Annotated in this window: 59 protein-coding genes and 2 pseudogenes (1 of these 61 running past the window's edge); 23 read left to right on the top strand and 38 right to left on the bottom strand. The window is 72.1% G+C overall.

Annotated features, from left to right (window positions below; all coding sequences use genetic code 11):
* From ACGFMK_RS36960 to dxr, 3 genes are all read right to left on the bottom strand, one after another.
* Positions 1-177: flavodoxin-dependent (E)-4-hydroxy-3-methylbut-2-enyl-diphosphate synthase (locus ACGFMK_RS36960; RefSeq protein ID WP_392773632.1), on the bottom strand; the 177-nt coding region annotated here is incomplete at its 3' end.
* Between the two features lie 118 nt (positions 178-295).
* Entirely contained in the window at positions 296-1510 is a 1215-nt protein-coding gene (locus ACGFMK_RS36965) for a M50 family metallopeptidase (protein WP_392773531.1), read from the bottom strand.
* Between the two features lie 3 nt (positions 1511-1513).
* Complete coding sequence (dxr, locus tag ACGFMK_RS36970) at positions 1514-2716, bottom strand: 1-deoxy-D-xylulose-5-phosphate reductoisomerase (protein WP_392773533.1); 1203 nt, start codon at positions 2714-2716, stop codon at positions 1514-1516.
* A gap of 95 nt (positions 2717-2811) precedes the next feature.
* On the opposite strand from dxr, the gene ACGFMK_RS36975 reads away from it, so the two are divergent.
* Together ACGFMK_RS36975 and ACGFMK_RS36980 are read left to right on the top strand one after the other, a co-directional pair.
* Entirely contained in the window at positions 2812-3066 is a 255-nt protein-coding gene (locus tag ACGFMK_RS36975; protein ID WP_247062457.1) for a DUF2631 domain-containing protein, read from the top strand.
* Between the two features lie 26 nt (positions 3067-3092).
* Positions 3093-3755, top strand: a complete 663-nt coding sequence (locus tag ACGFMK_RS36980; RefSeq protein ID WP_392773535.1) for a peptidylprolyl isomerase — start codon at positions 3093-3095, stop codon at positions 3753-3755.
* Between the two features lie 106 nt (positions 3756-3861).
* On the opposite strand, the gene ACGFMK_RS36985 is transcribed toward ACGFMK_RS36980, so the two are convergent.
* Positions 3862-5631, bottom strand: coding sequence for an MFS transporter (locus tag ACGFMK_RS36985; protein ID WP_392773537.1), 1770 nt, complete (start codon positions 5629-5631; stop codon positions 3862-3864).
* Between the two features lie 167 nt (positions 5632-5798).
* Complete coding sequence (locus ACGFMK_RS36990; RefSeq protein ID WP_392773539.1) at positions 5799-7259, bottom strand: PLP-dependent aminotransferase family protein; 1461 nt, start codon at positions 7257-7259, stop codon at positions 5799-5801.
* A gap of 28 nt (positions 7260-7287) precedes the next feature.
* Between ACGFMK_RS36990 and ACGFMK_RS36995 the strand changes: the two genes are divergently transcribed.
* Entirely contained in the window at positions 7288-8088 is an 801-nt protein-coding gene (locus ACGFMK_RS36995; RefSeq protein ID WP_392773541.1) for an L-histidine N(alpha)-methyltransferase, read from the top strand.
* Positions 8085-8276 carry a hypothetical protein gene (locus ACGFMK_RS37000; protein WP_392773543.1) on the top strand — a complete coding sequence of 64 codons (192 nt, stop codon included), beginning with the start codon at positions 8085-8087 and terminating at the stop codon, positions 8274-8276. The genes ACGFMK_RS36995 and ACGFMK_RS37000 overlap by 4 nt, the downstream gene beginning before the upstream one ends.
* Here ACGFMK_RS37000 and ACGFMK_RS37005 read toward each other — a convergent pair.
* On the bottom strand, positions 8246-11515 hold the full coding sequence (locus ACGFMK_RS37005; protein WP_392773545.1) for a tetratricopeptide repeat protein: 3270 nt from the start codon (positions 11513-11515) through the stop codon (positions 8246-8248). The two genes, ACGFMK_RS37000 and ACGFMK_RS37005, sit on opposite strands and share 31 nt — an antisense overlap.
* Before the next feature lie 257 nt (positions 11516-11772).
* A complete protein-coding gene (locus tag ACGFMK_RS37010) occupies positions 11773-12501 on the bottom strand; it encodes an alpha/beta fold hydrolase (protein ID WP_392773547.1) in 729 nt (242 codons plus the stop codon).
* Positions 12502-12547: 46 nt separating this feature from the next.
* Between ACGFMK_RS37010 and ACGFMK_RS37015 the strand changes: the two genes are divergently transcribed.
* From ACGFMK_RS37015 to ACGFMK_RS37025, 3 genes are all read left to right on the top strand, one after another.
* A complete protein-coding gene (locus ACGFMK_RS37015; RefSeq protein WP_392773549.1) occupies positions 12548-13810 on the top strand; it encodes a cytochrome P450 in 1263 nt (420 codons plus the stop codon).
* Positions 13810-14721 (top strand): LysR family transcriptional regulator, encoded by a 912-nt coding sequence (locus ACGFMK_RS37020; protein WP_392773550.1) that lies wholly within the window; start codon positions 13810-13812, stop codon positions 14719-14721. The genes ACGFMK_RS37015 and ACGFMK_RS37020 overlap by 1 nt, the downstream gene beginning before the upstream one ends.
* Before the next feature lie 93 nt (positions 14722-14814).
* Positions 14815-15561, top strand: coding sequence for an SDR family NAD(P)-dependent oxidoreductase (locus ACGFMK_RS37025; RefSeq protein ID WP_392773552.1), 747 nt, complete (start codon positions 14815-14817; stop codon positions 15559-15561).
* Positions 15562-15699: 138 nt separating this feature from the next.
* Here ACGFMK_RS37025 and ACGFMK_RS37030 read toward each other — a convergent pair whose 3' ends face one another.
* Both ACGFMK_RS37030 and ACGFMK_RS37035 read right to left on the bottom strand, forming a co-directional pair.
* Entirely contained in the window at positions 15700-16245 is a 546-nt protein-coding gene (locus ACGFMK_RS37030) for a nitrilase-related carbon-nitrogen hydrolase (protein WP_392773554.1), read from the bottom strand.
* The gene (locus ACGFMK_RS37035) at positions 16212-17009 is read right to left on the bottom strand and encodes a DUF1295 domain-containing protein (protein ID WP_392773556.1); all 798 of its coding nucleotides are present in this window, start codon (positions 17007-17009) and stop codon (positions 16212-16214) included. The genes ACGFMK_RS37030 and ACGFMK_RS37035 overlap by 34 nt, the downstream gene beginning before the upstream one ends.
* A 30-nt stretch (positions 17010-17039) precedes the next feature.
* Between ACGFMK_RS37035 and ACGFMK_RS37040 the strand changes: the two genes are divergently transcribed.
* Positions 17040-17531, top strand: coding sequence for an EXPERA domain-containing protein (locus ACGFMK_RS37040; protein ID WP_392773557.1), 492 nt, complete (start codon positions 17040-17042; stop codon positions 17529-17531).
* Positions 17532-17552: 21 nt separating this feature from the next.
* Positions 17553-18764, top strand: a complete 1212-nt coding sequence (locus ACGFMK_RS37045) for a threonine synthase (RefSeq protein WP_392773559.1) — start codon at positions 17553-17555, stop codon at positions 18762-18764.
* Here ACGFMK_RS37045 and ACGFMK_RS37050 read toward each other — a convergent pair.
* Positions 18761-19114, bottom strand: a complete 354-nt coding sequence (locus ACGFMK_RS37050) for an arsenate reductase family protein (RefSeq protein WP_392773561.1) — start codon at positions 19112-19114, stop codon at positions 18761-18763. The genes ACGFMK_RS37045 and ACGFMK_RS37050 overlap by 4 nt on opposite strands.
* A 53-nt stretch (positions 19115-19167) precedes the next feature.
* Between ACGFMK_RS37050 and ACGFMK_RS37055 the strand changes: the two genes are divergently transcribed.
* Entirely contained in the window at positions 19168-19767 is a 600-nt protein-coding gene (locus tag ACGFMK_RS37055; protein WP_392773563.1) for a TetR/AcrR family transcriptional regulator, read from the top strand.
* Complete coding sequence (locus ACGFMK_RS37060; RefSeq protein WP_392773565.1) at positions 19764-20381, top strand: enoyl-CoA hydratase/isomerase family protein; 618 nt, start codon at positions 19764-19766, stop codon at positions 20379-20381. The genes ACGFMK_RS37055 and ACGFMK_RS37060 overlap by 4 nt, the downstream gene beginning before the upstream one ends.
* Positions 20382-20496: 115 nt before the next feature.
* Here ACGFMK_RS37060 and ACGFMK_RS37065 read toward each other — a convergent pair whose 3' ends face one another.
* Both ACGFMK_RS37065 and ACGFMK_RS37070 read right to left on the bottom strand, forming a co-directional pair.
* Complete coding sequence (locus ACGFMK_RS37065) at positions 20497-21705, bottom strand: RNA polymerase sigma factor (protein ID WP_392773567.1); 1209 nt, start codon at positions 21703-21705, stop codon at positions 20497-20499.
* Positions 21706-21803: 98 nt separating this feature from the next.
* Positions 21804-22154: a YciI family protein gene (locus tag ACGFMK_RS37070; RefSeq protein ID WP_392773568.1), complete on the bottom strand. Its 351-nt coding sequence runs from the start codon at positions 22152-22154 to the stop codon at positions 21804-21806.
* 91 nt (positions 22155-22245) lie between these two features.
* Between ACGFMK_RS37070 and ACGFMK_RS37075 the strand changes: the two genes are divergently transcribed.
* From ACGFMK_RS37075 to ACGFMK_RS37085, 3 genes are read left to right on the top strand one after another with little or no spacing between them, the layout of a single operon-like run.
* Positions 22246-22716 carry a hypothetical protein gene (locus ACGFMK_RS37075; protein WP_392773570.1) on the top strand — a complete coding sequence of 157 codons (471 nt, stop codon included), beginning with the start codon at positions 22246-22248 and terminating at the stop codon, positions 22714-22716.
* Positions 22710-22934 (top strand): helix-turn-helix transcriptional regulator, encoded by a 225-nt coding sequence (locus ACGFMK_RS37080; protein ID WP_392773572.1) that lies wholly within the window; start codon positions 22710-22712, stop codon positions 22932-22934. The genes ACGFMK_RS37075 and ACGFMK_RS37080 overlap by 7 nt, the downstream gene beginning before the upstream one ends.
* The gene (locus tag ACGFMK_RS37085) at positions 22931-23884 is read left to right on the top strand and encodes an NAD(P)-dependent alcohol dehydrogenase (RefSeq protein ID WP_392773573.1); all 954 of its coding nucleotides are present in this window, start codon (positions 22931-22933) and stop codon (positions 23882-23884) included. Before ACGFMK_RS37080 ends, ACGFMK_RS37085 begins: the two co-directional genes overlap by 4 nt.
* Here the strand turns inward: ACGFMK_RS37085 and ACGFMK_RS37090 are convergent.
* The 4 genes from ACGFMK_RS37090 to ACGFMK_RS37105 form a co-directional block, all read right to left on the bottom strand.
* Complete coding sequence (locus tag ACGFMK_RS37090) at positions 23874-24749, bottom strand: M48 family metalloprotease (protein ID WP_392773574.1); 876 nt, start codon at positions 24747-24749, stop codon at positions 23874-23876. The two genes, ACGFMK_RS37085 and ACGFMK_RS37090, sit on opposite strands and share 11 nt — an antisense overlap.
* Positions 24746-25564: an NAD(P)H-binding protein gene (locus ACGFMK_RS37095; RefSeq protein ID WP_392773576.1), complete on the bottom strand. Its 819-nt coding sequence runs from the start codon at positions 25562-25564 to the stop codon at positions 24746-24748. The genes ACGFMK_RS37090 and ACGFMK_RS37095 overlap by 4 nt, the downstream gene beginning before the upstream one ends.
* A gap of 75 nt (positions 25565-25639) precedes the next feature.
* Positions 25640-26005, bottom strand: coding sequence for a YciI family protein (locus ACGFMK_RS37100; RefSeq protein ID WP_392773578.1), 366 nt, complete (start codon positions 26003-26005; stop codon positions 25640-25642).
* A 61-nt stretch (positions 26006-26066) separates the two neighbouring features.
* Complete coding sequence (locus tag ACGFMK_RS37105) at positions 26067-27470, bottom strand: MFS transporter (RefSeq protein ID WP_392773580.1); 1404 nt, start codon at positions 27468-27470, stop codon at positions 26067-26069.
* A 25-nt stretch (positions 27471-27495) separates the two neighbouring features.
* On the opposite strand from ACGFMK_RS37105, the gene ACGFMK_RS37110 reads away from it, so the two are divergent.
* Entirely contained in the window at positions 27496-27927 is a 432-nt protein-coding gene (locus ACGFMK_RS37110; protein WP_392773581.1) for a MerR family transcriptional regulator, read from the top strand.
* Here the strand turns inward: ACGFMK_RS37110 and ACGFMK_RS37115 are convergent.
* The 7 genes from ACGFMK_RS37115 to ACGFMK_RS37145 all read right to left on the bottom strand — a co-directional run bounded on the left by ACGFMK_RS37115 (position 27917) and on the right by ACGFMK_RS37145 (position 35695).
* Positions 27917-28651, bottom strand: a complete 735-nt coding sequence (locus ACGFMK_RS37115; RefSeq protein ID WP_392773583.1) for a BPL-N domain-containing protein — start codon at positions 28649-28651, stop codon at positions 27917-27919. The two genes, ACGFMK_RS37110 and ACGFMK_RS37115, sit on opposite strands and share 11 nt — an antisense overlap.
* Entirely contained in the window at positions 28648-29829 is a 1182-nt protein-coding gene (locus ACGFMK_RS37120) for a heparan-alpha-glucosaminide N-acetyltransferase domain-containing protein (protein WP_392773585.1), read from the bottom strand. The genes ACGFMK_RS37115 and ACGFMK_RS37120 overlap by 4 nt, the downstream gene beginning before the upstream one ends.
* Positions 29826-29999, bottom strand: a complete 174-nt coding sequence (locus ACGFMK_RS37125) for a hypothetical protein (RefSeq protein WP_392773587.1) — start codon at positions 29997-29999, stop codon at positions 29826-29828. Before ACGFMK_RS37125 ends, ACGFMK_RS37120 begins: the two co-directional genes overlap by 4 nt.
* Positions 29996-30166 (bottom strand): hypothetical protein, encoded by a 171-nt coding sequence (locus ACGFMK_RS37130; RefSeq protein WP_392773589.1) that lies wholly within the window; start codon positions 30164-30166, stop codon positions 29996-29998. The genes ACGFMK_RS37125 and ACGFMK_RS37130 overlap by 4 nt, the downstream gene beginning before the upstream one ends.
* Positions 30167-30279: 113 nt before the next feature.
* Positions 30280-30945, bottom strand: a complete 666-nt coding sequence (locus ACGFMK_RS37135; RefSeq protein WP_392773591.1) for a BPL-N domain-containing protein — start codon at positions 30943-30945, stop codon at positions 30280-30282.
* The gene (locus ACGFMK_RS37140) at positions 30942-31733 is read right to left on the bottom strand and encodes a dimethylarginine dimethylaminohydrolase family protein (protein ID WP_392773593.1); all 792 of its coding nucleotides are present in this window, start codon (positions 31731-31733) and stop codon (positions 30942-30944) included. The genes ACGFMK_RS37135 and ACGFMK_RS37140 overlap by 4 nt, the downstream gene beginning before the upstream one ends.
* On the bottom strand, positions 31730-35695 hold the full coding sequence (locus ACGFMK_RS37145) for a Pls/PosA family non-ribosomal peptide synthetase (RefSeq protein WP_392773594.1): 3966 nt from the start codon (positions 35693-35695) through the stop codon (positions 31730-31732). Before ACGFMK_RS37145 ends, ACGFMK_RS37140 begins: the two co-directional genes overlap by 4 nt.
* Positions 35696-36083: 388 nt before the next feature.
* Here ACGFMK_RS37145 and ACGFMK_RS37150 point away from each other — a divergent pair, with 388 nt between their 5' ends.
* Positions 36084-37226, top strand: a complete 1143-nt coding sequence (locus ACGFMK_RS37150; RefSeq protein ID WP_392773596.1) for a serine hydrolase domain-containing protein — start codon at positions 36084-36086, stop codon at positions 37224-37226.
* A 117-nt stretch (positions 37227-37343) separates the two neighbouring features.
* Here the strand turns inward: ACGFMK_RS37150 and ACGFMK_RS37155 are convergent, their stop codons facing one another.
* Complete coding sequence (locus ACGFMK_RS37155) at positions 37344-37766, bottom strand: MarR family winged helix-turn-helix transcriptional regulator (RefSeq protein ID WP_392773597.1); 423 nt, start codon at positions 37764-37766, stop codon at positions 37344-37346.
* Positions 37767-37863: 97 nt separating this feature from the next.
* On the opposite strand from ACGFMK_RS37155, the gene ACGFMK_RS37160 reads away from it, so the two are divergent.
* The 3 genes from ACGFMK_RS37160 to ACGFMK_RS37170 are packed head-to-tail and all read left to right on the top strand — an operon-like array spanning position 37864 to position 39745.
* Entirely contained in the window at positions 37864-38655 is a 792-nt protein-coding gene (locus ACGFMK_RS37160) for an alpha/beta fold hydrolase (protein ID WP_392773599.1), read from the top strand.
* The gene (locus tag ACGFMK_RS37165; protein WP_392773601.1) at positions 38652-39407 is read left to right on the top strand and encodes an MBL fold metallo-hydrolase; all 756 of its coding nucleotides are present in this window, start codon (positions 38652-38654) and stop codon (positions 39405-39407) included. The genes ACGFMK_RS37160 and ACGFMK_RS37165 overlap by 4 nt, the downstream gene beginning before the upstream one ends.
* Positions 39404-39745 (top strand): putative quinol monooxygenase, encoded by a 342-nt coding sequence (locus ACGFMK_RS37170; protein WP_392773603.1) that lies wholly within the window; start codon positions 39404-39406, stop codon positions 39743-39745. Before ACGFMK_RS37165 ends, ACGFMK_RS37170 begins: the two co-directional genes overlap by 4 nt.
* Before the next feature lie 10 nt (positions 39746-39755).
* Here the strand turns inward: ACGFMK_RS37170 and ACGFMK_RS37175 are convergent, their stop codons facing one another.
* The 9 genes from ACGFMK_RS37175 to ACGFMK_RS37215 all read right to left on the bottom strand — a co-directional run bounded on the left by ACGFMK_RS37175 (position 39756) and on the right by ACGFMK_RS37215 (position 48196).
* Positions 39756-40952: an RNA polymerase sigma factor gene (locus ACGFMK_RS37175; protein WP_392773605.1), complete on the bottom strand. Its 1197-nt coding sequence runs from the start codon at positions 40950-40952 to the stop codon at positions 39756-39758.
* A 6-nt stretch (positions 40953-40958) separates the two neighbouring features.
* On the bottom strand, positions 40959-41312 hold the full coding sequence (locus tag ACGFMK_RS37180; RefSeq protein ID WP_392773607.1) for a YciI family protein: 354 nt from the start codon (positions 41310-41312) through the stop codon (positions 40959-40961).
* 90 nt (positions 41313-41402) lie between these two features.
* Positions 41403-42260: a helix-turn-helix transcriptional regulator gene (locus ACGFMK_RS37185; protein ID WP_392773608.1), complete on the bottom strand. Its 858-nt coding sequence runs from the start codon at positions 42258-42260 to the stop codon at positions 41403-41405.
* 397 nt (positions 42261-42657) lie between these two features.
* Entirely contained in the window at positions 42658-42924 is a 267-nt protein-coding gene (locus tag ACGFMK_RS37190) for a hypothetical protein (protein ID WP_392773633.1), read from the bottom strand.
* Between the two features lie 98 nt (positions 42925-43022).
* Entirely contained in the window at positions 43023-44270 is a 1248-nt protein-coding gene (locus ACGFMK_RS37195) for an MFS transporter (RefSeq protein ID WP_392773609.1), read from the bottom strand.
* Entirely contained in the window at positions 44267-44899 is a 633-nt protein-coding gene (locus tag ACGFMK_RS37200; protein WP_392773611.1) for a DUF5825 family protein, read from the bottom strand. The genes ACGFMK_RS37195 and ACGFMK_RS37200 overlap by 4 nt, the downstream gene beginning before the upstream one ends.
* An 11-nt stretch (positions 44900-44910) precedes the next feature.
* Positions 44911-46809 carry a RiPP maturation radical SAM C-methyltransferase gene (locus tag ACGFMK_RS37205; protein ID WP_392773613.1) on the bottom strand — a complete coding sequence of 633 codons (1899 nt, stop codon included), beginning with the start codon at positions 46807-46809 and terminating at the stop codon, positions 44911-44913.
* A gap of 20 nt (positions 46810-46829) precedes the next feature.
* Positions 46830-47027 (bottom strand): hypothetical protein, encoded by a 198-nt coding sequence (locus ACGFMK_RS37210; RefSeq protein WP_392773614.1) that lies wholly within the window; start codon positions 47025-47027, stop codon positions 46830-46832.
* Between the two features lie 497 nt (positions 47028-47524).
* Positions 47525-48196: a TetR/AcrR family transcriptional regulator gene (locus ACGFMK_RS37215; RefSeq protein ID WP_392773616.1), complete on the bottom strand. Its 672-nt coding sequence runs from the start codon at positions 48194-48196 to the stop codon at positions 47525-47527.
* Between the two features lie 92 nt (positions 48197-48288).
* On the opposite strand from ACGFMK_RS37215, the gene ACGFMK_RS37220 reads away from it, so the two are divergent.
* The 4 genes and pseudogenes from ACGFMK_RS37220 to ACGFMK_RS37235 all read left to right on the top strand — a co-directional run.
* Entirely contained in the window at positions 48289-49740 is a 1452-nt protein-coding gene (locus tag ACGFMK_RS37220) for a DHA2 family efflux MFS transporter permease subunit (protein WP_392773618.1), read from the top strand.
* A 17-nt stretch (positions 49741-49757) separates the two neighbouring features.
* Positions 49758-50165, top strand: a complete 408-nt coding sequence (locus ACGFMK_RS37225) for a PPOX class F420-dependent oxidoreductase (RefSeq protein WP_392773620.1) — start codon at positions 49758-49760, stop codon at positions 50163-50165.
* A gap of 15 nt (positions 50166-50180) precedes the next feature.
* Positions 50181-51095, top strand: a complete 915-nt coding sequence (locus tag ACGFMK_RS37230) for an NADP-dependent oxidoreductase (protein ID WP_392773622.1) — start codon at positions 50181-50183, stop codon at positions 51093-51095.
* A 91-nt stretch (positions 51096-51186) separates the two neighbouring features.
* A pseudogene (locus ACGFMK_RS37235) lies at positions 51187-51426 on the top strand (SDR family NAD(P)-dependent oxidoreductase); the annotation flags it as partial.
* A 175-nt stretch (positions 51427-51601) separates the two neighbouring features.
* Here ACGFMK_RS37235 and ACGFMK_RS37240 read toward each other — a convergent pair.
* The 5 genes and pseudogenes from ACGFMK_RS37240 to rlmN form a co-directional block, all read right to left on the bottom strand.
* Positions 51602-51871 carry a hypothetical protein gene (locus ACGFMK_RS37240; RefSeq protein WP_392773624.1) on the bottom strand — a complete coding sequence of 90 codons (270 nt, stop codon included), beginning with the start codon at positions 51869-51871 and terminating at the stop codon, positions 51602-51604.
* Positions 51872-51901: 30 nt separating this feature from the next.
* A pseudogene (locus tag ACGFMK_RS37245) lies at positions 51902-52457 on the bottom strand (radical SAM protein); the annotation flags it as partial.
* Between the two features lie 8 nt (positions 52458-52465).
* Positions 52466-53413 carry a cold-shock protein gene (locus tag ACGFMK_RS37250; RefSeq protein WP_392773626.1) on the bottom strand — a complete coding sequence of 316 codons (948 nt, stop codon included), beginning with the start codon at positions 53411-53413 and terminating at the stop codon, positions 52466-52468.
* A gap of 209 nt (positions 53414-53622) precedes the next feature.
* Positions 53623-53898, bottom strand: a complete 276-nt coding sequence (locus tag ACGFMK_RS37255) for a hypothetical protein (protein ID WP_392773635.1) — start codon at positions 53896-53898, stop codon at positions 53623-53625.
* Between the two features lie 32 nt (positions 53899-53930).
* Positions 53931-54845, bottom strand: partial view of a 23S rRNA (adenine(2503)-C(2))-methyltransferase RlmN gene (rlmN, locus tag ACGFMK_RS37260; RefSeq protein WP_392773628.1) — the 3' portion only. It continues 192 nt past the right edge of the window; 915 of the gene's 1107 nt are visible here — the last part of the coding sequence; its start codon lies beyond the right edge, outside the window — the gene reads right to left on this strand; its stop codon occupies positions 53931-53933.

A 54845-nucleotide genomic window follows, 5' to 3' on the forward strand; every position in this document is an offset into this window, starting at 1 on the left:
CTCGGCGATCTGCTGCAGCGTCGCGTTGACGTCGGAGGTGAGCGTCGTCGTCATCGACTGGACGGAGATCGGGAAGTCGCTGCCGACACCGACCGAGCCCACCTGGAGCTGGCGGGTCTTGCGGCGCTCGGAGAGGACGGGCGGGGGCAGGGCGGGCATACCGAGTGCGACGGTCACGGTTTCCAGCGTACCTACCCCGACCGGACGACCTACACCATGTCAACCGTGACGGTGAGCAGTATTACGGGGTGTGGCGAACGCCACGGAGGAGCCGGAACCCCTCCGTGGCGTGGCGCTACTGCAAGCGAATCGGGTTGACGATGTCCGCCGTCACCGTGAGTAGGGTCACCGCGCCGCCGATGAGGACGAGGACCATCGTGATCCCGGACAGCTTCGTGTAGTCGACGGGCCCGCCTGCCACCTTCCCGCGCCGGGCGCGGATCCAGTCGCGGACGCGCTCGTACCAGACCACCGCGATGTGCCCGCCGTCGAGCGGCAGCAGCGGCAGCAGGTTGAACACGCCGATGAAGAAGTTCAGGCTGGCCAGCAGGAAGAAGAACAGCACCCAGACGCCCTTTTCGACGGCCTCGCCGCCGATCCGGCTCGCGCCGACGACGCTGACCGGGGTGTTCTTGTCGCGTTCGCCGCCGAAGATCGCGGTGACGACGGCGGGGATGCGCTCGGGGAACTCGACGAGCCGCTGGGCCGTCTCGGAGAACATCGTGCCGGTGAAGCTGAACGTGGCGCCGATCGCGGCGACCGGGCCGTACTGCGTGGTGACCGCCGGCTGCACAGGCGACGCGCCGATCATGCCGACCTCGCGGACACTCGAGCCGGTCCACCGCTTGACCTTCGGCACGTCGACGACCAGCGCCAGCTCGTGCCCGTCGCGGACGACGTCGAACTCGGTCGGCCCGCTGGTGGCCTGCACCGCGGCGAGCATCTCGGTCCAGCTCGCGACCGCCTTGCCGCCGACCGCGAGGATCTTGTCCCCGGCCCGCAGCCCGGCTTCCTGCGCCGGGCGCGGGGAGCCCGGCGGGCAGGAGGTGTCTTGGACCTGCTCCTCGGTCGTCGCCGACCGCGCGCAGGACGTCGAGGCCAGCACCGGCGAACTGTCGACGGGAGTCAGGATCGGCAGCCCCATCGTGACGGCCATCAGGTAGAGCACGACGAAGCCGAGGATGAAGTGCGTGATCGACCCGGCGCTCATCACGACGGTGCGCTTCCAGGTCTTGAACCGCCACATCGCGCGGGGCGCCTCGTCGGGCGTCACCTCGTCGAGCGCGGTCATGCCGGCGATGTCGCAGAACCCGCCGAGCGGGATCCACTTCAGGCCGTATTCGGTCTCCCCGCGGCGCCAGGAGAACACCGTGGGCCCGAAGCCCACGAAGTACCGCCGGACCTTCATGCCGAAGGCCTTCGCGGTCACCATGTGACCGGCCTCGTGCAAGGCGACGGAGACGCAGATCCCCAGCGCGAAGAGCACCACACCGATGATGTAGGCGAGCACCCGCTACTTCCCCTCGATGATCGAACCGGCCCGGGCGCGAGCCCAGCGCTCGGCCGCGAGAACGTCCTCGACGTCGCGTGGTTCGCGACGCCATTCGTCGGCGGCTCCCACCACCTCGGAAACAGTGTCCACTATCGACGTGAAGCGGGTGTTCTGCGCCAGGAAGGCGGCGACGAGCTCCTCGTTCGCGGCGTTGTAGACGGCGGGCAGGCAGCCGCCTGCCGTGCCGCAGTGCCGGGCCAGCTCGACGGCCGGGAAGGCCTCGTCGTCCAGCGGCTCGAAAGTCCAGGTCGCGGCCTTGTCCCAGGTGCACGCGGCGGCCGCGCCGGGCACCCGGTCGGGCCAGTGCAGGGCGAGCGCGATGGGCAGCCGCATGTCCGGCGGGCTGGCCTGGGCGATCGTCGAGCCGTCGGTGAAGGTCACCATCGAGTGCACGATCGACTGCGGGTGCACGGTGACGTCGATCCGCTCCGGCGGGATGCCGAACAGCAGGGCGGCTTCGATCAGCTCCAGGCCCTTGTTGACCAGCGTGGCCGAGTTGATGGTGATCAGCGGGCCCATCGACCAGGTCGGGTGGGCCATCGCCTGCTCGACGGTGACGTCGGCCAGCTCGGCCCGCTTGCGGCCGCGGAACGGGCCGCCGGACGCGGTGAGCACGAGCCGCGCCACCTCGCTTTCGCGGCCGGCGCGCAGGGCCTGCGCGATCGCCGAGTGCTCGGAGTCGACCGGCACGAGCTGCCCCGGCTTGGCCGCGGCGAGCACCAGCGGCCCGCCGGCGATCAGCGACTCCTTGTTGGCCAGCGCGAGGGTGGCGCCGGTGGCGAGCGCCCGCAGCGTCGGCTCGAGGCCGCGCGAGCCGGGCAAGGCGTTGAGGACGGTGTCGACCTTCACGGCGTCGATCAGCTCGGTGACCGCGTCCGAACCCGCGAAGAGGCGCGGGAGCTTGAAGTCGCCCTGGGAGTAGCCGCGCTTCTGCGCTTCGGCGTACAGCGCGAGCTGCAGGTCTTCGGCGGCCGTGGCCTTCGTCACGGCGACGGCCTCGACGCCGTGCGCGAGCGCTTGCGCGGCCAGCGCCGCCGGATCCGCACCACCCGCGGCGATCCCGGCCACCCGGAACAGGTGCGGGTTGCGCGCCGCGACGTCGAGGGCCTGCACTCCGATGGACCCGGTCGAGCCGAGCACGAGGACGCTTCGCGAGGTAGTCATCGCGGGTCATTGTCGCGCGGGGCGTGTCCGCGGCGCACGCGGAGGTGTGGGATCATCGCCGGGTACGTGGTTCATGGGTGTTGAGGGAGTTCATCGTGGCAGGCAAGGCGGTCGAGAAGCGGCCCGAGGTCGACCCCCGCGACGAGCCGTCCGCGGCCTGGGGCTGGCACGGCTCCTTCCCGAAGGGCACCCGGATCGCCGGCTGGGTCAGCGCGGTCATCCTGCTCGTGATGATCAAGGGCAACCACGAGAACAACACCGAGAACGTCTGGCTCGTCGGCCTGGCGGCGTTCCTCGTCCTGCTGCTGGTCCTCGACATCCGCAAGCGCCGCACGGCCTGGCGCAAGTAGTTGGTGACCCGCTAACCTCCCGGCCCATGAAGCTGCGCTGGGGTTTGGCTCTCGTCGGTGTCCTGGGTGCCCTGCTGGTGGCTCCGGCCGTTCCGGCCTCGGCGTCCTCGGTCGTGGTGCCGTGCCGGTTCACGCCGACACCCGCGAATCCCGCCGCCCGTCCCGTTGTCCGGCCGCTGCCGTTCGCGCTGACGCGCGGAACCGTGGACGTCACGTTCCGCTTCAACTACGGCCCGGTGACGGTGCGGCTGGACCGCGCGGGGGCGGCGCCGTGCGCGGTGCACAACATGGTTTCCCTGGTGCTGCAGCGCTTCTACGACCATTCCCAGTGCTGGCGGCTGTCAAACTCTTCGCGTCTCGGTGTCCTGCAGTGCGGTGACATCTACGAAGTCGAAAAGGGCGGGCCGGGGTACAAGTTCCCGGACGAGGTCTCCGGTACGGAGACGTATCCGCGCGGGACGATCGCCATGGGGAACCAGGGCCCGGGGACGAACGGGTCGGAGTTCTTCATCGTGCATTCCTTCGCGAACATCCCGGCGAACTATTCGGTGCTGGGGCACGTGATCAGCGGCATGCCGGCGATCGACCACATGGTCGCGGACGGCATCATCCCGACCGATCCGAACGGGCCCTTGGACGGGGCGCCGGCGCATCCCGTGAAGATTCAGCGCGCTTCGCTGGGCCGGTAGTTCTCCCGCAGCTGCAGCGGCGCGTTTACCGCGGTCCTGGTTCCGCCATCCCCGACGACGAAAGCCGGGTACCGCAGGTCGCGGTACCCGGCTTCCGAAACTACCGTCAGCGCTCGACGGCGGGTGACACCAGTTCGCTCGGGCCGCCGCTCGACTCGCCGGCCACTGCCGCCAGTTCTTCGCCCACCGACTCGCGGTCGCCCGGTTTCGGGGTCTTTGTCAGCAGCGATGCCACCGCGCCGATCAGGCAGACGACGATCGCGAAACCGAAGGCCACCGCCAGGCCCGACTGGAACGGGCCGGAGATCAGGTTGGGGAAGAAGCTGCGGCCGGTCAGGAACTGGGCCTGGTCCGGCGGCAGCGACGCCAGCTGGCCGCCCAGCAGCTGCTGGATCGGGTTGTAGCCCAGGAACGCCGCGAACAGCACCGCCACCGCCGGCAGGTGCGCCACCTGCGTGGCCGCCGCCTCGGGGACGCCGTGGGCGATCAAGCCGTCGTGCATCGTCGACGGGAGGCTGCTCGACAGGCCCGAGATGATCAGGCTGAAGAAGAAGCCGATCGACAGGACCATCGCCGCGTTCTGGAACGTCGTCATCATGCCCGCGCCCGAACCGCGGGAGTCGGCCGGCAGGCTGTTCATCACCTCGGCGCGGTTGGGCGAGGAGAACATGCCCATCCCGATGCCGTTGATCAGCAGGATCGCCGCGAACGCCCAGTAGTCGAAGTTCACCGGCAGGATGATCAGCAGCAGGAACGTCACCGCCGTGATCGCCAGGCCGCTGGAGGCCAGCAGCCGGCTGCCGATCCGGTCGGCGAGGATGCCCGACGTCGGCGCGGCCAGCAGGAACCCGACCGTCATCGGCAGCATGTAGATGCCCGCCCACAACGGCGTCTGCTCGAACGTGTAGCCGTGCTGCGGCAGCCAGATGCCCTGCAGCCAGATGATCAGGATGAACTGCAGCCCACCGCGGCCGAGGGACGCCGTCAGGTTCGCGATGTTGCCCCAGGTGAACGACCGGATCTTGAACAGCGACAGCCGGAACAGCGGATTGTCGACCTTGGTCTCGATGATCACGAAACCGATCAGCACCGCGACGCCGCCGATCAGGCACGAGAGCACCATCGGGCTGCCCCAGCCGGTCGCCGAGGAGCCGTAGGGCTGGATGCCGTAGGTGATGCCGACCAGCACCGCGATCAGGCCGACGGCGAAGCTGATGTTGCCCCACCAGTCCATCCGTGCGTGCTTGCGGACGCCGGTGTCGTGCAGCTTGAGGTACGCCCAGATCGTGCCGATCACGCCGAAGGGCACCGACACCAGGAAGATCAGGTTCCAGTCGATCGGGGCCAGCACGCCGCCGACGACCAGGCCGAGGAACGAGCCCGCGATGGCCGCGACGCCGTTCATGCCGAGCGCGAGGCCGCGCTGGTTGGCCGGGAAGGCGTCGGTGAGGATCGCCGAGGAGTTCGCCATCAGGAAGGCGCCGCCGACGCCCTGCACGATCCGCCAGCCGATCAGCCACAGCGCGGCCGCGTCACCGTCGAACCAGGTGACGGCCAGCATGATGGAAGAAATCGTGAAGACGGCGAAGCCCAGGTTGTACATCCGGGCGCGGCCGTACATGTCGCCGAGCCGCCCGAAGCTCACCACCAGCACGGCGGTGACCACGAGGAAGCCCATGATCATCCACAGCAGGTAGCTGGTGTTGGCGGGTTCCAGGGGGTTGATCCCGATGCCCTTGAAGATGTCGGGCAGCGCGATGAGCACGATCGACGAGTTGATCGTGGCGATCAGCATGCCCAGCGTCGTGTTGGACAGCGCGATCCACTTGTACCGCGGCCCCAGTTCCGCGATCGAATACGTCCGGCTTTTCGCCACTGTGTGTAAACCTTCCGCTCGCAAGTCCCTTAGCTAGGCTAAGCAACTTGGTTGCGTATGGCAACCATCCCCCGGATCCGCCTGCGAGAGCATGATCACATCGAGGTGAATATCCTTTGTGGACTCTTTACGGTGTCGCGGCGAAGTGACTTCGCCGTAACTCGGCGCTAACGGAGAAGCCGCCCCAGTACGGCCACCCCGTCGGCGATCTCCCCCGCCGTGCGGGCCGCGTAACCCATGACCAGGCCGGGACGTCCCGGCCGCTGCCGGTGCCACGACAGCGGCTGGACCTTCACCCCCTCCGCCAGCGCGGCCGCCGCCAGGGCGACGTCGTCGACGGGCGCGCCGAACGTGATCGTCAGGTGCAGGCCCGCGGCCGCGCCGTGGACCCGCGCCTCCGGGAGCGACTCCGTGACCGCGCGGATCATCGCGTCGCGGCGGCGGCGGTGGCGGGCCCGCACCGAACGCAGCTGGCGCTCCAGCTCGCCCGTCTCCATCAGCCGCGCCAGCACCAGCTGGGCCAGCACCGCGTTGCCCAGGTCCGCGAACCGCTTGGCCGCGACGAGGTCGTCGTGGAACCCCGGCGGCGGCAGCAGCCAGCCGACCCGCAGGGCCGGCGCCAGCAGCTTCGAGACGCTGCCCGTGTAGCAGACCTCCGGCAGCATCGACCGGACCGCGGGCACCGGCGCGCGGTCGTATCGGTGCTCGGCGTCGTAGTCGTCCTCGACGACCAGGCCGCCCTCGGCCGCCCAGCGCATCAGGTCGCGGCGGCGCTCACCGCCCAGAACCACGCCCGTCGGGAACTGGTGGGCGGGCGTCAGCAGCACCGCCCGCGCGCCGCTCGCCCGCAGCTCGCCGACGCGCAGGCCGTCGTCGTCCACGGCGATCGGCGGGGTCGCCAGGCCGGTGTGGTGCAGGTGCTGCCGCGCGCCGAGGGAACCGGGGTCTTCGACGGCGATCTCGTCGACGCCTCGCTGCCGCAGCACCTCGCCGAGCAGCGTCAGGCCCTGCGCCACCCCCGACACCACGATGATCTCGCCCGGGTCCGCGCGGATGCCGCGGCTGCGCGCCAGCCAGCGCGACACCGCGAGCCGCATCGCCGGTGCCCCGCGCGGGTCGCCGTAGCCGAAGTCGGACGGCTCCAGCTCGTCGAGCACCGCGCGCTCCGCCCGCAGCCACGCCGCGCGCGGGAACGCCGTCAGGTCCGGCACGCCCGGTGTGAGGTCGATCCGGGCCGGGGCCGCGCGGACCTCGTCGAAGACGTCGGCGCCCGGCAGCGCCGTGATCACCTTCGCGGGCGGCGGACGACGTACCGGCGAAGGCGCGACCACCGGCGCCGCGCCGACGACCGTGCCGGCCCGGCCGCGGCCCGCCGCGTGGCCGTCGTCGATCAGCCGCTGGTAGGCCTCGGTGACCACACCCCGCGACACGCGCAGCTCGGCCGCCAGCACCCGGGACGCGGGGAGGCGCCCGCCCACCGGGAGCCGGCCGTCGGCGACGGCGGCGCGCAGCTGCCCGGCGAGCCAGTCCGCGAGCCCGCCGGGCGGCGCGGCCCGGACGTCGAGCTGCAGGAAGTCCGACCCGGCGGTTATGGCCCCCTCCGGCGGGTCCGGTTTGGCCCTGTCCATCGGGCCATTGTCGCAGCACGCTGGCTTCATGGACACCAGTTACGTGCACGGATACGCCGAACCCGAGGCCCGCCGCCTCGGCGACCAGGCCGACACCCTGGCCGAGCTGCTGCACGCCGGGACGGCCTACCCCGCGGGCAGCCGCGTCCTCGAGGTCGGCTGCGGCGTCGGCGCCCAGACCGTCCACCTCGTCGCCCGCAGCCCCGGCGCGCACCTGACCGCGGTCGACGTCTCGGAAGCTTCCCTCGCCCAGGCCCGAGCGAGGATCGGCGAAAACGTCGACTGGCGCCGGGCCGACCTGTTCGACCTCGACGGCACTTACGACCACGTCTTCGTCTGCTTCGTGCTCGAACACCTCCCCGAACCCGGGAAAGCGTTGGCGCACCTGAAAACCCTGCTGCGGCCGGGTGGCACGATCACGGTGCTCGAAGGTGACCACGGGTCGGCGTTCTTCCACCCCCGCAGCGCCTCCGCCCAGGCCGCGATCGACTGCCTGATCCGGCTGCAGGCCGACGCCGGCGGTGACTCCCTCATCGGCCGCCGCCTCTACCCCCTGCTCACCGGCGCCGGGTTCGACGGCGTCCGCGTCGAACCCCGCACCGTCTACGCCGACGCGTCCCGCCCCGATCTGGTCGCCGGGTTCACCCGCGACACCTTCATCGCAATGGTCGAAGGCGTCAGGGAAAACGCCGTCGCGCGCGGGCTCACGACGGTCGCCGACTGGGACCGCGGCGTAGCCGATCTTTACCGCACCACAAGGGAATACGGGACGTTCCATTACGCGTTCTACAAGGCAACAGCACACCGCACTCCGGGAGGAGCGTCATGATCATCGCCGTTCTCGTCGCCGCAGGACTCCTCGCCTGGGCACTGGACCACGCGTACCGCCGCCGCCCGTACCCGCGGAACCGGCTGGCCGGCAGCGTCGACGTCTACGACCGCGACGCCCAGCGCCTCGAAGGCGACTTGGTCGCCGAAGAGCGGCACTACTCCGCGATACGGGCCAGCCGCTCCTGAACCAGGAGCGCGCCGGGAACGCGTTCCGCGGCGTAACACGCTGCCGCGCGTTCCCAGTGTTCCCGCGCGGCGTCCGGGTCACTCAGTCCACAGTGGACGTCGCCGAGCCCGCGGTGGGCCCGGCCCTGCTCCGGCAGGCACGCCGTTTCCTTCGCCGCGGCAAGGGCTTCACGGTGGTACGTCAACGCCTGGTCGTGCGCGCCACGCGCGAGCGCGACGAAGCCGAGACTGTTCAGCACGCGGGACTCGACCCCGCGGTCCCCGCATTCACGAGCGATGCCCAGTGCCTCTTCGAGGTGCTGGGCCGCTTCGTCGTGCCGGCCCTGGGCGAGCCGGACGTCGCCCAGGTGCTTCAGCGCGACACCGCGGTTGGTCGGGCTTCCGGTCTCCTGCGCGAGTTCCAGCGCCCGCTCCAGGTGCGCCTCGGCTTCGGCGTACCGGCCACGCGCGTGCTCGATGTCGCCGAGGATGCCCAGCGCGTACCCCTCGCTGACGCGCACGCCCATCGCGCGGAAGTGCTCCAGCCCGGCCGAAATCGACTCGACGGCTTCGTCGTAGCGGCCCAGTGCCGCCAGCGAGTCGCCGATGTTCACCAGGGCGTAGCCCTCGCTCGTGCGGTCGGCGATTTCCCTGGCCAGATCGAGGGCTTCGGTGAGGTAGCCGATCGCGTCGCCGTAGCGGCCGATGCCGCGGCAGGTGCAGCCGAGCACCACCAGCACCAGGCCCTCGCTGGTGCGGTCGCCCGATTTCCGGGCCAGTGACAGGGCTTCGGCCGAGTACTCGAGGGCTTCGGCGAACCGGCCCAGCGCGCGGCAGGCCAGGCCCAGCGTGTTGAGCACGTGGATCTCGGTGACCCGGTTGCCGGACTCGCGGACGATGACGAGCGCCTCTTCCAGGTACCGCACGGCTTCCCGCGACCGGCCGACCCGCCAGTGCCCCAGCGCGATCAGCGTCAGCGGGTCGGCTTCGCCCGCCCGGTCGCCGGCGTCCTGGGCCAGCACGGACGCGTGCGTGTGCAGCACCAGCGATTCCTCGTGGTAGCCGCCGACGTCGAGGTAGTGCCACAGGATCCCGGACAGCAGCCGCAGGTGCTCCGGCCGGCCGTGCCGGGTCGCGTGCGCGGCGACCGCCAGCAGGTTGCGGCGCTCGGCCTCCAGCCACGCCGGCGCGTCGAGCACCTTCACGTCCGGGTCCGGCACCTGCGGGCGCAGGTGCCGTTCCAGCGGCAGGACGGCGTCCATGGCCTGCGCGGCCGACCGGACGTAGAAGTCGAACAGCCGCTCCTGGGCGTCGTGGCTCTCGCCCGCGTCCCCGGCCGCCAGCTCGGCGGCGTAGACGCGCAGCAGGTCGTGCAGCTGGACGCGGTCGTGGCCGGACTCCTCGGCGAGGTGGGCCCGCACGAGCGTGCCGGTCAGCCGCTCGGCCTCCGGCAGCGGCAGCTCCGCCAGCGCGGCGATCGCGGCCGGGGTCAGGTCGCGGCCCGGGTGCAGGCCGCAGAGCCGGAACACGCGGGCGGCGTCGGCCGCCAGGTGCCGGTAGGACCACGAGAACACCGCGCGGACCGCCGTCAGCGGGTCACCGCCGCCGTCGAGCAGGTCCAGCCGCCGCCGTTCGTCGGCCAGCTCGGCCTCCAGCGCCGCGAGCCGCTCCCCCGGGCGGCTCAGCGCCAGCTCCGCGACCAGCCGCAACGCCAGCGGCAGCCGGGCCGAGTACCCGATCAGCGCCGAGGTCGCCGCCGGCTCGTCGTCGACGCGCCGCCCGAGCAGGGTCCGCAGCAGGTCGCGGGCCTCGGCCGTGGTCAGCAGGTCGACGAGCACCCGGCGGGCGCCGTCGCGGGCGACCAGCCCGGGTAGCGCGTCCCGGCTGGTCACCAGCACCAGGCAGGACGGCGAACCGGGCAGCAGCGGGCGGACCTGCCCGACCGACCCGGCGTTGTCCAGCAGCAGCACCATCCGCCGGCCGTCGAGCACCGTGCGGAACTTGGCGGCCCGCTCGTCGGGCTCCGCGGGGATGTCCGCGCCGTCGACGCCCAGAGCACGCAGGAACCCGGACAGCGCGTCCCCCGGCTCGATCGGCCGGACCGTGCCGTACCCGCGCAGGTCGACGTACAGCTGGCCGTCGGGGAACTCCGCCCGCGCCCGCCGCGCCCAGTGCACGGCCAACGCGGTCTTGCCGACCCCCGCCGTCCCGGACAGCACGGCGATGCGCGCGCCGGTGTCGGCCTCGCCCCGGTGCAGCAGCTCGTCCAGCTCGCCGAGCTGGGCCGCGCGGCCGTGGAACCCGGGGACGGCCGCGGGCAGCTGCGCGGGCACCGAGACCGGCTGCTCCGGGACGCCGAAGTCCTGCGCCAGCACCTGGCGCTGGGCCTCGCGCAGCTCCGGGCCGGGTTCGATGCCCAGCTCGTCGGCCAGCCGCCGCCGGACCTCGTCGAAGACCCCCAGCGCGGCGGCCTGCCGTCCGGACGCGGCGAGCGCCAGCATCAGCCGCGCGTGCGCCGACTCGTTGAGCGGCTCCTCGGCGGTCAGCGCCCGCAGCTGCACGACCGCGTCCTCGGGGTGGGCCGCGGCGGCCCCGGCGTAGGCCAGCACGGTCTGGGCCCGCCGCATCGCCAGCGCCAGCCGGACCGGGTGCTGCCGGAGCCGTCCGACGTCGGCGAGCGCCGGGCCGCGCCACAGGCCCAGCGCCTCGCGATAGGCCTCTTCGGCCGCCTCCGGCTCCCGCTCGGCCCGCTCCACCAGCGCGTCGAACCGCAGCAGGTCGAGGTGGTCCTCGCCGACGGACAGCCGGTAACCGCCCTTGTCCGTGGTGATCGGGTCGGCCGGGCGCAGCGCCCGCCGCAGCCGGGCGACGTAGGTGTGGACCAGCTCCAGGCACGACGGCGGCGGCTCGTCCCAGATGACGTCGACGAGGTCCTCGCGCCGCACGGTCCGGTTCGGCTGCAGGGCCAGCAGCGCGAGCAGCAGGCGCTGCTTCTCGGCGCCGATCTCGACCGGGCGGTCGCCGAACCGGACGGTCAGCGGCCCCAGCACGTCGATCCGGACCGGCTCCGGCGGCGCCTCGGCAAGCGCTTCCCGCAGCCGCCGCTCGGTCTCCGGCCGCGGCCGCCGGACGCGGCCGCGCTCGGCGTTGCGGATCGCGCGCAGGCTCAGCCCGGCGCGCTCGGCGAGCTCCGCCTGGGTCAGCCCGGCGCGCACCCGCTCGTCGCGCAGCCAGCCGGCGAAGGGCAGGCCATCGTCCACAAGCGTCCTTCCCTGCGTGCCCCCTCGCCCCCGAACGTACCGCCCCAGCATCGTCAACGTGCCGCCGAGGCTGTACCACCGAACGGCGAAGATCTCTGTTTACGCAGGTGACAGGGGGTGACGTTCCGGTCGATGCCGAGTACAGCCGTTCGTCCACCCGACCTTTCTAGGCTGTGCGGGTCCGGTGGTGGCGAGGGGTTCGCGGTTCAGCCGTCGCATGGGGTACGACGGCTGCACCCGCGGGCCGGCAGACGCCATCAGACGCCGAGGCGCTCGAGCAGGGCGCGGATGGCGGCCGGGTCCTCGACGTGGGCGTTGTGCCCGAGGCCGGCGAGCGTGACCGCGTCCGGGTCCAGCGCGCGCAGCTGCTCCGGGCGGCTCATCGGGTCGTGCTCGCCCGCTGCCAGCACGACCGGGCACCGCGCCGCGGCGAGCAGGGCGGTCATGTCCGGTGCGCCCACACCGAACGCGGCCGGGTCCATCGCGAGACGCCAACCTCCCTCCGTCTCGCGGAGCCCGGCCGGGTCGGTGGGCGCGATCCCGAGCAGCCCCGAGACCTTCAGGTACGCCTGGTCGGCATCCGCCTGCGTCTCGAACACCCGCGGCGGCCGTACCGCGAACGACGCCGCGCGCCCCAGGTCGTCCTGGCTCCACGCCACCTTCACGCCCACCGCCAGCACGCCGGTGACCTCGACGTCGTACTTGCCGGAGGCGAGCTCCAGCGCGAGCACCCCGCCGAGCGAGTGGCCGGCGACGACCAGCGGCTTCTGGTCGGGCAGTGCCCGCGCGACGGCCGTCGTGAGCGTCTCGTAGCTGTAGTACGGCAGCGGTGCCGACCGGCCGTGGCCGGGCAGGTCGGGCACCAGCACGCGCCGCGGGACGGCCTCGGTCAGGTGGGCCCACACGGCGCCGGTCGCGCCGAGCCCGTGCAGGAAGAGGATGGCCGGTTCGCCCTCGCCGCCGGTGCGCATGTTCAGCGTGTCCATCGCAGCAGCCTCCCCCACGCCGCGGCACGCGGCTAGGGTCGGCTTCGTGGGGATCACCGATCCGGACACCTACGTGCGGGGTGTTCCGTACGACGAGCTGGCCCGGCTGCGGCGCGAGACGCCGGTGGTGCGCGTCGGCGACTTCTGGGCCGTGCTGCGGCACGCCGACGTCCGCACGGTGCTGCGTGACCCGGCGCTGTTCTCCTCGCAGCTCGGCGGGACGCAGATCCGGGACCCGGCGACCGAGGCCGACCTCGCGTACGTGCGCCGGATGATGCTCAACATGGACCCGCCCGGGCACGGCCGGCTGCGCGGGCTGCTGACCAAGGCGTTCACCGCGCGCGCGGTCGCGAAGCTGACCGAGCAGATCGAGACGTCGGCGCGGGAACTCGTCGCCGCCGTCGCCGACCAGGGCGAAGGCGACTTCGCGAAGGTCGCCGCCGACCTGCCGCTGCGGACGCTGGCCGCGGTGTTCGGCGTGCCGGAGCAGGACCGGCGGCTGATGTACGACTGGAGCAACCGCGTGATCGGCTACCAGGACGCCGAGTACGCGGTCAGCGCGACCGTGTCCCCGGACGAGGTGACCGATCTGGCGCGGGCCGCGCTCGCCGTCCGCCCGTCACCGGGCCCGGACGGTCTCATGCCGGACCCGCGCACCCGCGCCGGGATGCCGGACCTCTACGCGTACGCGAACGCCTTGGGCGAGTACAAGCGCGAGCACCCGGGCGACGACGTGATGAGCACCCTGATGCGTCACGTCGGCGACGACGGCGGCCGCGTGTCGCTCGCCGAGTTCGAGAACCTCTTCTGGCTGTTTTCCGTGGCGGGCAACGAAACCCTGCGCAACGGCCTGCCGGGCGGGCTGCTGGCGCTGCTGTCGCACCCCGCGCAGTACCGGCGGCTGCTGGCCGACCGGTCGCTGCTGCCGTCGGCGGTCGAGGAGATGCTGCGCTGGTGGACGCCGGTGATGAACTTCAGGCGGACGGCCGTTTCGGATGTTCGTCTGTCCGATGTGGACATCCGGGCCGGGGACAAGGTGGTGGTCTGGTTCTCGTCGGCCAACCGTGATCCGGCGGTGTTCGCCGATCCGGACACGTTCGACATCGCGCGGACGCCCAACGACCACCTGACCTTCGGCCACGGCCCGCACTTCTGCCTGGGCGCGCAGCTGGCCCGCGTCCAGCTGCGGGCGATGTTCACCGCGGTGCTCGACCTGCTGGGCGAGGTTTCCCTGGCGGGCGAACCGGTGCGGCTGCGGTCGACCTTCCAAAACGGGCTCAAGTCACTCCCGATCCGCTGGGCGCGCTGATGGAGCTGCGCGAGATGCGGGCGTTCGTCGCCGTCGCCGAGGCGGGCGCGCTGTCCAAGGCGGCGCGGCAGCTGCACGTCAGCCAGCCCGCGCTGTCCCAGACGATCACCGCGCTGGAGCGGCGGCTCGGCGTCCGGCTGCTGGTGCGCGCCAGCACCGGGGTGCAGGCCACCGAAGCCGGGATGACGCTGCTGACCGAGGCCCGCGCGGTACTGGCGCGCCACGACCAGGCCATGGCCGCCATGGCCCGGCACACCACGACCGGCGGCGGCGTGCTCCGCGTCGGCGTCCCGCTCGAACTGCCGCCGGAGCTGGTGCCGGCCGCGCTCGCGCGGCTGGCCGAGGCCTGCCCGGACACCCGGGTGCAGGCCCGGCACCTGTCGTCGGTGGCGCAGGTCGCCGGACTGCGGACCGGCGAGCTGGACGTCGGGCTGGTGGGCGAGCGCCCGGCCGGGCCGGACCTCGACGCGGCCCTCGTCGTCGAGGAGAACGTGGGTGTCCTGCTGGCCACCGACGTCGCGGAGAAGCTCGCCGGGCCGGACGGGGTGCGCCTCGAGAACCTGGCCGGGCTGGAGTGGTTCGCCTTCGCCCGCGCGGGCAGCCCGGCGTGGTACGACGAGCTGGCCGCGATCCTCCGCAGCCACGGTCTCGACGTCGGCCCGGACGTGCCGGAGGAGCAGCGGCTGATCGTCGAGCTCAAGATCCCGGCGGTCAGCGCCGGTGGCGCCTACGCCTTCGCCCCGCCCGCGTGGCCGTACCCGATGCCGGACACGGTCCGGTGGCTGCCGCTGGCCGGCAACCCGATCGTGCGGCGGACGTGGGCGGTGTGGCCCGCGGCTTCGCACCGGCGTGACATCGCGGAGTTCGTCGCGGCGCTGGAAGGCCATCAGCGCGACGGATCGCGGGTATAAGCAGCGCCGAGCGCGGAGCCGGAAGTCCTGTCCGCGCCTGCTCCTTGCACCTGGTGACCGGGGAAGAACCCCGGCGAGGAGCAGGAGAAGAGCATGGCTGCAGATCTGTCGGGTTCGACGGCGCTGGTGACCGGCGGGACGAGCGGGATCGGCCGGGCGACGGCGGTCGCGCTGGCCGGGCTGGGCGCCCACGTGGTGGTGTCCGGCCGGGACGCGGCCCGCGGCGACCAGGTCGTCTCGCGGATCCGGGAATCGGGTGGGAAGGCCGACTTCGTGGCCGCCGACCTGACGGGCGCTGCGCCGGCCCGCGCGCTGGCGGCGCGGGCCCGGGAACTGGCCGGGCACGTCGACGTGCTGGTCAACAACGCCGGGATCTTCCCCACCGGCCCCACCGCGGACACCGACGAGGCCGGCTTCGACCGCGTCTACACGACGAACGTGAAGGTGCCGTTCTTCCTCGTCGCCGAGCTGGCCCCGGAGATGGCCGCCCGCGGGCACGGCGCGATCGTGAACCTGTCCACGATGGTCGCGGCGCGGGGCATGGCGGGCATGGCGCTCTACGGCTCGTCGAAGGCCGCGGTGGAGCTGATGACCAAGGCGTGGGCGGCGGAGTTCGGCCCGTCCGGCGTCCGCGTCAACGCGGTCAGCCCCGGCCCGACCCGCACCGAAGGAACAGCGGTCTTCGGCGACGGCCTCGACGAGCTCGCGGCGGCGGGCCCGGCCGGCCGGACGGCGGCCCCGGAGGAGATCGCGGCGGCGATCACCTTCCTGGTGACGGCGGACGCGAGCTTCGTCCAGGGCGCCATCCTCCCCGTGGACGGCGGGCGTTTGGCGGTGTGACGCCGTCCTGGGGTCTCTCGTCCACCGACAGCGCGAAGACGTCCGGCCGCGCGTAATGCCCCGACACGTCGAGGCTGTGGCGGGCCGTCACGACGTCCTCGAGGTCGATCTCCGCCGTGATCAAGCCTTCGCCGGTCCTCAGTGGACCGGCCAGGACTTCGCCGAGATCACGAAACAACGGCCCTCGTCGGCGATGTGGCGCATCGACGCCTGCCAGACGTCGCGGTCGTCCGCCGTCGGGGCGCACCACAGCTCCACGCCCTTCGCGTACATCGCCGCGCGCAGCAGCGGCATGTGGTTCTCCCAGCAGATCGCCGCGCCCGCGAGGCCCGCCGCCGTCGGGATCGCCGGGAGGGTCGAGCTGTCGCCGCGGCCCCAGACCAGGCGCTCCCGCGCGGTCGGGACCAGCTTGCGGTGCTTGCCCACCAGCCCGAGCGACGGGTCGAGGAACACGACCGTGCTGTACAGCGTCGAGCCGTCCCGCTCGATGACACCGACGACCAGACTCGCGCCGGTCCGCGCCGACAGTCCCGCCAGCGCCCTGGTCTCCGGGCCGGGAACGGTCACCGACGCGCGGATCTCGTCCTCCCAGCCGAGCAGCCCCTCTGGACCCACGGCGCCGGTCTGGAGCGCGGCGACGACCGACGTCGTCACCCGCGGACCGGTTCCCCGTGCTTCGGCCACCACGGCACCACCGCGGACGTCCGCCGCTGGTAGTCCGCGTACTCCGGGTAGCGGCCCAGCGTGATGCTCTCGGTGAAGCGCGTCGAGCCGACGAACAGCAGCGTCAGCAGGATCGCGCCCAGGACCGTCCACGTCAGACCGGCCGCGACCACGCCGAACGCCGCGATCACCCACCACTGGGCCTGCTCGAAGAAGAAGTTCGGGTGCCGCGAGTAGCGGAACAGGCCGTCCTGGCGGAAGCGCGTCGCCGCGCGGCCCGCGTGCTTCTCCCGGTGGAACGTCCACTGCTGCTGGTCGGCGACCGTCTCGCCGACCAGGAACGCGGCGAAGATCACCGCCACGACGACGTCCCGGACGCCGAACGAGCCCCGGTGCTCCAGCGCCGTCATCGCGGGCAGCGTGATCAGCAGCAGGATCGCGTTCTGGTACAGCGAGATGAAGAAGAAGTTGAACACCTGGAACTGCCAGGGCGCGAGCTTCTCGCGCAGCACCGCCCACCGGTAGTCCTCGCCGCCGCGGGCGTAACCACCCTTCCGGGCGAAGTTGAACGTCAGCCGGATGCCCCAGGCCGCGACCAGCGCGAACATCACGTCCAGCCGCGCGTCGGCGAACCCGGCCGCGCCGGCGAAGATGCCCAGGTAGGCCACCGGGACGATCGACCAGATCCGGTCGACCCAGGAGTACTCCCTGGTCAGCACCGAAAGCAGCCAGGTACCGAGCGTCACCCCGGCGAAGACGTACAGGCAGACCCGCAACGCGTCCATCTCCTCAGAATAGGACCTAGGATCGATCACATGAACCTGCCGCTGCGGGACCGGAAGATCGACGTCTTCTTCGCGGTGCTGTTCTCGGCCTTCACGATCACCTCGCTGATCAGTGATCTGCTGCCGACCGTGGGCGTGGACTTCTCGCAGCCCTCGGACAACTTCTTCGTCAACTCCAACTACTGGTACGCCCACGACGCGGACCAGCTGTTCATGCACCCGCCGGACTGGATGCGGATCGTCACCGGGCTCTCGGCGTTCGGCTACATGCCGTTCTACGTCGTGCTCGTGTTCGCGCTGGTGACCGGCCGGAACTGGATCCAGCTGCCGTCGGTGATCTACGCGACGATGATCGTCACGCTCACCGGGATCGTCGTGTTCGGCGTCGAGTTCTTCGGCGACCCGGCCATGCGCACCGGCAACCCGGCGAAGTTCCTCGCGTTCAACCTGCCCTACGTCCTGGTGCCGCTCCTGCTGCTGATCCGGATGCGCGCGCCGAAGCCGTTCACCCGCCGCTTCTGACGCTTCTGACCGGAGACGCCCGTGCCGTACTCGTTCCTCAGCCACCTCGACTGCTCCCGGACCGGCGAGCGCGCCGACGCCGACGTCGTCCAGGGCCTCTCGCCGGCCGGGGCGCCGCTGCTCGCGCGGTACGACCTCGACGGCGTCCGCGAAGCCGTGACGCCGAAGGAGATCGCCGGGCGCGAGCCGACGCTGTGGCGCTACCACGAGGTGCTGCCGGTGCGCTCGGCCGAGCACGTCGTGAGCCTCGGCGAGGGCATGACGCCGTTGCTGCGCCTGCCGCGCTACGGCCGTGAGCTGGGGCTGTCCCGCCTCTGGATGAAGGACGAAGGCCTGGTGCCGACCGGCACGTTCAAGGCCAGGGGCGCGGCCGTCGGTGTCTCGCGGGCGGCCGAACTGGGTGTCCGCGGGATCGCGATGCCGACGAACGGCAACGCCGGCGCGGCGTGGGCGCTGTACGCGGCGCGCGCAGGCCTGTCGAGCCTGATCGCGATGCCGGACGACGCGCCGGCGATCACCATGCGCGAGTGCGTCGCCGCCGGCGCCGAGCTGTACCGGGTGGACGGTCTCATCGGCGACGCGGGGAAACTCGTGGCGGCGGCGGTTCCGCGCCGTCCGGGGGTGCAGGACGTTTCGACGCTGAAGGAGCCGTACCGCATCGAGGGCAAGAAGACGATGGGGTACGAGATCGCCGAGCAGTTCGGCTGGCGGCTGCCCGACGTGATTCTGTACCCGACCGGCGGCGGGGTCGGGATCATCGGGATCCACAAGGCGCTGCTGGAGATGCGGGAGCTGGGCTGGGTTTCCGGCCCGCTGCCCCGCCTCGTCGCCGTCCAGGCCACCGGGTGCGCCCCGATCGTCGAAGCGTTCTCCCGCGGTGACCGGGAAAGCGTGCCGTTCCCCGACGCCCGGACCGTCGCCTTCGGCATCACCGTGCCCAAGGCGCTGGGTGACTTCCTCGTGCTCGACGCCGTCTACGCCACCGGTGGCACCGCGGTCGCCGTCACCGACGAGGAACTCCTTGCCGCGCAACGGGAACTCACCGAGCGTGAAGGCACTTTCGTCTGCCCGGAGGGTGGGGCGTGCTTCGCCGCGTTGCGGCACCTCCGCGAATCCGGCTGGCTCGACGGCGACGAGGACGTCGTCGTGCTCAACACCGGCGCCGGGATCAAGTACCCGGAGACGGTGCCGCTCGACGTGCCGTTGCTGGCGAAGACCGACTCGATTCCTTAAAGGACCGACTGCACCGCTTCGGGGGTGCGGGCGACGATGGTGGTGCCGTCGTCCGCGGTGATGATCGGCCGCTGGATCAGCTTCGGGTGCTCGGCCAGGGCCTCGATCCAGCGCGCGCGGTCGGCGGCGGTGCGGCCCCACGTCTTGAGGCCGAGCTCCTTCGCGATCGGCTCGGCGGTGCGCGTGATGTCCCACGGCTCCAGGCCCAGCCGCTTCACCACGGCCTTCAGCTCCTTCGCCGTCGGCGGGTCGTCGAGGTAGCGGCGGACGGTGTACTCCGCGCCCGCTTCGTCGAGCATCGACACCGCTGACCGGCACTTCGCGCACGCCGGATTGACCCAGATCTCCACCGGCGCAGCCTACCGCGATGGTTTTGGAGCACGTGTTCTGTTACCGTCGTGACATGCCCCGCCCCCGCGTCCACGACCTCGACGAGCTGCTCGACGTCGCCGAGCGGCTCGTCGCTTCGTCGGGATACGAGAACGTGACGGTGCGCGGTCTGGCCGCGGCCGCCGGCGTGCCGAACGGGACGATCTACCACGCGTTCGGCTCGCTCAGCGCGTTGCTGGCCCGGGTCTGGCTGCGCGCCGCGACGGCGTTCCTCGACCTCCAGACCGCGCACGTGGACCAGGCTTCCTCGCCGGTGGAAGCGGTCGTCGCGGCGGCCGACACGCCCGCGGTGTTCGTTTCGGTGCGCCCGGACGGGGCCCGGATGCTGCTGCGGGTCAAGGCGGACCGGTTGTTCGGGCCCGACCTGCCCGACGAGCTGGCGGACGCCCTGCACGCGCTGGACAAACGGCTGATCGCGCTGCTCGTGCGGCTCGCGCGCCTGGTGTGGGACCGCGGCGACGGCCTGGCCGTCGAGGTGATCACCACCTGCGTCGTCGACCTGCCCACCGCGTTCTTCCGGCGGGACATCACCGATCCCCTGGTACGGGAGAGGCTCGCCGCCGCGGTGCGGGCCGTGCTGACCGTGCCCCCTCGACAGAAGGACCGACCGTGACCGTTCTGCACCTGGGTGACGACGAAAACCGCTTCTCGCCGGACTGGCTGCAGCGCGTCCATTCCACTTTGGACGAAGTGGGTGACGTGCTGGTGACCACCGGCGGCGGCAAGTTCTATTCGAACGGCCTCGACCTCGACTGGCTGCTGGCGAACGGCGACCAGGCGGGCAAGTACGTCGCCGAGGTGCAGGAGCTGTTCGCCCGGATCCTGACGCTGCCGGTGCCGACGGTCGCCGCGGTCAACGGCCACGCGTTCGGCGCGGGCGCGATGCTCGCCATGGCGCACGACTTCCGCGTGATGCGCGCCGACCGGGGCTACTTCTGCTTCCCGGAGGCCGACATCAACATCCCGTTCACGCCGGGGATGGCGGCGCTGATCCAGGGCAAGCTGACGCCGTCGGCGGCGATCGCTTCCATGACCACCGGACGCCGCTTCGGAGGCGCGGACGCGCTCGCTTTGGGCTTGGTGGACGAGATCGCTTCGGAAGGCGACGTGGTGAAGGTGGCTTCGGACCGCGTCGCCGCCTTGGCGGGCAAGGACCCGGGCACCCTGGGCGCGATCAAGGCGACGATGTTCGCCCCGGCCGTGACAGCCCTGCGCACCCCGGCTTAGCCCTCCGGCCCCCGGTATCCAGCTTACCGGCGGCCACCGACAGTCCGGTGGGCTCGTCCCGGCTTGAAGGCCGTGAATGTCGCATTGAGGGACTTAGAGTCCCTTAATGCGACATTCACGGCCTTGAGCATTCGGTGAGGCGGCGGCGTAGGTGGGCGCGCTCCGGTTCCGTGCCTGCCAGGGCCAGGGCGTCCCGGTAGGCCGCCGCCGCTTCCGGTAGGCGGCCCAGGCGGCTGAGCAGCTCGCCTCGTGCCGCCGGGAACGGGGCGTAGGACTGCAGGCGGGGTTCGCCGGCCAGGGTGTCGAGGAGGGCCAGGCCCGCGGCCGGGCCGTCGCGCATGGCCACCGCCACCGCGCGGTTCAGCTCGATCACCGGGGACGGGGCCAGGCCGAGCAGGACGTCGTACAGCCCGACGATCTGCGGCCAGTCCGTGCCCGCCACGTCCGGTGCCTCGTCGTGCAGCGCCGCGATCGCCGCCTGGACGCCGTACAGCCCCGGTGCGCCGCCGGAGAGGGCGACGAGAACCAGTGCGGCTCCCTCCTCGATCATCGCGCGGTCCCAGCGGGCGCGGTTCTGGTCGTCGAGCAGCACCAAGGTGCCGTCGCGGCCGGTTCGGGCGTCGCGGCGGGCGTGGACCAGCAGCATCAGTGCCAGCAGGCCCGCGACCTCGCGCTCCGCGGGCAGCAGCCGGCGCAGGATCCGGGCCAGCCGGATCGCCTCCTCGGCCAGGTCCAGGCGCTGCAGGTCCGGACCCGAACTGGCCGCGTACCCCTCGGTGAAGATCGAGTAGACGACCTGCAGCACCCCCGGCAACCGGCCGGGCAGCTCACCGGCGTCCGGGACCCGGAACGGGATCCGGGCCGTGCGGATCCGGTTCTTCGCCCGCACGATCCGCTTGCCCATCGTCGCGCTGGGCACCAGGAACGCGCGCGCCACCTCCGGGGTGGTCAGCCCGGCGAGGCAGCGCAGGGTCAGCGCCGTGCGGTCCTCCGCGGGCAGCGCCGGGTGGGCGCAGGTGAAGAACAGCTGGAGCCGCTCGTCCGGCAGCTCGCCGTCCGGCGACGGGGCGGGCGCCGCGCGGTCGGCCTCGACCTGCAGCACCGCGAGCCGGGCCGCGTAGGCCTGGTCGCGACGCAGCCGGTCGACGGCCTTGCGCCGCGCCGTCGTCATCAGCCAGGCGCCCGGCTTCGGCGGCACGCCGTCGACGGGCCAGTGCGTCAGCGCCGCCTCGATCGCCTCCGACGTCACCTCTTCGGCCAGGTCGAGGTCGCCGAACCGGCGGACGAGCGCGGCCAGCAGCAGGCCACGCTCCTCCCGGAACACCGCCTCGATTGTCAGCCGGGGCTCCGCCCCGGGCCGGGGGCTCCGCCACCCGGAGCCCCCGAAAGCCTCAGACGACGCGTCCGCCGGCCCCGGCACCGTCAGTCCCCGTAGGACGCGAGCGGCCGGACGACGATCGAGCCGCCGTCGCGGGCGCCCGGGCAGCGCGCCGCCCATTCGAGCGCGACGTCGAAGTCCGGCACGTCGACGACGAAGTAGCCGCCGAGCACCTCCCGCGACTCGGCGAACGGCCCGTCGGTGACGATCCGCTCGCCGCGCTCGTCGACGCGGACCGCGGCGGCGGTGGTGAAGTCGGCGAGCGAGTTCCCGTGGACGTGGACCCCGGCGTCCTTCATGGTCTTGTCGAACAGCATCCAGTCCTCGGGCGTGCTGCAGCCGGTGGGCGCGCCGTCGGCGTCGAGCGAGGCATTGATCAGCATCAGGTACTTCATGGTGTTCCTCCGTCGGGTCGTGCTCGGTTGCCGTACGCCACCACTACGAACGGCCCGCGGCGCCTTGGACACTCTCGCCGGAGATTTTCGCATGTCAAGAATCTTTGACTTGATGTTCGGTTTGTTTTACTTTGAGGAGGTGACGCACGAAGAGAAGCGAGCTTGGATCCTGGGGATCGCCGCGATCGCGAGCTACGCGGTCTACCTCGCGGTGATCCTCGGCCGGGCCGGCGGACGCCCGCTGGCCGAAGTCCCCTACGTCGCCGTGCTGCTGTGGGCGGTCGGCGCGTCGATCGTGGTCTCGATCGTGGCGAGCATCCTCGCCGCGATGCTCTCGAAGGACAGCGGGAAGGACCAGCGCGACCGCGAGATCGGCCGGTTCGGCGAGTACGTCGGCCACTCGTTCGTCGTCATCGGCGCCGTCGCGGCGCTGCTGCTGGCGATGGCCGAAGCGCCGCACTTCTGGATCGCCAACGCCGTCTACCTGTGCTTCACGCTCTCGGCGATCCTCGGGTCGGTCGCCCGGATCGTCGCGTACCGCCGGGGTTTCCAGCCGTGGTGAAACCGACCCGCGTCACGAATTCGCTCCGCGCCCTCCGCTTCGCGAACGGCCAGATGACCCAGGCCGACCTCGCCGCCCGGCTCGGCGTCACCCGCCAGACCGTCATCGCGATCGAGCAGGGCCGCTATTCGCCTTCGCTCGAGGTGGCGTTCCAGATCGCGCACGTGTTCGGCGTCCCGCTCGAAGAAGTGTTCCAGTACCCGGAGGAGTCCCCGTGAAGGCCATCGTCCAAGACCGCTACGGCAGCCCTGACGTCCTCGAGTTCCGCGACGTCGCGAGACCGGCGCCCGGCGCCGGCGACGTCCTCGTGCGGGTGCACGCGGCCGGCGTCGACCCGGGCGTCTGGCACCTGACCACCGGACAGCCGTATCTGTTGCGCCTGCTGGGTTTCGGGCTGCGCGCGCCGAAGCTCCCGGTGCGCGGCCTCGACTTCGCGGGCACGGTCGAGGAAATCGGTGACGGCGTCACGCGATGCCGTCCGGGTGACGAGGTGTTCGGCACGTGTGACGGCGCCTTCGCCGAGTACGCCGTCGCGCGGGAGAACCTCGTCGCGGCGAAACCCGCCCGGTTGTCGTTCGAGCAGGCGGCGGGCGTCGCGGTCTCGGGCTGCACCGCGCTCCAGGCCCTGCACGACGTCCGGCCGGAGCAGCGCGTCCTCGTGATCGGCGCGGCCGGTGGTGTCGGCTCGTTCGCGGTGCAGCTGGCCAAGCACTTCGGCGCGGAAGTGACGGCCGTCTGCAGCACGGCGAAGACGGACCTGGTCCGCACGCTCGGCGCGGACCACGTCGTCGACTACACCCGCGAAGATTTCACGACCCGGCAGTACGACCTGATCCTCGACACCGCCGGGCTGCGTTCCCTGAAGCACCTGCGCCGGGCGCTGACCCCGCGCGGCACGCTCGTGATCGTCGGCGGCGAGGGCGGCCGCTGGCTCGGCGGCATCCAGCGCGTGTTCCGGGCCGCGCTGCTGAACCCGTTCGTGCGGCACCAGTTGAAGGGTCTCATCTCCGCGGTCCGCGGCGCGGATCTCGAAGTACTCCGGGAGACGATCGAAGCCGGCCGTCTGACGCCGGTGCTCGACCGGACCTACCCGCTCGCCGACGCCGTCGCCGCCCTCGGCCACGTCCGCGCGGGGCACGCGGCGGGCAAGGTCGTGCTCACGGTCTGACGCCGTGCTCCTTCAGCCGCTTGATCCGGTCGATGTGGGCCGGGTGCCCGGCCAGCAGCCGGGTCCACGGCCGCCGCTCGTCACCGCGGTGCAGCGTGATCCACTCCTTCAGCAACGCGATCAGCTCCGGGCCGTAGCCCAGCCGCGCCGCCATCAGGTCGGCCCGGTACTCGCCGAGCCGTTTCGACCAGGCGAGCACCGGGCCGAGCAGCGGCGCCAGCAGCAGCCACGGGTCGAGGAACGCGAGCGCGGTGAGGATTCCCAGGCTCAGCAGCACGGTGACGAGCACGGCCACCGCCCGCCCGAAGGCCGCGAACGCGCGCCCGACGTACGGCACGACCAGGGCGAGCAGCCGGACGAGCCGGGTCAGGATCCGGGCCGGGAGCTCCAGCCACCAGATCAACAGCGAGATCCGCGTGTGCCCGGCGAGGTGGTGGCCGAGCTCGTGCGCCAGGATCGCCTCCAGGCTCGGCGGCGGCAGGTCGAGCGCGGTCCGCGTCACCGCGACGGTCCGGCCGCCGGCGGCGAAGGCGTTCAGCTCGTGGGACCGCTCGACCCACAACCGGTACCGGCCGCCGTCGACGCCCGCGGCCGCGCAGACCGCCTGCCAGCAGGGGGTCAGCCGGGCCAGCTCGCGCGCGGTCGGCGAGCGCATCCCGAACACCGGCGGCAGCAGGAAGTGCTCGAACGCGGGCACGAACGTGATCGCCCCGGCCACCACCCACCCGGCGGGCGGCACCCAGAAGTACGGCGGCCAGGCGAGCTTCCCGATCAGGGCCAGCACGAGCAGGCTGCTCGCGACGACGGGCACGGAAAGCACGATGCCCAGCACCGCCGAGAGGTCCGGCCGCTTGCCCGGGCTCAACGGAACGCGTCGGCGTGCGCCGCGGCCCAGTCGGCGAACGTCCGCGCCGGGCGGCCCGTCACCTCGGGGACCGCCGGGTGGACCGTCGCTTCGTCGAGCGCGCCCTCGACGTAGAAGTTCCAGAACGCCTCGACGTACTCGCGCGGCATGCTCGCCTCGAGCTCGGCGCGTGTCTCGTCGTTCGTCAGGCCCACGCAGCGCAGGTCCCGGCCGAGCACCCCGGCCAGCACCGCGACCTGGTCGGCGGGCCGCAGCGCCGCCGGGCCGGTCAGGTCGAGGATCTCGCCGTCGTGGCCGCCCGCCAGAGCTTTGACGGCGACCGCGGCGATGTCGAACGGGTCCACACACGCGACCAGGACGTCCGGGAACTGCGCGCGGATCGTGTCCCCCTCGCGCAGCTGCGGCAGCCAGCGCAACGCGTTGGACGAGAAGGCGCGCGGCCGCAGGAACGTCCAGGCCAGGCCCGAAGCCCGCACCGCGCGTTCGGACCGCGTCATGTACGCGGAGACGGCGTTGCCGAGGTCTTCCAGCTCGGCCGAGCCGCCGGACAGCAGCACGATCCGGTGCACGCCGGCGTCGCGGGCCCGGTCGAGGATCTCGTCCGGGTAACCCGAAAGCAGGAAGATCCCTTCGACGCCCTTCAGCGCGTCACCCAGGCTGCCCGGCTCGTTGAGATCACCGACGGCGGCTTCGGCGCCGTCGGGGAGCGGGGTCTCCGGCCGCCGCACCAGCGCGCGGACCGGTGCACCCGCCCTCGCGAGTGCGGAAACCAGTTCGGCGCCGACGTTTCCGGTCGCGCCGGTGACCAAGAACATGAGCCCTCCCCAGGTGTCCCGGGGAGAGTACTGCCGTCCGGCGGCGGGCGGAACCGCTCGCCGCCGGACACGGCGTCAGCCCGGGATCTCGTCGAACTCGACGACCTGGCGCACCTCGACCTCGATCTCGGCGTCGAACAGCTCGACGTAGGACTTCGCGAACTCGACGGCGTCGGCCCGGTCCTCGGCGTTGATCAGCGCGAACCCGCCGATGACCTCCTTGGCCTCGGCGAACGGGCCGTCGGTGACGCGGATCGCCGCGCCGCGCGGCTTGCGCACGAGCGCGCCCTTCTCCGAGGGGTGGACGCCCTCCGCCGTGATCAGGCGGCCGTTCTCCGCCGACTCCTGGATGAACGCGCCCATCTTCTCGATGAACTCCGGGCTGGGGTTCCAGGCCTCGGGGACGCTCTCGTCGAGGCGGTGCATCATGAGGAAACGCATGGCTGACTCCCTGGTGTTCTCGGCCGTGGTCCGGTTCGTTCCCGGACGCGACGATCGGCCTTCACCCCCGCGTCGATCGGCCGCTCGCGGCGTTCGACATTTCTCCGGGGAGATTTTTCCCGGAGATTATCCCGGCGCGCGCCACGGCGCCGGTGCCGGTGCTGACCAGGGCCAGCACGACGAGACCGGCGCCGAGCCCGGCCACCACCCAGCCCACGCCGGGCACCGCGCCGGCGATGGCGACCCCCAGGGTGGTGCCGGTCTGGCGCCCGGTCGAGGCCAGCGACGCCGCCACGCCCGCCATCGACGCCGGCATCCCGGCCATCGCGGTGTTCGTGATCGGCGGGTTGACCGTGCCGAGGAACAGCCCGAACAGCAGGGCGACCGCGAGCACCACGGCCAGCGGGGTGGCCGGCCCGAGCCACGCCGACGCGGCGCCGCCCAGCGCGAGCGCGATCCCGGCCACGACCAGCGGCAGCCGCGGCCCACGCGTGCCGACCAGCCGTCCGGTGACCGGAGACAGCACCAGGACCAGCGCCCCGACCGGGAGCAGGCACAACCCGGCGTCCAGCGCCGACAGGCCGCGGACGTCCTGGAGGTACTGCGTCGTCACGAACAGGAACGCGCCGAAGCCGCAGAGGGCGAAGACCGCCATCACGATCGCCGCGCTGAACGGCACACTGCGGAACAGCCGCAGCTCCAGCAGCGGGTCGGCGCGTCGCGGCTCGTGGACGAGGATCCCGGCGACGCCGAGCGCGGCCGCGGCGAGCAGGCCGAGGACCACCGGCGACGACCAGCCGAGGTCCCGCGACGCGATGATCGCGGAGACGACGCAGCCGAGCACGACCACCACGAGAACCTGGCCGACGGGATCGAACCGGCGGGCGCGCGGCGCGCGGGACTCGGGCACGGCCAGCGTGGTGGCCACGATCGCGGCAACGGCGATCGGGACGTTGACCCAGAAGACCGCGCGCCAGCCGAACCCGTCGACGAGCACCCCGCCGAGGATCGGCCCGAGCACCAGGGCGAGCCCGGACATCGCGCCGAACACGCCGATGGCGCGGGCCCGCTCGGCCGGCGCGGGGTAGGTGGTGGCGACGATGGCCATCGCGACCGGGTTGAGCATCGTGCCGCCGACGGCCTGCAGGGCCCGCGCCGCGATCAGCCACCCGATGCCCGGCGCCAGGCCGCACAGCAGCGACCCGGCACCGAAGACGGCGAGCCCGAGGGTGAAGACCCGCTTGCGGCCGAAGCGGTCGGCCGTCGACCCGGCGAGCACGAGGAACCCGGCCAGCACCAGCGTGTAGGCGTCGACGGTCCACTGCTGCCCGGCCAGGGAGGCGTGCAGGTCACGGCGGATCGACGGGAGGGCGACGTTGACGATGGAGATGTCCATCACCACGAGGACGATGCTGACGCAGCAGATCGCCAGCACCAGCCCCCGGTTGGCGGTCGGAGTGTTCATGGTTTCCGACGGTAGGATTTAGAGCGTGCTCGAAGTCAACGCTGCGCCCATCCCGGCGGCCGGACTGACGAACGCCGACGCGGCCCGCCGCACCGGCGTCAGCGCGCACACGCTGCGCTACTACGAACGAGCCGGCCTGGTGGTGACCCGCGTCGACCGCACGTCCGGTGGCCGCCGCCGCTACCGGAAGCTGGACCTGGACTGGATCACGGTCTGCACCCGCCTGCGCGCGACGGGCATGCCGATCAGGACGATCCGTGAGTACGCGGAGCTGGTGGCGGCCGGGCGCGGCAACGAGAAGGACCGGCTGGAGCTGATGGAGGCCCACCGCGCCGAGGTGCTGGCCAAGCTGGCCGAGTTGCAGGAGAACCTGCAGCTGATCGACCACAAGATCGACGTCTACCGGGGCCGCCTCGAAGCCGGGGACGCGGATCAGCTCTGGGCGCCTAGGGGCTGAGCGTCCGGTCCACCAGCTGGAGCCCGAGGTCCGGCGTCACGCCGTCCGGATTCGCCACGCGCAGGTCGCGGTACCACGACTCCGGCGCCTCCGGGTGCGGGCCGACCACGCCGACCCGGCCTTTTCCGTACGGCGTGACCAAAGCGGCGATCTTGTCGTTCGTGTAGCGCGCCAGCACGGTCGCTGGTGACCCGGAACGCAGGACGAAGTCCGGGCCGTCCTGGAAGTACATCCGACGGCGTTGCCCCTGCCAGTCGACCGGGATCACCGTGTCCCGGGTCGAGCGCACCTCCGCGCCCGACGTGGCGATGTACTGCTCGGTGTCGCCCGGCAGCAGGCTGAACCCCGGGGTCGCGCCCGCCAGGTAACCGCCCAGGCAGAACCCGAGGTAACGCCCGCCGCCGCGGACGTAACCCGTGATCACGTCGGCGTAGTGGCGCATCACGCGCCAGCCGTCGTCGAGGCTGCCGCCGCCCGGCTGGGCGTACACCGCCGCCGTCGCCAGGGACTGCGTGGTCAGCTGGATGTTTTCGTCCGGGCCGCAGAACTCGACGCGCATGCGGCTGCGCAGCAGGTCCGCGACGGCGTCCGAGCAGGCGCCGGTCGACGCCTTCCCGCGGTAGACCAGCGCCAGCGGCCGGGTGTCCGGGCCAGGGCCACCGCACGCGGCCAGCAACCCGGCCGCCACGGCGCCCGTCAGGACCAGCCGGCGCGAGACCGTCACGTCGCGACCTGCAGCCGCGGTTCGGGCGCCACCCACCGCTTCGCCCGCGTGGCCAACGCCGTGACCAGGGCTTCCAGCGGGCCCTTCCCGGCCGTCGCGCGCCAGGCCAGGCCCACCACCAGGACCCCGGCTACCTGCAGCGCGTAGCCGACGCCGGAGGTGTAGACGTCGTAGTCGGAGTTCAGGAACATGATGTGGGCGGTGTAGAAGGTGAGCGTCATGCTCCCGGCCGCCGCGAGCGGCGCGAAAACGACCTTCGCCACCCGCAGGCGGCCGAGCAGGAGCAGCAGGCCGAGCAGGGCCATCGCCGCGCCGGTGGTGCCGACCAGGTCGGGTGCGGTGCCGGTGTGCGGGCCGTCGACCGCGAGCCACCAGGCGGTCGACGTCGGGGTCGTGCCGTCGCCGCCCAGGTTGAGCAGCTCGGTGGTCTCCGGCGCGGTCAGGACGCTGCCGGGCTGCGCGGCCCAGATCGCGGCCAGGCCGCCGAAGCGGTTCAGCAGCACCCACGACACCGCCGCGGCGCCGACGGCCATCGTGACCCCGGTGACCAGCAGCGTGACCGCCACCTTGACGCGGCTGAGCGTCAGCCGCCCGATCACGATCCCCGCGCACAGGTAGGCCGTCCACGCGAGCGCCGGGTACTCCCCCGTCAGCGACAGCTCGGTCAGCAGCCGCACGGGATGCTCTGCGGCGTAAGCGAAACCGTTGTTCAGCAGGGTCGGCTCGGGCAGGTGCGGCTGCAGCAGGTGGGTCAGCGGCGGGACCCCGGCCACCACCGCCACGCCGACCGCGGCGACGGCCCAGCTCGGCAGGAGCACCAGCGGGATCGCGAGCAGGAACAGCACCGCGTAGTACGGCAGGATGACGACGGCGAGCTCGGCGTCGGTGTACCCGAGCGCGAGGCCGATCACGCCGATCGCCAGGCCGCGCACGGCCAGCATCGCCGCGGTGGGCCCGAAATCCACCCGCGCCACCCGGCGGCGTCCGGTCATGAACGCGATCCCGAGCCCGGCCAGCACGGCGAACGTCGCGGCCGCGCGGCCGCCGAAGATCGCGAACGCCGTGGACGGGTGCCCCGGCGAGCTTTCCTCGATCAGGGAGTGCACGGCCATCATGCCGAGCAGCGCGATCCCGCGCGTCGCGTCGACGGCGGTCAGGCGGACCTTGGCCGCGGTCATCGAGCCACCACCGAACCCACGAGGTCGCGGCCGTAGCGCAGCGAACGCGGCCGAAGACCACCGCCGAGGTACCAGCCCCGGGCGGCTCCCGCGTGCGGCCCGACGATGCCGAGCAGCGCGATCCCGCGCGTCGCGTCGACGGCGGTCAGGCGGACCTTGGCCGCGGTCATCGGGCCACCACCGAATCCACCAGGCCGCGGCCGTAGCGCAGAAGTGGTGACCGGAGATTGCCGTCGGCATGCCAATCGCGGGCGGCTTCCGGGTGCGGCCCGACGCCGAGCAGCGCGATCCCGCCGGTCGCATCGACGGCCGTCAGGCGGACCTCGGCCGCGGTCATCGCGCCATCACCGAATCCACCAGGTCGCGGCCGTAGCGCAGGAGCGGCGACCGGAGACCGCCGTCGGATCCCCCGGGTCGCGTCAACAGCCGTCAAGCGGACCTTCGCCGCCGTCATCGGGCCATCACCGAGTCCACCAGGTCGAGCCCGAGATCATGGCCGTACCGCAGCAACGGCGGCCGGAGACCGCCGTCGGCGTACCAGTCCCGGGTCGCCTCCGGGTGCGGCCCGACGACGCCGACCCGCCCGGCCCCGAACGGCGCGACCAGCGCGGCGACCGTGCCGTTCGAATAGGTGGCCAGTACGTCGGCGGCGTCCGGCCGTTCGAGCAGGAACACCGGGCCGTCCTGGAAGTAGAGCCGCCGGCCGCGGCCCCGCCAGCGGACCTTCACGACGGTGTCGTCGTCGTGGTCGACGGTCGCGCCCTCGGTGTCGATGTAGCGGTCGGTGTCGCCGGGCAGCAGGCCGAACCCCGGCGTCGCGCCGGCGAGGTACCCGCCCAGGCAGAACCCGAGGTACCGCCCGCCGCCCTCGACGAAGGCGCGGATGTCGTCGCGGTGGCGGCGCAGCTTCCGGTACGCGCTCCCGAGCGTGCCGCCGCCCGGCTGGGCGTACAGCGCGGCCCCGGCCAGGGCGGCCGCGCCGACCTTGAACTTCTCGTCCGGGCCGGCGAACCGGACGTCGAAACCGTGCTTGCTGGCGCGAAGCAGGTCGGCGACGGCCTCGGGGCAGCCGGGCAGGGTCGCGGGCCCGCGGTAGACCAGGGCGAGCGGCCTCACGGGTTGCCCAGCGTCAGGGCCGTGCAGCGCACGCCGCCCCCGCCCTTGCGCAGCTGGGCCGTCGCCAGTTCGACGACGGTCAGCCCGCGCTCCCGCAGGGCACCGGCCAGTTCCGGGACGCCGCTGGTCATGGTGACCGTGGCGCCGTCGCTCACGAGGTTCAGTGCGAAGGCTTCCGCCTCGGCCTCGCTGACCTCGATCAACGTCCCGCCCAGCTCCCGCAACCGGGCCTGGCTCGGCTCGTCGAGCGCGGCCGGGCAGTACGCGAGCACGTCCGGCGCGACGACGGCGACCGCGAGATCCAGGTCGTACCAGCGCGGCCCGGTCGTGCGCAGTGGCACGATCTCGTAACCGAGGGCATCCGCGACGACGTCGTGCGCGCGGGGGTCGGTGCGCTGCCCGTACCCGGCCAGCAAGAGGTCGCCGTACGCCAGCGCGTCACCCTGGCCGCTGAACGCGTACGGGCTTTCCACGACGTCGAAACCGTTGGTGCGGAACCATTCCCGGTGGTACGGCGTCTCGGCGCGCCGCTCCGGCGGCAGGTTCGCCAGCACGGCGCGGCGGCCGCGGACGACGGCGGCGTTGGCCGTGTAGACCATGTCCGGGCACTCCGGCGCGGCGTCGAGGAACTCGACCTTGCGCCCGGCGGCCAGGTGCGCCGCCACGAGCGCGTCGTGCTCGACGACGGCGGCCGCGGGGTCGGGCTGGACGGCCGTGTCCATGTACGGGTTGATCTCGTAGTCGACGCGGAAGTGCCGGGCGTCCGACATCAGGAGCGTGGTGTTCACGCCGGGAGTCCTTTCGCCGTCAAGAGTTGGGCGGGGATGCCGCGCCAGGAGGTGCGCGAGCCGAGGTGCTCGCCTTTCATGAGCAGTGACAGCGACCCCAGAGACACGCCGTCGCCGACGACCGCGTCGTAGAGGACGATCGCGCGGGTGCCGACGGTCGCGCCGTCGCCGACCGTGACGACCGACATCTTCATCACCCGGTCCTCGAACAGGTGCGTCTGCAGCGAGACCTCGGTCCCGATCGTGGCGTCGTCGCCGACGCGCACCAGGTCGAACTCGGTCAGGTAGGTGGTGCCGAGCCACGTCCGCCGCCCGATCCGGGCACCGAACCAGCGCAGCAGCGGCGGCAGCATCGGCGTGCCGACGAGCATCCCGAGCCCGGCCGGGACGGCGGCCGACTCGTAGAGCCCGGTGACGAATTCGCTACGCCGCACGAACGGGCTCCACAGCGGTTCGACCCGCGGGGTGTACTCCCCGATTACGTTGCGTTTCGTCGCCGCGCAGAACCCGATCACGCCGAGCCCGGACGCCATCGCGACCAGCGGGGAGACCAGGGCGGGCACCGGCAGGTCGCGGCCGAACGCGAGCCCGGACAGGGTCAGCAGGAACAGGTAGAAGCTCAGGGCGAGCAGGGACGCGGGCAGCGTGGCGCGCGCGAACTCGATGGCCAGCCGCCGCCGGACCACGCGGCGCGGCGGCCGGAACGTCTGCTCCTCCGGGAAGTCGCCGCTGTCCTGCCGTCGCGGCAGGTGCATCGCGGGCGAGCCGAGCCACGACGAATCCCCCGGCACGTGCTGTCCCGGCGGCACCGTGCCGACGCCGACCAGCGACCCCTCCCCCAGCTCCGTGCCGGCCGGCACGACCGAGGCGTTGCCGACGAACGCGCGCCGGCCGACGTCGGTGGTGAGGAAGGCGACCCGGCCGCGGGCGAACGTCGCCGCGCCGACGGTGGCCATGTCGGCGACGAAGCTTTCGCTGCCCAGTGTGAGCAGGTCCGGGTCCAGGTGCCCGGCCGTGGACACCTCGGCACCGCGGCCGACCCGCGCGCCGAGCAGCCGCAGCCACGGGACGGTGTAGAGCGTGGCGTACAGCGAGTTCGTGAAGGTCAGGCTGAACTCGAGGAGCTTGTCCGCGACCCACTTGCGCACCCCGAGCCCGGACCGGACGGGGTGGACCCCGACCGGCGTCGACGGCAGCACGAGACGCCGTCCGGCCGCGACGACCGCGCAGACCGTCACCACGAAGACCGGCCCGGCCAGCAGCGTCGCCACCACCCCGGCGAGCACGCCCCAGCCGAGCAGCGCCCACCACACCAGCGCCACGCTCGGCAGGATCAGGCAGATCGCGCCGACCTCGAGCGCGCCGAGTCCCAGCAGCGTCAGCAGGATCTGGTGGAACCGCCAGCCGCGCGCCACCGGCGTTTCGCCCAGCATGTTCTCGACCGCGGGCGAAAGCGCGTCGACGCGCTCCGGCGGCGAACCCGACCACCGCTGGCCCTCGGGAACGGTCTCACCGCGGCCGAGCATCGACTGCTCGGCCAGCGCGGCGTCCGCCCCGACCGAAGAACCCGGCTCCAGCACGGCGTTCGCCCCGACGAACGCGCGGTCGCCGACCGTGATCTCGCCGACGGTGACCCAGCCGTCTTCGACCCGCCACGGCCGCAGCACCGCGCCGTAGCCGATCGCGGCGTCGTCCCCGATGCGCACCAGGGACGGCAGCGACACCGAGCTGCTGGCGATCACCGCGCGCTTGCCGACGCGGGCGCCGAGCAGCCGCAGGTACAGCGGCATCAGCCCGGATCCGCTCACCACCGGCAGCGGCCCGACGCTCAGCAGCAGGTCCAGCGTCCACAGCCGCAGGTACGTCGGGCCCCACAGGCGGTAGCGGCCGGGCCGGATGCCGGCCGAGAGCGGCCGGACGAGCACCAGCGGCACCAGCCAGCGGACGCCGAGGTAGCTGACCAGGATCGCGACCAGCAGCTGGGCGAGGACCGGGACCGAGACGTCACCGTTGTTCCAGGTGTAGACGTAGGCGACCGGCAGCGTGATCACCAGCAGCAGGAGGTAGATCACCGCGGTCTGCACGGAACCGGCGGCCGCGATCCGGCGCGTGCGGTGCCGCAACGGTTCGTAGCGCGGTTCCCCGACCGGCGCCGCCGCGGGTTTTCCCAGGTGCGCGGCGAGATCCCGGACCCGAGGGTGGGCGTACAGGTCGCGCACGGCGATCCCGGCGCCGGCGTCGTGCTCGCGCAGCCGCGAGACGACGGTCGCGGCGAGCAGCGAGTGGCCGCCCAGGTCGGTGAAGAAGTCCGCGGTGACCGAAAGGTCTTCCGGCGCCATGGCGAACGCTTCCGCCCACACCCGGGCGAGCAGCTCCTCGGTGTCACCCTCCGGCGCGACGACCGGGCCGTCCAGCGTCCGCTTCCGCCCTTCGGGCACCGGCAGCTCGCGGCGGTCGACCTTGCCGCTCGGCATCATCGGCAGCACCGGGAGCGTCACGAAGAAGCCCGGCACCATGTAGGCGGGCACCTGCTCGCGCAGGGTTTCCCGCAGCCGCCGGAACAGCTCCCTCTCGTCTTCGTCCGAAGTGGACACCACGTAGCCGACGAGCTCGGGCGCGCCGGGCGTCACCTCGACCATCGCCGCGGCGGCCGCGGACACGCGCGCGTCGGCCAGCATGACGCTCTCGATCTCGCCGAGGTCGACGCGGTGGCCGCGGATCTTGACCTCGGCGTCGGCGCGGCCCAGGTACTCGATTTCCCCGTTGTCCCAGCGCTTTCCGAGGTCGCCGGTGCGGTAGACGCGCTCGCTGCGGTAGTCGAAGAACTTGTCCGCCGTCAGCTCCGGGCGGCCGACGTACCCCTTCGCGACGCCGGGGCCGCCGATGCAGATCTCGCCGACTTCACCGTCCGGCACCGGGCGGCGGTCGTCGTCGAGCAGGACGACGGTGTAGGTCGGCACGGGCACGCCGATGGTGACCGGCCGGCCCGGGAGCAGCTCGCACCAGGTGGCGGTGACGGTGGCTTCGGTGGGGCCGTAGGTGTTGAGGATGCGGCGGCCCGGTCTCGCCCAGCGGTCGACCAGCTGGCGCGGGCAGGCCTCCCCGCCCACGAGCAGGTTGCGCAGCACCGGCAGCTCGTGCGGGATGGTCGCCAGCAGCGTCGGCACGCAGTACAGCACGGTGATCCGGCGCTCGGTGAGGAACTCGGCCAGCTCGGCGCCGAGGCGCCGGGAGTCCTCCGGGCCGGCCACCAGCGTCGCCCCGACCGCCCAGGTCGGCCAGATCTCCTCGATCGAGAAGTCGAACGAGATCGTCATGCCCTGGTAGACGCGGTCGTCCGGGCGCACGTCGTAGAGCTCCGGCACGACGTCGAGGAAGTTGCGGATGCTGCGCTGCGCGACCTCGACGCCCTTCGGCCGGCCGCTCGAGCCGGAGGTGTAGATGATGTACGCGCTCGGGTCCGGGTCGAGCAGGTCGTCCTCGCGCAGGTCCGGGCGGTCGTCGCGGCCGCCGCCGGGCACGTCGGCGAGGTCGAGCACCGGGCAGGCGGCGTCCCCGGTGCGCCCGGCGAGCGAGGCCGTCGTCAGGAGCAGGTCGGCCCGCGAGTCCTCGGTGATGTAGGCGATCCGGTCCGCGGGCGAAGCCGGGTCGATCGGCACGAAGACCCCGCCGGCCTTGCCGATACCCAGCAGGCAGACGTAGGTGTGCGCACTGCGCTCGACGAGGATCGCGACGCGGGCCCCACGCCGGACGCCGGAAGCGCGCAGGTGGTGGGCGAGCCGATTGGCCCGGCGATCCAATTCCGCGTAACTCAGCTCATCGTCGCCGACTTCGACGGCGATGGCGTCCGGAACACGATCGGCGGTGTGTTCGAAAACGTGGTGCATCCGCCGGATCGGTTCGCTCACCCGCGCGGAGGACCGGGTCGCGATCGCCGGATCGGACGTCAAGCCCGTGAACACCACCGAACACCCTCCCCAAGACACCAAGCCCGCCATCACCCGAACGGCGACGGTCATCGGCGACGAACTGCGACATACGGTGCAGTCCATTCACCCGTTGGTATGGCATCCATGTTTCACGGAGGGAACGATGTTGGCAACTCACCCACGGTGACATAACGCACAGAATTCGGACCAATCCGCGGCGGAAGGTATTGTTTCGCGCCCGCGTGCACTATTCGTCCCCGCGGAATTCGCCACCCATTCATCCGGACCCATGCGAATCCGCGAATAACCCAGGACGGTAGCGCCAGCACTACCCGCGTTCCGGCGGTCAGCGCTACTGATCTTCGCGCCCGGTTCGACCAGCATTCAAGGGGTCGAATCCGGTCGAAGAAGGAGAAATCCGATGCAGAGCAAAGTGCGCACGGGCGCCGTGGTCCTGACCGCGGCGGGACTGCTGGGCGCCGCCCTGACCACCGCGGCGGCCGCGGGCCCGCCCCCGGCGTCCGCCACCCAGCGGAGCCTGGACGCGCTGGTGCGGCAGGAGAAGTTCCCGGCCGCCCTCGCTTCGGTGACCAAGAACGGCCGCACGACGGACCTGGTCGCCGGGTCGTCCCGGCTCGGCGCCCAGGTCCCGGTGCCGCGCGACGGCAGCGTCCGCGCGGGCAGCAACACGAAGACGTTCACCGCGGTCGTCGTGCTGCAGCTCGTGGGCGAGGGCAAGGTCGAGCTGGACGCGCCCATCGAGAAGTACCTGCCCGGCGTGGTGCGCGGCCAGGGCATCGACGGCGGCAAGATCACCGTCCGGCAGCTGCTGCAGCACACCAGCGGCCTCCCGAACTACACCGCGAACATCGGGCTGGAGGACTTCGGGAAGATCCGGCACAAGTTCTTCCAGCCGCACGACCTGCTCGCCGCGGCGCTGGCCCAGCCCGCCGACTTCGCCCCGGGCACCAAGTGGGAGTACAGCAACACGAACTACCTGCTGGCCGGGATGCTCATCGAGCGCGTGACCGAACGCCCGGTGCAGGAACAGATCACCGAGCGCGTGATCCGGAAGGCGGGCCTGCGCCACACGTACTGGCCGCAGCCCGGCGACCAGACCATCCAGGGCCCGCACCCGCAGGGGTACGCCACCAAGACCTTCACCGACCCGGCGATCGTCGACGCGACCGAGCTGGACCCGTCCTGGGGCGGCGCGGCCGGTCAGCTGATCTCGACGCCGAGTGATCTCGCCCAGGTCGACCGCGCACTGCTCGACGGCAAGCTGCTGGCGCCCGCGCAGCTGGCCGAGATGCGCAAGACGGTCGAGTCGACGCTGTTCCCCGGCTGGCGCTACGGCCTCGGGCTGATGAGCATCCCGCTCAGCTGCGGCGGCGTGTACTGGGGCCACGGCGGCGACATCGAGGGCTACGAGACCCGCGGCGGCGCCACGGAGGACGGCCGTTCCGTCGGCCTCGCGGTGACCGCGCTGCCGGGCACCTTCGGCGACGCCGAGAAGGCGGCCACCGCCGTCGTGTCCACTGTGGACACGGCCTTCTGTTCCTAGGGCCACGGCGTTGGGTGCATCCAACGCCCCAACGTGGCATTCGGTGCGTCTGACGCACCCGACGCCACATTGGGCGCAGTGCCGGCCCGGTCGCAATGAGCCTCGGACGCGCGCGGTCTAGGCGGTCGGGTCCGGGCCGAGCGCGGCGTCCAGCAGCTCGCCCAGCTGGTCCAGCTGAGCCTCCGACAGGTCACTGAACGAGGCCTCGGCGACCTCGTCGACAAGGTCCTGGCCGGCGGCGCGCAGCCGCGCGCCCTCCTCGGTGAGCTGGTGCCGGACGGCCCGGCCCGGCCCCGGGACCCGCTCGATCAGCCCGCGGTCGGCCATCCGCGCCGCCAGCGAGCCGAAGGACTGGTCGGTCTGGAACGTCAGCACGGCGAGGTCGTGCAGCGAGGCGTCCGGTTTCCGGTGCAGGTGGCGCAGGGTGTCCCACTGCACCAGCGAAAGCCCCAGCGGCGCCAGTGCCCGGCTCAGCGCGCGGTGGTGGCGGTACTGCAGGCGTTTGACGGCCAGGGCGACCTCGGGCGGGCGGCGAGTCATACGGGTCAGCCTAACCCAACGAGACCAGGTTGCTTACCTAAGGAACCTGATATAAGGTTCCTTAGGTAAGTCCCCGCCGACCCCTGAAGAAGGACCCATGACGAAGCTCCCCACCGCCGGTACCCTCCGGCCCGCCCGCACCGAAACCCGCACCCTCGGCTCCGTCGAGGTCACCGTCCAGGACCGCGACCGCACCCGGCCGTTCCTGCTGCTGCACGGCGGCGGCGGGGTGGCGACCATGGCCGGCTTCGCCGACCTGCTCGCCGAACGCACCCACTCCCGGGTGCTGCTGCCCACCCACCCCGGCTTCGGCGGCACGCCGAAGGCCGCCGAGCTGACGAACGTCGTCGACCTCGCCCGCCTGTACGTCGCCCTGCTGGAGGAGCTCGACCTCACGGACGTCACCGTGGTCGGCAACTCGTTCGGCGGCTGGCTGGCCGCCGAGATCGCCCTGCTGGAGAGCCCGCGGGTCAGCGGCGCGGTGATCATCGACGCCGTCGGGCTCGAGGTCGAGGGCCACGCGCCGACCGACGTGCGCGGGCTCTCCCTGGCCGAAATCCAGGCGTACTCCTGGCACGACCCGAGCAAGGCGCCCGTGGCGCCGGCCGGGGGCACCGCGCCGAGCCCCGACATCGCGGCGCTGATCGGCTACGCCGGCCCGGCCATGACCGACCCGACGCTGGCCAAGCGCCTCGGCGGCCTCGACCTGCCCGTCCACGTCGTCTGGGGCGAGAGCGACGGCATCGTCACCCCGGACTACGGCCGGGCCTTCGCCGCCGCGATCCCGCTGTCGAAGTTCACCCTCATCCCCCGCAGCGGCCACCTGCCGCAGGTCGAAACGCCCGAAGAGCTGCTGGGTGCCCTGCTGGACCTGGGCGGTGTCGCGTGAGCGCCCCCCTGACCGTGACCCGGATCGGGCACGCCTGCCAGCTGATCGAGATCGGCGGGATCCGCGTCCTGACCGACCCGTGGTTCACCCAGACCCCGACGTACTACCAGGGCGAACCGGTCGCCGCGACCGTCGAATCCCTGGGTCGTGTCGACGCGCTCGTGGTCACCCACGAGCACTACGACCACTGCGACCTCGACGCGCTCGTCGCCGGGGGTTTCGACCTGGACACCCCGCTGATCGGGCCGGGCACCGTCGCGGCCATCGCGCGGGACAAGGGGTTCCGCGACGTCCGCGTCGTCGAGGCGTGGGAGTCCGCCACGGTCGGCGACCTCACGGTGACCGCGACGCCGGGCGAGCACGGCGTCCACGAAGTCACCTTCGTCATCCAGGCCGGCGGGCGGACCGTCTTCTTCGGCGGCGACTCGCTGCGCGTCCCGGAGCTGGACACCATTCCGGAGCGCTTCGGCCACGTCGACCTGGCCATCCTGCCGACGAACGGGCTGTGCATCCGGCCGATGGACCTGCGGCAGGTGGTCATGGACGCCGAGGAGGCGGCGGGGCTGACGGCCGCGCTCAAGCCGACCCTGGCCGTGCCGCACCACTACGCGTTCCACAGTGGACGGCTGGGCGACCGGATGATCACCAAGGGCGACCAGGACCCGCGGCACTACGCCGACGCGGTCGCGCGGCTCGCCCCGGAGATCGACGTCCGCCTGGTGCTGCCGGGAACCGTGGTGACGGTCCCGTGAGCGACCGGGAGTTCATGCCCGAGGTGCCGGGCGGCCTCCCGCCCGGCGAGCGGCCGATGGTGGCCGTCGTCCGGGCGGTCCCCGGCCACGAGAGCCAGCTGGCCGCGGCCATCACGACGCTGTCCGCCGCGGTGCGGCGCGAGCCGGGCTGCCGGGAGTTCCGGCCGTTCCGCGACGCCGCGGACCCCGGGGTCTTCCACCTGTACGAGGTCTACGCCGACACGGACGCCTTCCGCGCCCACCTGGCGACCGACCACGTGGCGCGGTTCTTCACCGAACTGGCTCAGCACAGCACTTCGGACGCCGGGGCGCTGGTCCAGCTCGTCGACCTGGTGTGAAGTCACCCGGTCAGGCTCCCGGGGCCAGGCGCGCCCGCCGCGTCCGCAGAAAAGCGCGTTCCGTGTCGTTGGCCGCCCAGGCGATCGCCTCGTCGTAGGCGGCCACGGCCTCCGGGATCCGGCCCAGCCGGCCGAGGAAGTCCGCGCGGGCGGCCGGCAGCAGGTGGTAACCCGGCAGGTGCAGGTCCTCGATCGCGGCCAGCGCCACCGCCGGGCCGTGGACCTCCGCGACGGCGACCGCGCGGTTGAGCGCCACAATCGGGGTCGGCGTGTGCCGCAGCAGCTGGTCGTAGAGCGCCAGAACCTGGGTCCAGTCGGTCGCCGGGCCGTCGGTGTGCACGGCGTTGATCGCGGCCTGCAGCTGGTAGGGCCCGGGCCGGGCGCGGCGCAGGCACCGCCGCACCAGCTCGTGGCCCTCGGCGATCAGGTCCCGGTCCCACAAGGACCGGTCCTGCTCCGCGAGCACCACCAGCTCCCCCGACGGCCCGACCCGCGCCGGGCGCCGGGCCTCGGTGAGCAGCAGCAGCGCCAGCAGCCCGAGCACCTCCGGCTCGTCGGGCATCAGCTCGGCGAGTGCCCGGGCGAGGCGGACGGCGTCGGCGGACAGGTCCGTCCGCAGCAGCTCCCCCGACGTCGACGCGTACCCCTCGTTGAAGACCAGGTAGAGCACGGTGAGCACCGGCGCCAGCCGATCCGGGAGCTCCGCGGCGTCCGGCACCCGGTACGGGATGCCGGCGTCGCGGATCTTCTTCTTCGCGCGGACGATCCGCTGGGCGATCGTCGCCTCCGGCACCAGGTAGGCCCGCGCGATCTCCGCCACCTCCAGCCCGCCGAGCAGGCGCAGCGTGAGCGCGGCCTGCGCGAGCGGCGACAACGCCGGGTGGCAGCAGGTGAAGATCAGCCGGAGCTGGTCGTCGCGCACCGGTCCCCCTTCCTCCGGCTCGTCGGGTTGCCGCAGCAGCAACGCCTGCGCGTGGCGGGCCTCCCGGGTGGACTCCCGGCGCAGGCGGTCGATCGCCCGGTGGCGGGCGGTGGTCACGATCCACGCGCCGGGGTTGGGCGGCGGCGCGTCGTCGTCCCACTTCTGGACGGCGACCGCGAAGGCGTCCTGGACGGCCTCCTCGGCGAGCCCGATGTCCCCGAGCAGGCGCGTCAGCGTGGCCACGCACCGGCCGTACTCCGCCCGGTAGACGGCGTCGAGATCCATCCGCGCTCAGGCTTCCGGGATGTCGTGGAACGGCCGCACCTCTATCGGCTGCCCGCAGGCCAGGGCACACTTTTCGGCCCACGCGAGCGCCTGGTCGAGGTCGTCGCACCGGACCACCCAGAACCCGCCGAGCTGTTCCTTCGTCTCGGCGAACGGGCCGTCGGTCATCGTGGTGGTGCCGCTGCCGGGGCGCACGACCGTCGAGGCGTGCGAGGGCAGCAGGCCGCCGACGAACACCCACGAGCCGGCGGCCTTCATCTCGTCGGTGACCTGGCCGGTCCGGGCCATCTGCGCCCGGACTTCCTCGTCGGTCTCCGGCTGGGTTTCGTCGTACTGGACGGCGAGCAGGTACTGCTTCACGGCGAACTCCTTCCGCGGATCAGGGCTCTCACCTTGGCTACGAACGAGCCCGGCGTCATTCGACACCACCGCGGAACCGAGCGCCCGCCGTCACTCCGGTCCGGCGAACCTGTCCGTGCCCAGCACGGTGAGCAGGGCGAGCTTCTCGTGGCTTTCCGTGCCCGGGGTCGCGGTGAAGACGAGCAGCGACTGGCCCTGGTCCGGCTCGAGCAGCAGCTGGCAGTAGAGGTCCAGGCGGCCGACCTGGGGGTGCGCGAACCGCTTGGTCCCGCTCCACCGCAGGCCCACCTCGTGCCGCTCCCAGAGGCGCGCGAACTCGTCGCTGGCCTGCCGCAGGACGGCGGCCAGCTCCGCTGCGGGTGAGCCGGGACCGCCGCGGGTGACGGCCCCGCGCAGCAGCGCGACGTTGGTCCGGCTGTTCTCGTCGTGCTCGTCGGCGGCGTACCGCTCGCGGGCCGCGGGATCGGTGAACCAGCGGAACGTCGCGCTGCGGGCGTGGCCGGTGTACCCGGTCTCGTCGCCGAGCAGCGCCACCGCGGACGGCGTCTGCAGCAACGTCTCGCCCAGCGGCCCCATGACCTGCGCGGTCGTACCGGCCAGGCCGTCCATCACCCGCATCAGCCCGGGGCTCACGTGCCGCGACCGCAGGTCGCGCCGGGTGGTGGGGTGGCCGGAGAGCAGGAACAGGTGGTCGCGCTCGTCCGGCGTCAGCCGCAGGCCCCGGGCGATGGCCGCGATCATCTGCTCCGACGGCTGCGGCCCGTGGCCACGTTCCAGCCGGGCGAAGTAGTCGGCGGACATCGTGCACAGTTCCGCCACCTCCTCACGACGCAGCCCCGGAGCGCGCCGCCGCACCCCGCGGCGCAGCCCGACGTCCTCCGGCTGCAGCGCCGCGCGCCGGGTGCGCAGGAACGCACCCAGGGTCGCGCGGTCGAACGTGTCGTTCATGGTCCTCATCGTCGGCGCTTCGGTGAGGTTTGGCCACGGTCTGCCAGTCAGTGGCTGAGCGTGTCCTTCCCCCGGCCCGGCGCGGGCCGTGGCCTCGGCGTGATCAACGTACGGGCGCCGGCCCGGGCCGGCGCCCGCGTCGTACACCGGGCCGTTCCTGCTCACGAACCTGCTGCTGGAGCACGTCACCGACCGGGTCGTGCACGTCACCGGCCGGCTGCACACCCGGGGCCGGATCGACCTGGCCGACCTCGACCGGCGCACCCGCAAGGACAACGGGATGGCCGCGCACTCGCGCTCGAACGTCGTCAAGAATCGCCGATCGGTTGCAGCACAAAACCGTCGAACGAATCGCCGGAAAACATTTTCGACGCGCTTTACCGGCGGCTCGAAGCCGTCAGCGGTCGAGCCACGGAGCGAGCAGCTGCTCCAGGTCGGCGTCCGACAACGCCCGCGGCCCACCGTGGAACTCGTGCCAGCGCGAAGCATCACACGCCGCCGTGTACTCCACTTCGAACGCTCGCATCAGGACGTACATGAACGTCACCGAGCTGAACCGCTCACCCAGCAGCGACCGGGCTTCACGGGCGACGTCCGTCGCACCGGTGAAATCCGTGAGCTTCAGCTCGTCCGCGGCCGGATCCAGCAGGCTCGGGGCATACATCACGACAATTTCTCCATCACAGAAGCAGAAAAGAAACCTTCGGCGGATCGCGCACCCTGCACGCTACTCCGCCCGCCAGGCCCGGCTCCCGCGGGACGTCAGGGAGCAGCGTGGTCGCGGGCGGACCAGGCCGCGGGCACGATCGCGACGAGGATTCCGGCGACGGCGACGGTCAGGGTCGCGCGCGTACCCGCCGATTCGGCGAGGAATCCCGCGGCCAGTGCGCCGAGGGGCATGGTGCCCCAGATGAGCACGCGCATGCTCGTGTGGACGCGGCCGCGCAGGGCGTCCGGGGTCAGGTGCTGGCGCCGGGTCATCACGATCACGTTGTAGGTCGTGCCACCGGCGGCGTGGACGACGATTCCCGTGGCGGCCAGTACCAGGCCGACCGGTCCCGGCTGGGCGAGCGGGAGCAGCAGGTGGGGCGGCCACGTCAGCACCGGCACCAGCCAGTTGGCGCGAGCCGCCCCGAGGCGGCGGGTCCAGCGGCCGGTCGTCGCGGCGCCGACGACACTGCCCACGCCCGACAGGGCCAGCAGCACGCCCGCGCCCGCCGCGTCCAGGTGCAGGTCGTGCGTGAAGAACAGGATCTCCATGGACATGATGCCCGCGGTGAAGAACGCGGCGACGGAACTCGCGAGGGCCAGCGGGCGGAGCTGGCGGTGACCGGCGATGTAGCGGAGACCCTCGGCGATTTCGGTGCGCAGCCGCACTTCCCGCGGCCGCGGTGGTATCGGCGGCACGTCGGCCCGGACGCGCGACAGGAGCGCCGCCGAGGCCAGGTAGCCCGCCCCGGTGAGCACCAGCCCGGAGGCGGCACCGATCACGCGGGTGAGCAGGCCGCCGATGCCGGGCCCGGCGGCCGCGGCGACCGACAAGGTGATCTGCAGGCGCGCGTAGCCGGTTTCCAGGTTCTCCAGCCCGATCACCACCGGCAGGTACGCCTGGTAGGCGGCGTCGAAGAAAACGGTCGCGACACCGACGAGCACCGCCGTGACGAGCAGCTGCCCGAAGTCCAGCACACCGGCCCAGCCCGCCACCGGAAGCCCGAAGAACAGCAGCGCCCGGACGAGGTCGGCGCCGACGAGCACCGCGCGGCGGCGGCGGGTCCGGTCGATCCAGGCCCCGGCGGGCAGGCCGATGACCAGGAACGCCACGGTCTCCGCCGCGGTCAGCAGTCCCATCTGCAGCGGGGTGGCGCCGAGGGTGGTCGCGGCGAGCAGGGGCACCAAAGCGGTCGCGGCGGCGGTGCCCAGCTGGGAGGCGGCGTCGGCGGTCCACAGGAACCGGAACGCGCGGTGCCCGCGCAGCCCGGCCGTCGACGTTTCCGGGGAGGCGTCGGTCACGGGCCCGGCTTCGCCGGCGGGATCACCCGGCCGGGTGGCGGACGCCGATCCGCGTGGTAGGGCAGGACCACGGCGTACCCGTCGTCGAACCGCAGGGCGAGCTGGTGAGCCGCCAGCTGGTCGACGAGATCGGCCGCGGTCCCGCCGGACGGCGGCCGGTCCGTGCCGGCCAGGGTCCGGAACGCGCCGACCCAGCCGGCTTCGACGTGGACGCGGTTGATCGGCCCGCCCGGGCGGCTGTCGTGGATGAGGACGAACCCCGGGCCGTACCGGTAGGTGCAGCTGCCCACGCCGTGGGTTTCACGCCAGCGTCGGCCGGTTTCCCCGTCACCTCGTGGTGGCGGCAGATGGCACAAAGCGCGTGCTGGAACGGTGTCCGGCAACGGCTCGCGCAAGGTCCAGTCCATCGGGACGAAGGCCGCCGCGGCGGCGGCGAGCAGGCGCACCATCGTCGCGTCGCGGTGCGCGGAATCGCCGAAGGCGAACGGCTCCGGCAGCCGCAGCCCCTGCGCGCGCCCGGCCAGTCCGGCCACGAGACGCAGTGCGCCGCCGGGATCGGCGTCGATGCGGCCGAAGCCGAGTTCGACCGTCTCGGGCCACGCCGGGTGCGGAGCGGACAGGGTACGCATGGTGCTCCTTCTCAGGCGGACGGCGCGAGCAGCGGCAACGGCAGGCAGGTTTTCCGCGCCAGGGCGGGCGAGGTGGCCAGGGTGATCCACAAGGTGCCGTCGGTGAAGACCAGACCGGCCTCCTCGAGCCGGCGGAGCCAGCGGTCGAAGTCGTCCGGGTCCCATTCGTGGTGCTGTTCATGGTGCTGTTCGGCGAGCACCCGGAGCGGGGCGCGGCCGGTTTCCAGTGCTCGCCACGCCGCGATTTCCCGCGGGTGCTCGAGCACGTGGTCGGCCGGCGCCCAGCCGTGGCGCCGGTCCCGGATCACCACGACGTCATCGATGGTGCGGGCGATCAGCGCGCTCCCCGGATACCCCGCCGTCCACGCGGCCAGCGCGTCGACCAGCGGTCTGACCTCCTCGGCCGTGAGCCCCTGGTCCGGGGTGTCGAAGGAGTAGACGAGCTCGGCGAGCCGCTCCGGGTCGTCGATGTCGTGGACGAGGCGCGAGCCCGCCGCCGGGCGGCGCTCGGTGAAGCCCTGGCGCGGGTCGTCGAAGTTCGGCGAAAACCGTTGCAGGGCGATCCGTGCCGCACCGCTGGGCGGTTGCAGGTGCACCAGGGCGGGCAGCTGGGCCACGACCGCGGCGTAGTCCGCCACGCGTTCGCCCGGAAACCCGTACAACCAGTTCCAGGCGATGGTGAGCCCGGCCGAGGCACCGTCGCGCAGCATCCGCACGTTGTGCGCCCCGCGGACACCCTTGCGCATCCGGTGCAGGACGTCGTCGACCAGGCTCTCGACGCCGGGCTGGACCTCCCACACCCCGGCCGCCCGCAGCGCGTCGACGTCCTCGACCTGCGCGTTGGCCTTGATCTCGTAGTGGATGCGCAGGTCGTGGCCGGCGGCGGCCAGCTCCGGCAGCGCCGACCGGTAGTACTCGTTCGGCAGGATGTTGTCGATCGTGGTGACGTCGAGGACCCGGTGCCGGCGCACCAGCCCGAGCACCTCGTCCACAAAGGACCCGGCCGGCTTGGCCCGGTAGGTCATCGCGGTGCCGTTGAGACCGCAGAAAACGCAGTGGTGTTTCGCGCCCCACCAGCAGCCGCGGGAGGACTCCACCACCAGCTCCGGTTCGACGCGGGCGGCGACGGAGGCGGGAATGGCGGCGAACCAGTCGTCGTAGTCGGGTGTCGTGATCGACGTCGGCGGGACCAGCCGGGACGGGCACGGGCTGACCCGGGTGGCGCCGTCGTCGTCACGCCAGCACAGCTGGGGCACGTCGTCGAGGGCGTCGCGGGTGCCGGTCGCGTGGCATTCGGCCAGCGCCAGAAGCAGTTTCGGAAACGTCACGTCGGCCTCGCCGCGCAGGACGTAGTCGACGAACGGGTACGCCCGGTGCAGCGCCACGCCCATCGGACCGTCGGCCGAGTAGCCGCCGACCAGGATCCGCACGCCGGGCCGCCGGTCCTTGATCCGCCGGGCGACGGCGAGGCTGGCGATGGTCTGGCTGAAGGTCGCGCTGAAGCCGACCAGTTCCGGCTCGCCGTCGAGAATCGCGTCGGCGGCCTGATCGGTGAATTCCTCCGCGAGCTCACGAACCGCCGCGGCGACGCGGAAGGGCAGTCCGGCCCGACGGGCCAGATCCCGCATGCCCGCATATCCGAAATCGGGTCCGTTGAGCGCGCCCGCGAAGATCCATTCACCGAGCGAATGGTGGAACCCGGTGTCCGCCATTTCCGCGTAATCGCCCACGGTCAGACCGGCCCGCAGCATCAGGTCGGCGAAAGCGAGACTGCCGTGGTAGGAAACCGGGACCGGAAGTCCCTCCCGTGCGCACGCCGCGCGCAGTACGCCGAGCGCGAGGGAAGGGCGGTGCAGCGAGTGCCACGGCATCGACACCAGGCAGGTGCGGGGAACGGGCCCGCGGGGCATCGAACCGCCTGTTCCGCCGGTCAGTGCGGTTTCGCGGCGGTCGAACCGGCCTCGTTGTACATGGTCACGCCACGGCCGGTGCCACCGTGTTCGTCACGCTCGGCCAGCCGCGTCACGGTGAGCGCGGCGGTGGTCCGGACCTCGCGGCCGGCATCGGAACGACCGTCGGATTCCGCGAGATTCGTCACCGGGAGTACGCCGGCAGGTGTGGGTGTCATCTTTCCCCCTCGTTTCGACACGAATTCCGAAACTCGGTGCCGCACCGACGAAGGTCGTCCGCCGGCCGCCCCGCGACTACAGGGTAATTCCCGCGAGGCTCACCGGTAAAGCGCTTCCCCGAATCGAAATGGTCACCGATCGAGCCTCGGAGCCGGCACCGCCTCGAGATCGGCGACCGACAACGCCCGCGACCCACCGTGGAACTCGTGCCACCGCGACGCTTCGCACGCCGCTGTTTACTCCACCTCGCTTCCCGGGCCGGGCGCATACATCAGGGTCGGCGCGATTCCGGGTTCCTGGCCGTGCCGCGCAAGGCGACCGCCGGGCGCGGGAACGCCCGCGGCGCACGCAAGCTCGCAGTGAGTGAAGCATCGGTGACCGAGGCCCACCTCGACGACCTGGCCGGCGTTGGGCACGTCTTCGCGACCACGAGCACATGAAATCGGTGCGCGGTGGTGTCGTTCGAGCAGAACGGCGATCCCGCCGAGATCCGCGATCAGGTCCTGGCGAGAAGCTGGTCGAGCACCCGGTCGAGACCGAAGACGAACAGCTCGTCGTCCGGCCACCCGGCATCGACGAACCCGGACGTGCTGAGGGTCGGATAGCGCTCGGCGGAATCGAGGATGTACGCGCGGACCTTGGCGATCGCGGCCGGGTCGTCCAGCCGGCGCCAGGTGGCGTCCGCCATCGCCGCCCCGAGCACGAAGCCGGCAAGGGTGCGGGTCGCGGCCGCGAGTTCCAGCCCGGCCAGCCCGGCCTCGACGAGCTTCGCCTGGATGAACTCGGTGCGCGCCAGCACGTTGGGTCCGAGCAGCGGGCGGCCGAGCAGGGCGGGCGACCACGGATGGGCGAGCATCGCGGCGCGCCAGCCGACGAGCAGCGTCCGGAGCCCGGCCCGGGGCTCCGAGCCGGGCGGGGGCACCGGCACTTCGCCGACGACGTGGTCGAGCGCGAGGTCGAGCAGGTCTTCCTTGGTCGCGACGTGCCAGTAGAGCGCGGTGGAAGTCACCTCGAGCCGTTCGGCGAGCTTGCGCATCGTCAGCCGTTCCGCCCCCGACGCGTCGAGCTCGGCGATCGCCGCGGTGATGATCCGCTCGAGGGTGAGCGGGGTGCTCCGTCTCGGCGGTCGCGGCGGCTCGTCCCGCAGCCAGAGGACGTCGTTGGTCATGACCGAGCACCTTACCCGGCAACACTTGACTTATCATCGGTAAGTTAATATAACGTCGGTAAGTCAAGTCCGTGAGCGAGCGAAGGTCCCCCATGAAATCCGAAGCCGTCCCGAACCGGTGGCTCGCGCTCGTCGTTCTGAGCCTGGCGCAGCTGACGGTCATCCTGGACTCCACGATCGTCAACATCGCCCTGCCGACCGCCCAGCACGACCTGGCGTTCTCCGACGACAACCGCCAATGGGTCGTCACCGGTTACGCCCTCGCCTTCGGCAGCCTGCTGCTCCTCGGCGGCCGCCTCGGCGACCTCTACGGACGCAAACGCCTGTTCGTCATCGGCATGCTCGGCTTCGCGGCCGCCTCCGCCCTCGGCGGCGCCGCGGACGGGTTCACCCTCCTGCTGATCGCCCGGATCGCCCAAGGCGCCTTCGCCGCGATCCTCGCCCCCGCCGCGCTGGCCATGGTCTCGGTGACCTTCGCCGGCAACGCCGACGAACGCGGCCGCGCCTTCGGCGTCTTCGGCGCCATCTCCGGCGCCGGCGGCGCACTCGGCCTGCTCCTGGGCGGCGTCCTCACCCAGAACCTGTCCTGGCGCTGGTGCCTCTACGTCAACGTCGTCATCGCCGCCGTCGCCATCGCCGGCGCCCTGGTCTTCCTCGTCGACCACGTCCACCCGGAACGCACCCGGCTCGACGTCGCGGGCACCGTTCTCGCCCTGCTCGGCCTGTTCGGCATCGTCTACGGCCTCGGCAACGCCGCCACCCGCGGCTGGACCGACGCCTGGACCCTCGGCCCGACCGCGCTCGGCGCACTTCTCGTCGTCGCGTTCGTCGTGGTCGAACGCCGGGTCCGGGACCCCTTGCTACCGCTGTCGGTGGTCCTGGACCGCGACCGCGGCGCGTCCTACCTCACCATCGGGATCTCCGGTACCGGCGGCTTCGCCGTGTTCCTCTTCGTCACCTACTACCTGGCCGACACCCTGAAGTTCACGCCGGTGCAGAGCGGCCTCGCGTTCCTGCCCATGGTCGTCCTGGTCATGGCCGGCGCGGTGTTCTCCGGCGCGGTGCTGCTCCCCCGCGTCGGACCTCGCCCGATGGTGCCGCTCGGCAGTCTCCTCGCCGCGGTGGGCATGGTCCTGCTCACCGGCCTCGACGCCGGCTCGACCTACACCGGAGGTGTGCTTCCGGGCCTGCTCGTCATCGGTCTCGGTCTCGGCATGGTCTTCGGGCCAGGACAGAACGCGGCCACCAGCGGCGTCCGGCCGCACGAAACCGGCGTGGCGTCCGCGATGGCCAACATCACCCAGCAGGTCGGCGGCTCGATCGGCTTGGCCGTGTTCAGCTCCCTCGGCGCGACCGCCACCGCGAGCTACCTCACCGCCCACGCCACCACCGCGAGCGACCCCGCCACCCTCGCTGCCGCGACATTCGCCGGCTACCACTTCGTGTTCTGGATCGCCGCCGCCCTGTTCCTCGCCGGCGCGCTGCTCGCCGCCGGGCTCTTCCGCAGCGGCCCCCTGACCGTCGATCCCGCCCTCACCCACTGACCGACCCGAGGAGACACATGTTCACCGAAAAGGAAATCCAGTACCTGGCCGATCAGCCGCTGTGCCGCGTGGCCACCGCCCAGCCCGGCGGCACCCTCCAGGTCAGCCCGGTCGGCTTCACCTACAACCCCGACACGCAGACCATCGACCTGATGGGCCTCAACCTCCGCAAGAGCCGCCGGTTCCGCAACGTCGCCGACAACGGACGCATCGCCCTCGTCATCGACGACGTCCCCAGCACCGACCCCTGGCGCGTCCGCTCACTGGAGATCCGCGGGCACGCCGAGGCGCTCACCGACGTCGAAACCCCCGGCCACCACGACAACGCGATGATCCGCGTCCACCCGCAGCGCATCATCGCCATCGGTGTCGAGGACTGGGACGTCGACTACACGCAGCAGACCCCCCACAGCCGCAACGTCTGACAGGAGACGATCACCATGAAAGCAGTGCAGTTCAAGCAGTACGGCGGCCCCGAGGTCCTGCAGATCGTGGACCTGCCCGACCCGCACCCCGGCCCCGGCCAGGTCCGGATCAAGGTCCACGCGGCCGGGATCAGCGCCAGCGACACCAAGATCCGCCGCGGCGAACTCAGCTTCGGCGCCACTCTCCCCCAAACCACCGGCGCCGACGTCGCAGGCATCGTCGACGAAATCGGTGACGGCGTCACCGACCTCGCCGTCGGCGACCGCGTCTTCGGCATCTCCGACGACCAAGCCGCCGCCGCCGAGTTCGCGTTGCTGACCTTCCGGGCGATCATCCCGCCGTCACTCGGGTTCGTCGACGCCGCCGGCATTCCCGCCGCCCTCGAAACCGCCACCCGCGGCCTCGACCAGCTCCACGTCACCACCGGTACCACCCTGTTCGTCAACGGCGCCTCCGGCGGTGTCGGCACCGCAACCGTCCAGCTCGCCCTCGCCCGCGGCGCAAGGGTGATCGGCTCCGCCGGCGCCCGCAACAGCGGCTTCCTGAGCACCCTGGGCGCGGAACCGGTGACCTACGGCGACGGCATGACCGACCGCGTCCGCGCCCTCGCTCCGGACGGCGTCGACGTCGCCCTCGACGTCGCCGGCAACGGCGTGCTGCCCGAGCTCATCGCCCTCACCGGCGGGGAAGCGAAGAACGTCATCACCGTCGCCGACTTCACCGGCGCCGAGCAGCACGGCGTCCACTTCAGCAACGGCTTCGCCGACGGCAACGCCTTCCACGCCCTCGCCACCATCGGCAAGCTCATCGAAGCCGGCAAGTTCTGGCTCCCGGTCGAACGGACCTACCCGCTGGCCGACATCACCGCAGCCCACCACGCCGCCGAAACCGGGCACGTCCGCGGCCGGCTAGTCCTCATCGTCAACTGAAGGAAGCGCCGATTTCCTGGGCCCTCGTCACGGGTTCGACGAGCGGATCGGGCGGGCAACCGCCCGAAAGCTGGCCGAAGACGGGTACGCGATCGTCGTCTGCGGTCGCGACGAGCAGCGAGCCACCGAAACTCGCAAGACCATCGAGTCCGCCGGCGGCCAAGCGGTCGCACTCATCGCCGACCCCACCGTTCCCGCCGAGATCCGGCGGCTGATCGCCGCAACGCGGGAAGCGACCAAGAACGGCACCGCCGACGTCCTGGTCAACAACGCCGACGGCGGATTCGCGCCGACCGAGGACATGTTCCACACAGCCTTCGCCCTCAACGCGAAAGCGCCCTACCTTCTCACCACCGTTTTCGCTCCTGCCATGGCGAACGCGGCCGCGGCGCGATCGTCAACGTCGGCAGGAGTAGCGCAGGAACCAGGTCCCAGTGTTCGGCAGAGATCGAGAAGGCTCTGGGGCGCTGAGTCCGGTTCGCGCCGTCCGAACCGGCTGCACACAATCAGCGGTCAAGCCACGGAGCGAGCAGGTTCTCCAGGTCGGCGTCCGACAACGCCCGCGGCCCACCGTGGAACTCGTGCCACCGCGACGCATCACACGCCGCGGTGTACTCCACCTCAAACGCCCGCATCAACACGTACATGAACGTCACCGAACTGAACCGCTCACCCAACAACGACCGCGCCTCCCGGGCGACATCCGTCGCACCGGCGAAGTCCGCCAGCTTCAACGACTCCGCAGCCGGGTCCAACAGGCTGGGCGCATACTTCACGACAAACACTCCATCACAGAAACGAACAACTCAGCCTTCAGCGGCCACCTGACCACAAGCCGCGGCGATGTCCTGGCCCCGGGTATCCCGCACCGTGCACGCCACACCACCGGCGTTCACCAGGCGGACGAACTCGCGCTCCACCGGCTTCGGCGACGCATCCCACTTCGAACCCGGCGTCGGGTTCAACGGAATGACATTGACGTGCACCAGCTGACCCAAGTGCTTGCGCAGCCGCTTTGCCAACAGCTCGGCCCGCCACGGCTGATCGTTGATGTCCCGGATCAACGCGTACTCAATGGACACCCGCCGCCCCGACGTGTCGGCGTAATACCGGGCGGCAGAAAGAACTTCGTCCACCGACCGCGCTCGTTCACCGGCACCAACGTGTCCCGCAGCTCGTCGTCCGGCGTGTGCAACGACACCGCCAGCCGCACCTGCATCTTCTCGTCCGCCAGCTTCCGGATCGCCGGCGCCAACCCACCGTCGACACCGTCACCGAACGCTGCCCGATCCCCAGACCACCCGGCGCGGGATCCGTGATCCGCCGGACCGCGGCCACCACGCGCTTGTAGTTGGCCAGAGGCCGCCTCGTCAGATGCGTTCGATGCGGTCGGCCTGCGGACCCCGGTCGCTCTGACGCACCGCGTACCGGACCCGGTCACCCTTCTGCAGCGGCTCCGACCCCAGGATCACGGACACGTGGGCGAAGAGATCGTCGCCGCCTGCGTCCGGGGTGATGAAGCCGAAGCCGCGGTCGCCGTCGTAGCGCGCGACGACGCCCTCGCCGCCTCGTACGGGCACGTCCCGCGCCGCCGGCCCTGCGGCCGCGGCAGGTGCCGACCGCTGCGGCGCCGTCTTGGGCTCGGCGCCCCGGACCAGGTGCACGTCGCGGGCCTGCGGGCCCTTGTCTCCACTAGCCACCTCGTAGGCGACGCGGTCGCCCTCCGCGAGCCACGTCAGCCCCTCGGCCAGGGCCCGGGCGTGCACGAAGACATCCCCGGCGCCGGAGTCGGGGTTGATGAAGCCGAAGCCCTTGTCCTCGTCGTACCAGGCCACCGTGCCGTCGGCACCGTCCGCGATACCAGCCGCAGCGGGTGCGCCGGCCCCTGCTCCCAGCGGGATCACGTGCCCGGCCTGCGGGCCGCGCTCGCCTTCGACGATCAGGAAGGCCACCCGCTGCCCCTCGGTGACCACGCCGCCGGTCACGATGGCGGAGCTGTGCACGAAGATGTCGGCGCCGCCGCCGTCCGGCGACGCGAAGCCGTACCCCTTGCCCGGCTCGTACCAGTTGACGGTGCCGAGCAGGCCCACGGCGCTGCCGGTGGCCGCATCGGCGGTGACGCGAACGCGCAGCGCCTCGGGCCCGCGGTCGTTCTCGCCGACCTCGAACACGACGGCCTGACCCTCGCGGAGCGCTTTCGCGCCGCCGTCCCCGACGATCTCGGAGGCGTGCACAAACACGTCCGGCGAGCCGTCCTCGGGCGCGAGGAAGCCGAAACCACGTTCGGCGTCGAACCAGCGGACAGTCCCTTGCGGCATCAAAGGCTCCAGGTCGAGAGGGCGGGCACTGGCCCCCAGTCTCTCTGACAGACCTCCGGGCCGTCGGGCCGGGCCCACATGCGGGCGGTGCGGAGCCAGGGGCGGGTCGTTGGTTCAAGTGGCAGCTGGACACGCTCAGGTGCCGGGCGGTGTCCAGCTGTTATGGGTTCGAGCCGACGAGGTCGCGGGCACCCATCTCAGGGGGCCGATCAGCGATCAAGCCACGGAGCAAGCAGTTTCTCCAGGTCAGCGTCCGACAGCGTCCGCGGTCCGTCATGGAATTCATGCCACCGCGCAGCATCCCGCGCCGCGATGTACTCCACCTCGAACGCCCGCATCAGCACATACATGAATGTCACCGAGCTGAACCGCTCACCCAACAGCGTCCGCGCCTCGCGGGCCATCTCGGTGGCACCGCGACCGACCACGTTCCCGAGCCGAAGCTCGTCCGCAGCCGGATCCAACAGGCTGGGGGCATACATCACGACAAACACTCCACCATCGAAACCAACAAATCTCAGCCTTCAGCGGCCAGCTGCCCACAGGCCGCGGCGATGTCCTGGCCGCGGGTGTCCCGCACCGTGCACGCGACACCGCCGGCGTTCACCAGGCGCACGAACTCGCGCTCGACCGGCTTCGGCGACGCGTCCCACTTGCTGCCCGGGGTGGGGTTCAGCGGGATGACGTTGACGTGGACCAGCTGGCCCAAGTGCTTGCGCAGCCGCTTCGCGAGCAATTCGGCACGCCACGGCTGGTCGTTGATGTCCCGGATCAACGCGTACTCGATCGAGACCCGGCGCCCTGAGGTGTCGGCGTAGTACCGCGCGGCAGAGAGAACTTCGTCAACCGACCAGCGCTCGTTCACTGGCACGAGCGTGTCCCGCAGTTCGTCGTCCGGCGTGTGCAGCGACACGGCGAGGCGAACCTGCATCTTCTCGTCAGCCAGCTTCCGGATCGCCGGCGCCAGGCCCACGGTCGACACCGTCACCGAACGCTGCCCGATCCCCAGACCACCCGGCGCGGGATCCGTGATCCGCCGGACCGCGGCCACCACGCGCTTGTAGTTGGCCAGGGGCTCGCCCATGCCCATGAAGACGATGTTCGACAGCCGCCCGGGGCCACCGGGCATCTTGCCGTCGCGCATGACCGCCGCTGCCGAGCGGACCTGGTCCACGATCTCCGCCGTCGACAGGTTGCGGTCGAGCCCGCCCTGGCCGGTCGCGCAGAACGGGCACGCCATGCCGCAGCCGGCCTGGCTCGAGATGCACAGCGTGGCGCGGTCCGGGTAGCGCATCAGGACGCTCTCCAGCAGCGTGCCGTCGTGGGCGCGCCAGAGCGTCTTGCGGGTCGCGCCGTCGTCGGCCGCCAGCGCGCGGACCTCGGTCAGCAGCGTCGGCATCAGCGACTCGACCAGCTTCGAGCGCGACGCCGC

Origin of the sequence: Amycolatopsis sp. NPDC049252 (assembly GCF_043197175.1) — a bacterium.
Taxonomy (GTDB): domain Bacteria; phylum Actinomycetota; class Actinomycetes; order Mycobacteriales; family Pseudonocardiaceae; genus Amycolatopsis.

Coding starts and splice junctions, on each gene's coding strand:
- dxr (WP_392773533.1), bottom strand. CDS start 2,716: ATGACTACCTCGCGAAGCGTCCTCGTGCTCGGCTCGACCGGGTCCATC.
- ACGFMK_RS36980 (WP_392773535.1), top strand. CDS start 3,093: ATGAAGCTGCGCTGGGGTTTGGCTCTCGTCGGTGTCCTGGGTGCCCTG.
- ACGFMK_RS36990 (WP_392773539.1), bottom strand. CDS start 7,259: ATGGACAGGGCCAAACCGGACCCGCCGGAGGGGGCCATAACCGCCGGG.
- ACGFMK_RS36995 (WP_392773541.1), top strand. CDS start 7,288: ATGGACACCAGTTACGTGCACGGATACGCCGAACCCGAGGCCCGCCGC.
- ACGFMK_RS37000 (WP_392773543.1), top strand. CDS start 8,085: ATGATCATCGCCGTTCTCGTCGCCGCAGGACTCCTCGCCTGGGCACTG.
- ACGFMK_RS37010 (WP_392773547.1), bottom strand. CDS start 12,501: ATGGACACGCTGAACATGCGCACCGGCGGCGAGGGCGAACCGGCCATC.
- ACGFMK_RS37020 (WP_392773550.1), top strand. CDS start 13,810: ATGGAGCTGCGCGAGATGCGGGCGTTCGTCGCCGTCGCCGAGGCGGGC.
- ACGFMK_RS37025 (WP_392773552.1), top strand. CDS start 14,815: ATGGCTGCAGATCTGTCGGGTTCGACGGCGCTGGTGACCGGCGGGACG.
- ACGFMK_RS37035 (WP_392773556.1), bottom strand. CDS start 17,009: ATGGACGCGTTGCGGGTCTGCCTGTACGTCTTCGCCGGGGTGACGCTC.
- ACGFMK_RS37040 (WP_392773557.1), top strand. CDS start 17,040: ATGAACCTGCCGCTGCGGGACCGGAAGATCGACGTCTTCTTCGCGGTG.
- ACGFMK_RS37055 (WP_392773563.1), top strand. CDS start 19,168: ATGCCCCGCCCCCGCGTCCACGACCTCGACGAGCTGCTCGACGTCGCC.
- ACGFMK_RS37070 (WP_392773568.1), bottom strand. CDS start 22,154: ATGAAGTACCTGATGCTGATCAATGCCTCGCTCGACGCCGACGGCGCG.
- ACGFMK_RS37075 (WP_392773570.1), top strand. CDS start 22,246: ATGTCAAGAATCTTTGACTTGATGTTCGGTTTGTTTTACTTTGAGGAG.
- ACGFMK_RS37095 (WP_392773576.1), bottom strand. CDS start 25,564: ATGTTCTTGGTCACCGGCGCGACCGGAAACGTCGGCGCCGAACTGGTT.
- ACGFMK_RS37100 (WP_392773578.1), bottom strand. CDS start 26,005: ATGCGTTTCCTCATGATGCACCGCCTCGACGAGAGCGTCCCCGAGGCC.
- ACGFMK_RS37105 (WP_392773580.1), bottom strand. CDS start 27,470: ATGAACACTCCGACCGCCAACCGGGGGCTGGTGCTGGCGATCTGCTGC.
- ACGFMK_RS37120 (WP_392773585.1), bottom strand. CDS start 29,829: ATGACCGCGGCCAAGGTCCGCCTGACCGCCGTCGACGCGACGCGCGGG.
- ACGFMK_RS37125 (WP_392773587.1), bottom strand. CDS start 29,999: ATGACCGCGGCCAAGGTCCGCCTGACCGCCGTCGACGCGACGCGCGGG.
- ACGFMK_RS37130 (WP_392773589.1), bottom strand. CDS start 30,166: ATGACCGCGGCCGAGGTCCGCCTGACGGCCGTCGATGCGACCGGCGGG.
- ACGFMK_RS37150 (WP_392773596.1), top strand. CDS start 36,084: ATGCAGAGCAAAGTGCGCACGGGCGCCGTGGTCCTGACCGCGGCGGGA.
- ACGFMK_RS37155 (WP_392773597.1), bottom strand. CDS start 37,766: ATGACTCGCCGCCCGCCCGAGGTCGCCCTGGCCGTCAAACGCCTGCAG.
- ACGFMK_RS37160 (WP_392773599.1), top strand. CDS start 37,864: ATGACGAAGCTCCCCACCGCCGGTACCCTCCGGCCCGCCCGCACCGAA.
- ACGFMK_RS37175 (WP_392773605.1), bottom strand. CDS start 40,952: ATGGATCTCGACGCCGTCTACCGGGCGGAGTACGGCCGGTGCGTGGCC.
- ACGFMK_RS37185 (WP_392773608.1), bottom strand. CDS start 42,260: ATGAACGACACGTTCGACCGCGCGACCCTGGGTGCGTTCCTGCGCACC.
- ACGFMK_RS37190 (WP_392773633.1), bottom strand. CDS start 42,924: ATGTATGCCCCGAGCCTGCTGGATCCGGCCGCGGACGAGCTGAAGCTC.
- ACGFMK_RS37200 (WP_392773611.1), bottom strand. CDS start 44,899: ATGCGTACCCTGTCCGCTCCGCACCCGGCGTGGCCCGAGACGGTCGAA.
- ACGFMK_RS37205 (WP_392773613.1), bottom strand. CDS start 46,809: ATGCCCCGCGGGCCCGTTCCCCGCACCTGCCTGGTGTCGATGCCGTGG.
- ACGFMK_RS37210 (WP_392773614.1), bottom strand. CDS start 47,027: ATGACACCCACACCTGCCGGCGTACTCCCGGTGACGAATCTCGCGGAA.
- ACGFMK_RS37215 (WP_392773616.1), bottom strand. CDS start 48,196: ATGACCAACGACGTCCTCTGGCTGCGGGACGAGCCGCCGCGACCGCCG.
- ACGFMK_RS37220 (WP_392773618.1), top strand. CDS start 48,289: ATGAAATCCGAAGCCGTCCCGAACCGGTGGCTCGCGCTCGTCGTTCTG.
- ACGFMK_RS37225 (WP_392773620.1), top strand. CDS start 49,758: ATGTTCACCGAAAAGGAAATCCAGTACCTGGCCGATCAGCCGCTGTGC.
- ACGFMK_RS37230 (WP_392773622.1), top strand. CDS start 50,181: ATGAAAGCAGTGCAGTTCAAGCAGTACGGCGGCCCCGAGGTCCTGCAG.
- ACGFMK_RS37250 (WP_392773626.1), bottom strand. CDS start 53,413: ATGCCGCAAGGGACTGTCCGCTGGTTCGACGCCGAACGTGGTTTCGGC.